46 protein-coding genes and 1 tRNA gene (2 of these 47 cut by a window edge) are annotated in these 57,671 nt (G+C 56.0%); 18 read left to right on the forward strand and 29 right to left on the reverse strand.

Translation table 11 applies throughout. The features are described from left to right. Positions 1–1,755: the 3' portion of a transglycosylase domain-containing protein gene (locus tag IEW09_RS07555; RefSeq protein WP_308420535.1), read on the forward strand. It extends 768 nt beyond the left edge of the window; the window shows 1,755 of its 2,523 coding nt (coding positions 769–2,523); the start codon falls outside the window, past its left edge; it ends in the stop codon at positions 1,753–1,755. A 24-nt stretch (positions 1,756–1,779) separates the two neighbouring features. Here the strand turns inward: IEW09_RS07555 and IEW09_RS07560 are convergent, their stop codons facing one another. Continuing rightward, the gene (locus IEW09_RS07560) at positions 1,780–2,499 is read right to left on the reverse strand and encodes a protein-methionine-sulfoxide reductase heme-binding subunit MsrQ (protein WP_188553574.1); all 720 of its coding nucleotides are present in this window, start codon (positions 2,497–2,499) and stop codon (positions 1,780–1,782) included. A gap of 132 nt (positions 2,500–2,631) precedes the next feature. On the opposite strand from IEW09_RS07560, the gene IEW09_RS07565 reads away from it, so the two are divergent. From IEW09_RS07565 to ligD, 4 genes are all read left to right on the forward strand, one after another. Beyond that, entirely contained in the window at positions 2,632–5,406 is a 2,775-nt protein-coding gene (locus IEW09_RS07565; RefSeq protein ID WP_188553575.1) for a PIG-L family deacetylase, read from the forward strand. 47 nt (positions 5,407–5,453) lie between these two features. Further along, positions 5,454–6,248, forward strand: coding sequence for a 2-keto-4-pentenoate hydratase (locus IEW09_RS07570; RefSeq protein ID WP_188553576.1), 795 nt, complete (start codon positions 5,454–5,456; stop codon positions 6,246–6,248). Between the two features lie 86 nt (positions 6,249–6,334). After that, the gene (gene ku / locus IEW09_RS07575) at positions 6,335–7,276 is read left to right on the forward strand and encodes a non-homologous end joining protein Ku (RefSeq protein WP_188553577.1); all 942 of its coding nucleotides are present in this window, start codon (positions 6,335–6,337) and stop codon (positions 7,274–7,276) included. A gap of 27 nt (positions 7,277–7,303) precedes the next feature. Further along, on the forward strand, positions 7,304–10,165 hold the full coding sequence (ligD, locus tag IEW09_RS07580; RefSeq protein WP_188553578.1) for a DNA ligase D: 2,862 nt from the start codon (positions 7,304–7,306) through the stop codon (positions 10,163–10,165). On the opposite strand, the gene IEW09_RS07585 is transcribed toward ligD, so the two are convergent. The 3 genes from IEW09_RS07585 to IEW09_RS07595 form a co-directional block, all read right to left on the reverse strand. Then, complete coding sequence (locus IEW09_RS07585) at positions 10,162–10,995, reverse strand: dimethylarginine dimethylaminohydrolase family protein (protein ID WP_229739173.1); 834 nt, start codon at positions 10,993–10,995, stop codon at positions 10,162–10,164. The genes ligD and IEW09_RS07585 overlap by 4 nt on opposite strands. A 223-nt stretch (positions 10,996–11,218) precedes the next feature. Next, the gene (locus tag IEW09_RS07590; RefSeq protein WP_188553580.1) at positions 11,219–14,407 is read right to left on the reverse strand and encodes an efflux RND transporter permease subunit; all 3,189 of its coding nucleotides are present in this window, start codon (positions 14,405–14,407) and stop codon (positions 11,219–11,221) included. A gap of 96 nt (positions 14,408–14,503) precedes the next feature. After that, complete coding sequence (locus tag IEW09_RS07595; RefSeq protein WP_308420536.1) at positions 14,504–15,598, reverse strand: efflux RND transporter periplasmic adaptor subunit; 1,095 nt, start codon at positions 15,596–15,598, stop codon at positions 14,504–14,506. Between the two features lie 297 nt (positions 15,599–15,895). On the opposite strand from IEW09_RS07595, the gene IEW09_RS07600 reads away from it, so the two are divergent. The 3 genes from IEW09_RS07600 to IEW09_RS07610 all read left to right on the forward strand — a co-directional run bounded on the left by IEW09_RS07600 (position 15,896) and on the right by IEW09_RS07610 (position 18,453). Further along, positions 15,896–15,973: transfer RNA gene (locus IEW09_RS07600), tRNA-Glu, on the forward strand. A 334-nt stretch (positions 15,974–16,307) separates the two neighbouring features. Further along, positions 16,308–17,429, forward strand: a complete 1,122-nt coding sequence (locus tag IEW09_RS07605; RefSeq protein WP_188553581.1) for a PP2C family protein-serine/threonine phosphatase — start codon at positions 16,308–16,310, stop codon at positions 17,427–17,429. 73 nt (positions 17,430–17,502) lie between these two features. After that, positions 17,503–18,453: an aldo/keto reductase gene (locus tag IEW09_RS07610; RefSeq protein ID WP_188553582.1), complete on the forward strand. Its 951-nt coding sequence runs from the start codon at positions 17,503–17,505 to the stop codon at positions 18,451–18,453. 366 nt (positions 18,454–18,819) lie between these two features. On the opposite strand, the gene IEW09_RS07615 is transcribed toward IEW09_RS07610, so the two are convergent. The 4 genes from IEW09_RS07615 to IEW09_RS07630 form a co-directional block, all read right to left on the reverse strand. Next, on the reverse strand, positions 18,820–19,368 hold the full coding sequence (locus tag IEW09_RS07615) for an opacity family porin (RefSeq protein WP_188553583.1): 549 nt from the start codon (positions 19,366–19,368) through the stop codon (positions 18,820–18,822). 14 nt (positions 19,369–19,382) lie between these two features. Continuing rightward, positions 19,383–23,435 (reverse strand): Ig-like domain repeat protein, encoded by a 4,053-nt coding sequence (locus IEW09_RS07620; protein WP_188553584.1) that lies wholly within the window; start codon positions 23,433–23,435, stop codon positions 19,383–19,385. Between the two features lie 283 nt (positions 23,436–23,718). Then, positions 23,719–25,035, reverse strand: a complete 1,317-nt coding sequence (locus tag IEW09_RS07625; protein WP_308420537.1) for a sugar MFS transporter — start codon at positions 25,033–25,035, stop codon at positions 23,719–23,721. A gap of 193 nt (positions 25,036–25,228) precedes the next feature. Beyond that, positions 25,229–26,815: a lipase maturation factor family protein gene (locus IEW09_RS07630; protein WP_188553585.1), complete on the reverse strand. Its 1,587-nt coding sequence runs from the start codon at positions 26,813–26,815 to the stop codon at positions 25,229–25,231. Between the two features lie 176 nt (positions 26,816–26,991). On the opposite strand from IEW09_RS07630, the gene IEW09_RS07635 reads away from it, so the two are divergent. After that, a complete protein-coding gene (locus tag IEW09_RS07635; protein WP_188553586.1) occupies positions 26,992–27,435 on the forward strand; it encodes a hypothetical protein in 444 nt (147 codons plus the stop codon). A 33-nt stretch (positions 27,436–27,468) separates the two neighbouring features. Here IEW09_RS07635 and IEW09_RS07640 read toward each other — a convergent pair whose 3' ends face one another. The 3 genes from IEW09_RS07640 to IEW09_RS07650 all read right to left on the reverse strand — a co-directional run bounded on the left by IEW09_RS07640 (position 27,469) and on the right by IEW09_RS07650 (position 34,719). Continuing rightward, the gene (locus IEW09_RS07640; RefSeq protein ID WP_188553587.1) at positions 27,469–29,199 is read right to left on the reverse strand and encodes a CRTAC1 family protein; all 1,731 of its coding nucleotides are present in this window, start codon (positions 29,197–29,199) and stop codon (positions 27,469–27,471) included. Then, a complete protein-coding gene (locus IEW09_RS07645; protein WP_188553588.1) occupies positions 29,186–30,910 on the reverse strand; it encodes a tetratricopeptide repeat protein in 1,725 nt (574 codons plus the stop codon). Before IEW09_RS07645 ends, IEW09_RS07640 begins: the two co-directional genes overlap by 14 nt. Before the next feature lie 113 nt (positions 30,911–31,023). Then, positions 31,024–34,719 carry a TonB-dependent receptor gene (locus IEW09_RS07650; protein ID WP_229739174.1) on the reverse strand — a complete coding sequence of 1,232 codons (3,696 nt, stop codon included), beginning with the start codon at positions 34,717–34,719 and terminating at the stop codon, positions 31,024–31,026. A gap of 502 nt (positions 34,720–35,221) precedes the next feature. Here IEW09_RS07650 and IEW09_RS07655 point away from each other — a divergent pair. The 4 genes from IEW09_RS07655 to IEW09_RS07670 are packed head-to-tail and all read left to right on the forward strand — an operon-like array spanning position 35,222 to position 40,030. After that, positions 35,222–36,343 carry a polysaccharide biosynthesis protein gene (locus IEW09_RS07655; RefSeq protein WP_188553589.1) on the forward strand — a complete coding sequence of 374 codons (1,122 nt, stop codon included), beginning with the start codon at positions 35,222–35,224 and terminating at the stop codon, positions 36,341–36,343. After that, the gene (gene neuC, locus IEW09_RS07660) at positions 36,340–37,494 is read left to right on the forward strand and encodes a UDP-N-acetylglucosamine 2-epimerase (RefSeq protein WP_188553590.1); all 1,155 of its coding nucleotides are present in this window, start codon (positions 36,340–36,342) and stop codon (positions 37,492–37,494) included. Before IEW09_RS07655 ends, neuC begins: the two co-directional genes overlap by 4 nt. Continuing rightward, on the forward strand, positions 37,491–38,615 hold the full coding sequence (locus IEW09_RS07665) for a DegT/DnrJ/EryC1/StrS family aminotransferase (RefSeq protein WP_188553591.1): 1,125 nt from the start codon (positions 37,491–37,493) through the stop codon (positions 38,613–38,615). The genes neuC and IEW09_RS07665 overlap by 4 nt, the downstream gene beginning before the upstream one ends. A gap of 5 nt (positions 38,616–38,620) precedes the next feature. After that, positions 38,621–40,030 carry an amidase gene (locus IEW09_RS07670; RefSeq protein ID WP_188553592.1) on the forward strand — a complete coding sequence of 470 codons (1,410 nt, stop codon included), beginning with the start codon at positions 38,621–38,623 and terminating at the stop codon, positions 40,028–40,030. On the opposite strand, the gene IEW09_RS07675 is transcribed toward IEW09_RS07670, so the two are convergent. Then, positions 40,027–41,709 (reverse strand): 30S ribosomal protein S1, encoded by a 1,683-nt coding sequence (locus IEW09_RS07675; protein ID WP_188553593.1) that lies wholly within the window; start codon positions 41,707–41,709, stop codon positions 40,027–40,029. The two genes, IEW09_RS07670 and IEW09_RS07675, sit on opposite strands and share 4 nt — an antisense overlap. A 74-nt stretch (positions 41,710–41,783) precedes the next feature. Continuing rightward, positions 41,784–42,416, reverse strand: a complete 633-nt coding sequence (locus tag IEW09_RS07680) for a DUF4126 domain-containing protein (protein ID WP_188553594.1) — start codon at positions 42,414–42,416, stop codon at positions 41,784–41,786. A 97-nt stretch (positions 42,417–42,513) separates the two neighbouring features. On the opposite strand from IEW09_RS07680, the gene IEW09_RS07685 reads away from it, so the two are divergent. After that, the gene (locus IEW09_RS07685; protein WP_188553595.1) at positions 42,514–42,978 is read left to right on the forward strand and encodes a PaaI family thioesterase; all 465 of its coding nucleotides are present in this window, start codon (positions 42,514–42,516) and stop codon (positions 42,976–42,978) included. Positions 42,979–43,000: 22 nt separating this feature from the next. On the opposite strand, the gene IEW09_RS07690 is transcribed toward IEW09_RS07685, so the two are convergent. Beyond that, the gene (locus IEW09_RS07690) at positions 43,001–43,723 is read right to left on the reverse strand and encodes a glycosyltransferase (RefSeq protein WP_188553596.1); all 723 of its coding nucleotides are present in this window, start codon (positions 43,721–43,723) and stop codon (positions 43,001–43,003) included. A 229-nt stretch (positions 43,724–43,952) separates the two neighbouring features. On the opposite strand from IEW09_RS07690, the gene pdxS reads away from it, so the two are divergent. Then, positions 43,953–44,906 carry a pyridoxal 5'-phosphate synthase lyase subunit PdxS gene (gene pdxS / locus IEW09_RS07695; protein WP_188553597.1) on the forward strand — a complete coding sequence of 318 codons (954 nt, stop codon included), beginning with the start codon at positions 43,953–43,955 and terminating at the stop codon, positions 44,904–44,906. A gap of 63 nt (positions 44,907–44,969) precedes the next feature. Here the strand turns inward: pdxS and IEW09_RS07700 are convergent, their stop codons facing one another. Then, entirely contained in the window at positions 44,970–45,929 is a 960-nt protein-coding gene (locus IEW09_RS07700) for a quinone oxidoreductase family protein (RefSeq protein WP_188553598.1), read from the reverse strand. Between the two features lie 96 nt (positions 45,930–46,025). Between IEW09_RS07700 and pdxT the strand changes: the two genes are divergently transcribed. Then, positions 46,026–46,613 (forward strand): pyridoxal 5'-phosphate synthase glutaminase subunit PdxT, encoded by a 588-nt coding sequence (pdxT, locus tag IEW09_RS07705; RefSeq protein ID WP_188554358.1) that lies wholly within the window; start codon positions 46,026–46,028, stop codon positions 46,611–46,613. A 52-nt stretch (positions 46,614–46,665) separates the two neighbouring features. Here the strand turns inward: pdxT and IEW09_RS07710 are convergent, their stop codons facing one another. From IEW09_RS07710 to IEW09_RS07765, 12 genes are all read right to left on the reverse strand, one after another. Continuing rightward, positions 46,666–47,355: a dienelactone hydrolase family protein gene (locus tag IEW09_RS07710; protein ID WP_188553599.1), complete on the reverse strand. Its 690-nt coding sequence runs from the start codon at positions 47,353–47,355 to the stop codon at positions 46,666–46,668. A gap of 46 nt (positions 47,356–47,401) precedes the next feature. Then, a complete protein-coding gene (locus tag IEW09_RS07715; protein ID WP_188553600.1) occupies positions 47,402–47,638 on the reverse strand; it encodes a hypothetical protein in 237 nt (78 codons plus the stop codon). 116 nt (positions 47,639–47,754) lie between these two features. Beyond that, positions 47,755–48,654: a flagellin N-terminal helical domain-containing protein gene (locus IEW09_RS07720; protein WP_188553601.1), complete on the reverse strand. Its 900-nt coding sequence runs from the start codon at positions 48,652–48,654 to the stop codon at positions 47,755–47,757. Positions 48,655–48,707: 53 nt separating this feature from the next. After that, a complete protein-coding gene (flgK, locus tag IEW09_RS07725; RefSeq protein WP_188553602.1) occupies positions 48,708–50,105 on the reverse strand; it encodes a flagellar hook-associated protein FlgK in 1,398 nt (465 codons plus the stop codon). Then, positions 50,093–50,353: a hypothetical protein gene (locus IEW09_RS07730; RefSeq protein ID WP_188553603.1), complete on the reverse strand. Its 261-nt coding sequence runs from the start codon at positions 50,351–50,353 to the stop codon at positions 50,093–50,095. The genes flgK and IEW09_RS07730 overlap by 13 nt, the downstream gene beginning before the upstream one ends. A 2-nt stretch (positions 50,354–50,355) precedes the next feature. Beyond that, positions 50,356–50,667: a flagellar biosynthesis anti-sigma factor FlgM gene (gene flgM, locus IEW09_RS07735; RefSeq protein ID WP_188553604.1), complete on the reverse strand. Its 312-nt coding sequence runs from the start codon at positions 50,665–50,667 to the stop codon at positions 50,356–50,358. Between the two features lie 38 nt (positions 50,668–50,705). After that, entirely contained in the window at positions 50,706–51,032 is a 327-nt protein-coding gene (locus IEW09_RS07740; RefSeq protein ID WP_188553605.1) for a hypothetical protein, read from the reverse strand. Next, entirely contained in the window at positions 51,029–52,162 is a 1,134-nt protein-coding gene (locus tag IEW09_RS07745; RefSeq protein WP_188553606.1) for a flagellar basal body P-ring protein FlgI, read from the reverse strand. Before IEW09_RS07745 ends, IEW09_RS07740 begins: the two co-directional genes overlap by 4 nt. 47 nt (positions 52,163–52,209) lie before the next feature. Beyond that, entirely contained in the window at positions 52,210–53,049 is an 840-nt protein-coding gene (locus tag IEW09_RS07750; protein ID WP_229739176.1) for a flagellar basal body L-ring protein FlgH, read from the reverse strand. Then, positions 53,046–53,537, reverse strand: a complete 492-nt coding sequence (locus IEW09_RS07755) for a flagella basal body P-ring formation protein FlgA (protein WP_188553607.1) — start codon at positions 53,535–53,537, stop codon at positions 53,046–53,048. The genes IEW09_RS07750 and IEW09_RS07755 overlap by 4 nt, the downstream gene beginning before the upstream one ends. 49 nt (positions 53,538–53,586) lie before the next feature. After that, a complete protein-coding gene (gene flgG / locus IEW09_RS07760; RefSeq protein ID WP_188553608.1) occupies positions 53,587–54,375 on the reverse strand; it encodes a flagellar basal-body rod protein FlgG in 789 nt (262 codons plus the stop codon). Positions 54,376–54,431: 56 nt separating this feature from the next. Beyond that, entirely contained in the window at positions 54,432–55,229 is a 798-nt protein-coding gene (locus IEW09_RS07765; protein ID WP_308420538.1) for a flagellar hook-basal body protein, read from the reverse strand. 97 nt (positions 55,230–55,326) lie between these two features. Here IEW09_RS07765 and IEW09_RS07770 point away from each other — a divergent pair, with 97 nt between their 5' ends. Then, positions 55,327–55,716 (forward strand): response regulator, encoded by a 390-nt coding sequence (locus tag IEW09_RS07770; RefSeq protein ID WP_229739177.1) that lies wholly within the window; start codon positions 55,327–55,329, stop codon positions 55,714–55,716. A gap of 47 nt (positions 55,717–55,763) precedes the next feature. Beyond that, positions 55,764–56,234 carry a chemotaxis protein CheX gene (locus IEW09_RS07775; protein WP_188553610.1) on the forward strand — a complete coding sequence of 157 codons (471 nt, stop codon included), beginning with the start codon at positions 55,764–55,766 and terminating at the stop codon, positions 56,232–56,234. Between the two features lie 131 nt (positions 56,235–56,365). On the opposite strand, the gene IEW09_RS07780 is transcribed toward IEW09_RS07775, so the two are convergent. Then, positions 56,366–56,905 (reverse strand): YceI family protein, encoded by a 540-nt coding sequence (locus IEW09_RS07780; protein ID WP_188553611.1) that lies wholly within the window; start codon positions 56,903–56,905, stop codon positions 56,366–56,368. 257 nt (positions 56,906–57,162) lie between these two features. Beyond that, positions 57,163–57,671 carry the 3' portion of a pirin family protein gene (locus IEW09_RS07785; protein ID WP_188553612.1) on the reverse strand. 364 nt of this gene lie beyond the right edge of the window, so 509 of the gene's 873 nt are visible here — the last part of the coding sequence; its start codon lies beyond the right edge, outside the window — the gene reads right to left on this strand; it ends in the stop codon at positions 57,163–57,165.

Consider the following 57,671-nt stretch of genomic DNA (forward strand, 5'->3'; position numbering starts at 1 on the left):
ATTAATGGCTTTGGACAGGCGGCGCAGACCTATTTTGGCAAGCCTTTGCGACAGCTCGACACGGCTGAGTGCGCCCTGCTCGCAGGCATGATTCAAAGCCCCAGCCGCCTGAATCCTTATCGTCATCCCGAACGAGCCATGGCGCGGCGTAACGTCGTTCTTGACTCCATGGTAGATACCGGAGCACTTACCGCAGCCGAGGCCAGCCGTTATAAAGCCGAACCGATTCGGCTGACTCCCTCCAACATCGATGCCAGTGAGGCTCCTTACTTTGTCGATCTGGTCCACGATCAGCTTGTGAAGAAGGTTGGCGATCAGGACCTGAGCCACCAGAACCTGCGCATCTACACTTCGCTCGACCCCGATCTTCAGAGCGCCGCTACCGAGGCAGTCGAGGTCGGGATGAAGAACGTCGATGAGTTGGTGCGCCGCAAGCACCGCAATCGCAAGGGCGAGATCGTCGGAGACATCACCTACCCGCAGGTCGCTCTGATCGCACTGAACCCGCACACGGGCCAGGTGCTCGCGCTGGTCGGCGGACGCAACTATGGCGTCTCCCAGTTAGACCACGCATTGGCTGAGCGCCCTACAGGCTCCATCTTCAAGCCGTTCGTCTACGCCACCGCGTTTAATACCAGCCTCAACGGCACGCAGCTCGGAGACTCCGGCGGAGTCTTCACCGCCATTACACAGCTCAATGACGATCCGCAGGACTTCGGCACCGACGGCAAACCTTATATGCCGGGCAACTTCGTACGCGGCGAGTATCCGGGAATGGTCACAGCAGTTACTGCGCTGGAGCACTCGCTGAACATTGCCACCATCGCACTGGCGCAACAGGCCGGTTACGGCAACGTCGCCGCGCTGGCTCGTTCGGCAGGCATCCTTAACGCCCGCGCCACACCGTCAGTCGCAATCGGAACCTACAACGCCACGCCGCTGGAGATGGCGGGAGCATACACGGTATTCGCCAACAACGGTGTCCATCTCGATCCCTGGCTGCTCGCTTCGGTACGTAACAGCAATGGAGATATCGTTGCAGACTATGCTCCCCAGGCGCGTCAGGTACTTGATCCGCGCGTCGCCTATCTCACGCACTCGCTATTGGAAGACGTAATGAACTACGGTACCGGCTCGACGGCGCGTGCGCGTGGTTTTACTGCTCCCGCCGCGGGCAAGACCGGTACCGAGCATGATGCATGGTTTGCCGGCTACACTTCGAACCTGCTGTGCATTGTCTGGGTTGGCAACGACGACTATACCGACATCAAACTCCAGGGCGCAGATGCAGCCGCACCGATCTGGGCGGAGTTCATGAACCGCGCCATCAAGCTGCCGCAATACTCCGATGTGAAGTCATTCACGCCGCCTCCGGGCATCTCTATCGTCAGCCTCGACAAGACGAGCAATCTGCTTGCCGACGGTAGCTGCCCCAATGACTATAACGTCGCGTTCCTCGATGGCACCGCACCGCAGAACTACTGCAGCCAGATGGGTGAAAATCCGCAGAACTTTATCCAGAGGCTCTTCGGCATCGGCGGAAACAAGACTGCTCCTCCGCCTAACTCTCAAACGGCCCCACAAGCGCCTCACCAATACGCCCCTGCACCTGCGCCTGCACCCCACGCTCCTCCTGTAGACAACGCTCCGGAGACGCAGGAGGCTAAACCGAAGAAGAAAAACTTCTTCCAGAAGCTCTTCGGTGGCGGTGGCGATAAGGGTAAGCAATCACAGTCCGATGAACCACCACAATAGGTTGGCTGCTGCGAGCGGCTGATTTTATTGCATAGCGGCCTGAGCGGTAGTTCTGACTGCTGACTTGCGTTTCTTCGTTCGCTTCCAAAGAGTGTAGGCGATGCGAGCAAGGAGCAGGACTACCAGAATTGCGGCGTCCTTCCATGGGGTGTGGACACCTGCTTTGACCAGCCACCAGAAGTGGATGACTCCAGCGATGGCAGCCACATAGATCAGCCGATGCAGGCGCTGCCAGTTCTTGCCTCCCATAGCTCGCATGATGAAAGAAGGCGAGGTGGCCGCGAGCAAAAACAGGATGACCCATGCTAGAAGACCAACCTGAATGAAGCGGCGCTGGATCAGGTCATCGACGATGCCCGGCCATATGACCTTCCACTGTGTAGCGATCTCGCCGGGATGACCTGCGCGGAGGCCGCTGAGGGCGGTTGCGATGTCATATCCGGAAAAGAGGAAGATATAGGTTGCGAGGTGGAGCGTAGCGTAGAAGAAGGCGTAGAGGCCGATCAGGCGGCGGAAGCGGACCAGGAAAGCGATATGCGGCGAGAGGCGGCGTATCGGGGTGATGGAGAGCGTAGCGAGCAGGAGATAGAGCGTCCAATTGCCGGTGAAATGGGTGATGTAGCTGACCGGATCGAGCTTGAGTTCCAGTGTGCCGTTGCGGTAGAGATGCAGCAGGTAGACGAAGGGGGCGAGGCACAGCAGATGGAGCAGAACTTTGAGGGCGATGATGAATCGTTTTGACATGGATGGCTTATCGCGGTGCTTTCTGCTTGTGGGCTCTTTTGCCTCGAATAATGCTCTTCCTCTATAGATTACGTCCAGGCGCGCGGTTCTGATGTGCCTTCTCGGGCATCAGATATGAGAGATTAAAACAAAATGATGATTAGACAGGCTTTTTCAGGATTTGGAGTTTTTGCGGCCATTGCGCTTGTTTTGCCGAGCTTCTCTGCGTGGGGACAGGCGTCTCATGATCCGGCGAACCTTGCCGGAGAACAGGTCAAGGCGTCCGTGGTCGTCGATCCGCTGGCAGCGAATCGCGGTACGGCAGCACTGGAGCAGAACCTGAAGAAGCTCTCGACGCGTGCAAGCCTGCTGATGATTGTGGCCCATCCCGATGACGAGGATGGAGGGATGCTGACTTACGAGTCGCGTGGACAGGGCGCGCGCGTGGGTATGCTGACCTTGACTCGCGGCGAAGGCGGGCAGAATGCGATGTCGGGGGACTTCGATGGTGCGCTGGCGCTGCTGCGCACGCAGGAGCTGCTCGCGGCAGACCGTTATATGGGCGTGGACCAGATGTTCGGGACCGAGGTGGACTTCGGTTTTTCGAAGACGAAGGAGGAGTCATTTGCGAAGTGGACGCATGAGCGGGTGTTGTATGACGCCGTGCGCGCGGTGCGGCTGTATCGCCCGCTGGTGGTGACCAGCGTGTTTGTGGGCGGCGTGACCGATGGGCATGGACAGCATCAGGTGAGCGGAGAGATCGCGCAGGAGGTGTTTACTGCCGCAGCCGATCCTAAGGTATTTCCCGAGATGGGGCTGGAGCCGTGGGCTCCGGCGAAGGTTTATGAGCGGGTACCGTTCTCGCGGGTGACGGAGAAGGGCATGTACGACTATGCGACAGGCAAGTATGCTCCGGCGCGATTTTATAACTATGTGACGAAGACGTGGTCGAACGAAGCTCCGCAGGCGAACGTGGAGGTGCCTGAGGGAGATCACAGCGATGTGCTGGGAATGAGCTATGTGCAGTTTGCGCGACGCGGCTTGTCGCTGCAGCGGTCTCAGATGGGTCCGGGGGGAAGGACGGCTCCTGCAGGACGGTTCGATGTGGGGTATACGCGGTATGGCTCGCGGGTTGGAGGAACGGAGTCGGAGAAGAGTTTCTTCGATGGGGTAGATGTATCGGTGGTTGGAATTGCCGATCTTGCTCCGAGTGAAAAGACCTTTTTGAGAAGTGATTTACAGCAGATTTCTAAATTGGTAGATGAAGCTCAAACAGGTTATTCGGCGGCTGCTCCTGAGAAGATTGCGCCTCTGCTAAAGACAGGGTTGGCGGAGACTCGGGCTTTGATTGCCAGAGTGGAGGCGGCGAAGGATCTGACGGCTCGGGAGAGGTACGATGTGCTCCACGAACTGTGCGTAAAAGAGGTGCAGTTCAACGATGCCCTGGTGGAGTCTCTGGGATTGCAGGTGGAGGTGAGGGTTGCTCCGGGCAGTGCGGTGGTGCCGGGCTCGACGGTGGACGTCAACGTAAAGGTCATCAATGGCGGCAAGGATGCTGTTCGCGTCGTCGCGCGTGACGACCGCTCGCTGGACGGCAGCCGATGGACGGAGGGTTCGAGCGCGGTTCCCGGCGATGGAGTCTTGAATGCGGGAGCGACGGCCGATTGCGAGTTTAAGGTCAGCGAAAAGGCCGACGGCAATGCAGCGACTCGACCATATTTCACACAGAAGAATCTGGAGCAGCCGTACTACGACGTTCAGGCTGCGGCGATGCGTCTGGCTCCCCTGCCGCTGCCGGCGGAGACCGTATGGATCACGGCGAAGTATGAGGGAGTCGATATTCGCTTTGGTCAGGTGGCGCTCGCGGCTACGCCAACGACGGCAGGCGTCGTATCGCAGCCGCTAACGTTTGAACCAGGCCTGAGTGTGTCGATGCAGCCTTCGGCGGGCATCATTCCTTTGGGGGAGCAAAGCTTTCCGCTAACCGTACACGTGCGCAGCGCCGAGCCACAGGGAGCACGAGGGACTTTGCAGCTAAAGATGCCTGCGGGATGGAGATCGCAGCCGGATTCGGCAAAGTTCGTCACCCAAAAACCGGGCGAGGAACAGACGGTGAAGTTTGTAGTGACGCCGGGGACGTTGGGTGAAAAGGCTTATACCTTGACGACAGAGGCAATTTCTTCGGTAACGAATCGAACGTACACAGAGGGCTATCGGGCCGTGGGATACACGGGCCTGACGCTGTCGAATCTGTACTCTCCTGCAACGTACCGGACCAGCGGCGTGGACGTAAAGGTAGCTCCACATCTGAAGGTAGGCTATCTGCCGGGCACGGGCGATGACGTGCAGAGATCCCTCGAGAATATCGGAATACACGCTACGACATTGACTATGGCCGATGTCGCGCAAGGCAGACTCGCTGGATATGACGCCGTTGCGCTGGGTGTTCGCGCCTATGCGGCGCACCCGGACCTTGCAGCCGCCAATGGGCAGCTTCTGAGCTATGCAAAGAACGGCGGAGTGGTGATTGTGCAGTACAACACGGCCGAATTCGATGGCGACGGCCCCTATCCGTTATCGCTGGGCAGCGCGGAGAAGGTCATCAACGAGACTGACCCGGTGCGGCTGCTGATGCCTTCGAGTCCTTTGCTTAGCTGGCCCAACAAGATTACTTCGCATGATTTTGACGGCTGGGTCGAGGAGCGCGGGCATGGGTTCCTCGAAAGCTGGGACCCGCATTATGAGGCGCCGCTGGAGACGCATGACCCCGGCCAGGACCCGCAAAAGGGCGGGCTGGTCTATGCGCGAACCGGTAAAGGTGCATACATCTATGTTGCCTATGCGCTTTACCGGCAGATGCCGGAGGGTGTCCCAGGGGCCTATCGGCTGTTTGCTAATCTGCTGAGCATTGGGAAAAAGGCAAAGTAAGCTCTGCACAGGAGACAAAATAAGCAAGTTGGTGCAAACTTGTCTGCATGATAAACGGCGCTCAACAACGACAGTTGATGAATGCAGTAGACATACTGCTCGATGCACGCAGGACCAACAAACCCATCGCGGACCTTCCGGCAGATCTGCGCCCGGAGACGGTGGAAGAGGCTTATTTCATACAGGACAAGCTATCGTGGGCCTATGAGGCAATCGGCGGATGGAAGGTCGGCGCATCATCCGCAGATGACACGCCGATGTTTGCTCCCATGCCCGCGGCGTGGATCTCGTGCAGCGGATGCGAGATGCGCGGCAGAACGCACCGGTACCGCGGCCTCGAAGCTGAGATTGCCTTTCAAATAGGTGAGGATCTGCCTCCACGGAAGACACCGTATACGCGGGAAGAAGTTTTAGCAGCAGTTGCGAGTTGTCATCCGGCGATCGAGGTATTGGAGACGGCATTCGTCGATCCTATGCAAATTGAGCGTCTGTGCATGATCGCAGATTTGCAGATCCATGGCGGTTTTGTGTATGGGGAGGCTGTCCCGGACTGGCAGCGTATCGATTTTTCACAGGAGCATGTCACTATGGCCGTCGATGGGGCGGTGCGCGTTGAGCGGACCGGCTCGAACACATCGGGAGACCTGTTGCGATTGCTTCCCTTCCTCGCAAACGAGGGGGCAGCGCGTACGGGCGGCTTGAAGCGAGGCGACTGGATCACGACCGGGAGTTGGACAGGATATACGCTGGCTTCTGCCGGCTCGGTTGCGGATGTCAGGTTCTCCACCGCCGGCAAGGTACATCTAAGGTTTGGCGCAGAGGGCTCCGCACTACCAGATTGAACGGTTTGCTGGGAAGAAGGGGCATCTCTGAGGAAGGGCTTGGAATCCTAAATTGTGACGGAGTTCTCCGTCCTGCGAGGTTCCCTGTGGCACGTCCTTACTGGTCTGGGCAGATTCAGATATCGCTTGTCTCATTTGGCGTCAAATTATTTGTCGCCACCGAAGCCAAGGGCGAGATTCGTTTTCATCAGATAAGCCGCAAAACGGGTGAGCGCGTGCGCCACCAAAAAGTGTTGGCCTCGGCATTGGAGCAGGCTCCCGATGAGGCCGCTGCGCCAGTGGAAAAAGACGAGATCATCAAGGGATACGAGTATCGCAAAGGCGAATATATCGCCATCGAACCCAGCGAGCTTGAGCAATTGCGCGTTCCCTCGAAGCACACTATTGAAGTGACGCAGTTCGTCGGCGTGGACGAGCTTGAACCTGAGTATCTGGAAAAGCCGTACTTTGTCGTTCCTGAAAACGACATGCAGACCGAAGCCTTCGCAGTTGTGCGAAAGGCGCTGCGAAAGACCAAGAAGGCTGCGCTAGGTAAGATCGCGTTCGGCGGCCGCGAGCATGTGATCGCCATCACTGCGCCTGAGGACGATAAACTCGCCGGCATGATGGCCTACACCATGCGGTATCAGGAAGAGTTACGCGACCCTGCAGAGTACTTCCGCGAAATCAAAAAAGTCGCCATCAACGAGGACTCGCTTGAACTTGCTGAGACACTCATCAAAAAGAAGAGTGCTAAGTTTGATCCGGCAAAGTTTACCGATGGCTATGAAGCCGCACTGAAGGAACTGGTAGAGGCAAAGATCAAACATGCTCCCGTTCCCAAAGATGAGACCTCCGCGCCGAGGCGTGGGAATGTAATCAATCTGATGGATGCTCTGCGCAAGAGCGTCAGCGGCGGAGAGTCGAAAGAGTCCTGGACGACAAAGAAAAAACCTGCCGCCAGGAGTGACCACGATGCAGGCCTGTCCCTCATTAAACCCTCGGCAAAGTCGACAACTGCGAGCAACAGGAAACGTAAGTCTGCCTAGCTTGACTGGATTGGGGTGGAGGGCAGGATGGCGAGCGTAAAGAAATCTGCGAAAAAGCCCGCGAAGAAAAAATCCGCTCCGAAGACGGACACAGTAAAGCAATCGAAAACGCCCGCGCAAATACCGCAAAAACGAGTGAAGGCGAAGAGCTCGAATCGCGCCGCAGATGCAGTGGACGAGCAGTTGGCGCGATATCGCTCGATGCGTGATTTTCATATCACGAAGGAGCCCAGCGGTCGGACAGTCAGCAACAAGCATCTGCCTGAGCAGCTTCCCTTCTGCATCCAAAAGCACGCTGCATCCCATCTACACTATGACTTCAGACTCGGCTGGAATGGCGTGTTGAAGAGCTGGGCAGTCGCAAAAGGCCCGAGCTACTTCACCGGCGACAAGCGGCTGGCGGTTCAGGTTGAAGACCATCCTATGGAATATGGCGGCTTCGAGGGCATCATTCCCGCTGGACAATATGGTGGCGGCACTGTGATGCTGTGGGACCAGGGAACATGGGAGCCGCAGGCCGGCTACGAGGACGTCGACAAAGGTTTGCGCGATGGCAGTCTCAAATTTGTGATGCATGGGACGAAGATCAAAGGAAAGTGGGCGCTTATTCGCATGGGCGGAAAAGCCGCAAACGAGCGCAAACCGAATTGGCTTTTGATCAAAGAACATGACGGATTCGAACGTGGAGAGGATGACCCCTGTGTGACGGTGGAAGAGCCTGACAGTGTTGTTACGGGACGCACGATGGAGCAGATTGCTCGCAATGAAGACCATGTATGGAATTCAAAAGATGCTGCTCAGGGAAAGGCATGGTATCGAAAGGGTGGCGACGACGAGCCTGAAAAAAAACCTGCTCCTCTCTCGGACTTTAAAGATCAGAAGAAGCCGGCAATGGGAGTCCGTTCCTTTGAAAAAAGTTTGAGCACGCTGCCAAAAGAAAATCAGCCTGGCTTTGTTGCGCCACAGCTTGCGCTTGAAGCTATATCTCCGCCTGCTGGTGAGGGCTGGCTGCATGAGTTGAAGCTGGACGGATACAGGATGCAGGCGCGCAAAGATGGTTCTGGCGTGCAGATGCTGACACGCAAGGGACTGGATTGGACTCATCGCGTTCGTGCTGTTGCCAACGAAGTGGCTAAGCTTGCGGTCGACAAGGTGACGCTGGACGGCGAGGTTGTAGTGCTTGCAGAGAATGGGACGACGAATTTTGCTAATTTGCAGACGTCGTTTCAGAACGGAGCAGACAATGTGCTGACATACTTCTGCTTCGATCTATTGCATATGGACGGGAGGAATATACGAGAGCTTCCTCTCAAGCGTCGTAAGGAGATGTTGAGCGACGTTCTGAACGGCGTGAATGAGGACTTGTTGCGTGTAAGTGAACACCTGGAGACGGACGGCGAAGAGCTTTTTCGCAAGGCTTGTGAGCTTCATGCTGAAGGGATCGTTTCAAAAAAAGCCACGGGCAGATATTCTTCCGGACGCGGCAGCGACTGGCTAAAGATGAAGTGCCTCCACGAACAGGAGTTTGTCGTAGGCGGGTTCACCCTGCCATCGAACGGAATCGAAGGCGTGGGAGCACTGCTCCTCGGCTACTACCGCGATGGCAAGTTGATCTATGCAGGACGCACCGGCACCGGATTTACCCAGAAGACGCATAAATCCATTCGAGGGCGATTGAACGGCCTGGTTCAAAAAGCGATGCCATTTGAACAAGTGCCCTCCGATGCCAGGCGAGGTGTGAGATGGGTCAAGCCGGAGCTTGTAGTTCAAGTTCGATTTGCTACATGGACTGCAGACAATCTCGTGCGTCAGGCAGCATTTCTCGGAGTACGCGAGGACAAAAGCGCAGGAGAGGTAGTGCGAGAAGAAACTATCGTTGCACCGCGTCCAAAAGGAACAGACAAGAAGCTTCGGGAACCGATGCCTTCTACAAAGGCGACAGCTATACACAGAGTGAAAAGGAGCGTAGCAGCAAAACAAATCATAACGGTAGAGCATGCTCCAGTTCGTTTGACGCATCCGGAGAAGATATTGGATGAAAGTTCGGGGCTGACCAAGCAGATGCTTGCAGACTACTACTGGAACATCGCGGAAGAGATGCTTCCACATATTGCTGATAGGCCATTGAGCCTGGTGCGATGCCCCGATGGTGCAGATAAACCGTGCTTCTATCAAAAGCACGCAAACCATGCACTTCCAGAAGGTGTTGGCAGTATTGATATCCCAGATAAGAATGGAAAGATCGAGCCATACATTACACTTTCGACTGCCGAAGCGTTGGCAGGACTGGCACAGATGGGAGTTCTGGAGGTGCATCCCTGGGGATCACGAAATGAAGACCTCGAACATCCCGACCGACTGATCTTCGATCTCGATCCTGACGAGGCGCTGGGATGGGCCGTTCTGGCAGAAGCTGCGACAGAAGTGCGAAGACGCCTGAAGGCGATTGGCCTGGAGAGTTTTCTAAAGACAACGGGAGGCAAGGGACTACACATTGTAGTTCCCATTGCACCGAAGCTGGATTGGCCTGCGGCCAAAGAGTTCGCACATAGCTTCGTAAACGCTATGGAGAGAGCGAATTCCTCGCTATATCTCACAAAGATGACCAAGGCGGCTCGCAAAGGAAAGATCTATCTCGATTATCTGCGGAACGAACGTGGAGCAACCTCAGTAGCTCCGTTTTCTCCGCGTGCACGGGCTGGTGCGCCTGTTTCGTTGCCGCTGGAGTGGTCGGATTTGAAGCTGGCAGAGCGGCCGGTCTTTTCTGTGGCAGAATTCCATGAATGGAAATCACGCCTGAAGACTGATCCGTGGAAGGCAATGGCAACGATGAGACAACGCATCACGAACGAGATACTGGATGGCGTTGCAATGCAGCACTCAGCCTAGCAAGGCGTGCCGCTCAATTTCATTACCAAACATTTAGCCGCACCACCTGCTTTAAGAAATTCGCTCAATTCTACCTGCACCACACGGAAACCTCTTGACTCAAACTGTTCGCTGAGTGTGTCGCTAACCTTATTGAGAATGACCGTCCGATTTGCATTGATGACGTTGCAGGCAAAGCACAGAGCATCGGCTTCGGCAATGATGATCCGTTTGTCTTTGGCGTAATAAGCTTCGATTCTTTCGATCGAAGGATTGTCGAAGGCCGGTGGATAGTACATGACGGAGCCATCTTCGAGTGGAGCGAAGCAAGTGTCGAGGTGATAGAAGCGCGGGTCAATGAGATGAAGTGGGACTACTTCAATCTTCCATGCCTCACTCAGATAGTGATGGCTAGACTGAAGTGTTCGGGGACCATAGCCCGCCCACAACCTCGAGCCATCAACCGCAAACAATGCGTCGCCTTCTCCCTCGAACGGGATGTCGCGCGGAACATTCAGGACGGTATATCCGGCTTCATCAAACCAGTGGCGGAAGTGCTGCTCTTCCCCCTGTCTCTCCGCGTGAAAGAAGCGGCTCAAAACAACAACACCGTTGCGCTCTAAGCCTGCGTTCGCGGTGAAGACCATGTCTGGCGAACCTGGCTGTGGCTCTACCAGAACGACCTCTGCGATCTCGGTAACTGCACTGTAAAGACGCTGCCACTGCTCGGCAGCCACCTGTCGCGAAGAGTCATGAATGTGACCAGACATCCATGGATTGATGACATAGTTCACGTCGTAAAACTTCGGAGGGCACATCAGAAAAGTTACCGGCACTAAAGTAAGACCCAAGGCAGGAAGGGAGCTTGCGAAATTTTCAGGTGACGGACTTACGCTTGTACTCATCGAAGGGCCTCTGATGATGAGCTTGGCAGTCTTAGAGAACCTTCGTCAACATGAATGTTTATGCGGGTTTTAGCGCATATAGATACATTTTCACTGCGCTACGCGTCCCTTAAATAAGAGCTCCGATGTGCGCATAGATGCAACACACATCGGAGTCTTCGTTGTGAGATTAGTGAGTGGGTTCAGGTGGAGGCAATTCGTCATCGCACGGATTTCTCTTTGGATCTCTCTTGAACTTGCTAAGAAATGTTTTGAGGATCACATAAAGAACTGGGATGAAGAAAAGATTGAGAACAGTAGAGAGAGCCATGCCTCCTACGATTGCGGTACCTACGGAGTGACGGCCGTAAGCGCCTGCTCCAGTGGCGAAGTAGAGGGGCAAAACACCGAGGATGAACGCAATCGAGGTCATGAGAATGGGGCGAAGACGAAGTTCTGCCGCAACGATCGCGGCATCGATGATCGACTTACCCATCTCCAGTTGCTGCTCCGCAAACTCCACGATAAGAATGGAGTTTTTCGCAGCGAGTCCGATGAGCATGACAAGCCCGATTTGGACGTACACGTCATCGACAAGACCTCGCGCAGCCACCAACCCAAGAGCACCGAGCACAGCCATCGGAACGGCAAGCAGAATAATGAATGGCAGTGCAAAGCTCTCATACTGCGCGGAGAGGGTAAGGTAGACGACGAGAAGTCCGAGGCCGAAGATGATGATGGCCTTGCCCGCCGATTCAACTTCTTCGAGCGCAAGTCCAGTCCAGGAGAAGGTCATGCCCTGCATCTTGTTCTTCTCGAAGAGACGCTCCATCGCCTGGAGTCCCTGACCGGAGCTGAGGCCCGGTGCCGGCGATCCATCGATTTCAGCCGATCGGAAGAGATTGTAGTGGTTGATGACCTGCGGCCCGGAGGTCTCCTGTAGCGTGACGAGATTGTCGAGCGGAATCATCTGTCCGGAGTCAGAGCGAACGTAGTACTGTCGAATGTCCTGAGCATTACGACGGAACTGCTGATCGGCCTGCACGTAGACACGATAGGAGCGGTTATTGAAGTCGAAATCATTGACATAACTCGATCCCATGAACGTGCCTAGCGCGGCAGTAATCTGGTTTAGAGGAACACCCATGGTCTTGGCCTTCTCACGATCGATGGTGACGTGAAGCTGGGGATCGTTAGAGGTAAAGGTGGTGTTCATGCCAATGAGTCCTGAACCCGGAGCACGAGACTGAGCAACGATTGTGTGGGCGACGCGATCGATATCTCCAAAGGTGTTGCGTCCACCATCCTGAAGAATGAACTGGAATCCGCCGACAGTACCGATGCCTGCAATAGCGGGTGGCTCAGCGGCGAAGGCGATACCGCCCGGTACAGCGAAGAGCTTTGGCCCAACATCTTGAACGATGGCCTTCGCGCTGTATTGCGGGCCCATCTTGGCACGGTCATTGATGGGCTTCAATGGAGCGAAGATGAGGCCTGAGTTTGGCGAGCTGCCACCTGCAAGCGAGAAGCCCATAACTGAGAAGGTGCCGAAGACACCGTCGTTCTTGCGTACCAATGCCGAAACACGGTCGGCAAACTCGCTGGTATAGCTGAGGGAAGCGCCGGGAGGTGTTTGAACGATGATGAGGAAGTAGGACTGGTCCTCCTGCGGAACGAACGCAGTGGGGACGTGGTTGTACATAAACGCGGTAGCGCCAAGACCTGCGAAGAAGAGCACCAGCATCGCGTAGCGAATTTTCACGACAAAGGTGACCATCTTCGCGTAGACCCGGATGAGCCATTGGATCAAGCTTTCAACGGGGTTGAGGATCAAACCCATGAGCCCGGTATGTTTTTGCTCTCCGCGTAGCAAGATGGCGGCAAGAGCAGGTGAAAGCGTAAGCGCATTGAAAGCCGAGATGGCAATTGAGAACGCAATCGTCAGCGAGAACTGCTTGTAGAGAATGCCTGTCGTTCCAGGGAAAAAGCTTACGGGCACGAACACTGAGATAAGCACAAGCGAGGTTGCGATGACGGCACTCGTGACCTCGGCCATTGCTTCAGAGGTAGCCCGATGGCTGTCGCAATGCTCTTTCTCGATGTGTCGCTGGACGTTTTCGATGACAACAATGGCGTCGTCAACCACTAGTCCTGTAGCGAGAGTAATGCCAAACAGAGTTAACGAATTAATAGAGAAGTCGAAGATCTTGATGAAGGCAAATGTGCCTATCAGGGAGACAGGGATGGTAACGGAAGGGATGATCGTCGCGCGCCAATCCTGCAGGAATAGGAAGATGACGATGATGACGATGATGACTGCTTCGCCGATTGTCTCAACTACTTCGCGAATGGAGTCGCCGATGACGGTCGTCGTATCAACGGCGATAATGCCCTTCATTCCTGGAGGATAGGATTTTGCAAGTTCCTCCAGCACCGCGCGGCAACGTTTGTCGACGTCAAGAGCGTTGGCGTTGGAGAGTTGCTGAATACCGATACCGACGGCATCTCCACCCATGACTCCGCCCCCTTGAAACTTGAGCGAAGTATCGTAGTTTTCAGCGCCGAGCTCAGCACGGCCCACGTCCTTGAGCAGAACGATTCCACTGGCAGTGGTGCTGTTCTTAATAACGATGTTTTCAAACTGTTTTGGATCAGAGAAACGGCCACTGACGCGAACCGCCATCTGGAAGTTCTGTTTGGGGTCGGAGGGTTGCTGGCCGAGTTGACCTGCCGGAATCTCTACGTTCTGCTCAGCGAGTGCGTTAGTGACATCAAGCGCAGTAAGACCGCGAGCAGCAAGACGGCTGGGGTCGAGCCAGATACGCATAGCGTATTTGCGCTCGCCGAAGATGACGACAGCACCGACGCCGGGAACTCGCTTGAGCGCGTCGCTGACATAGACATCGAGGTAGTTCGAGATGAATGCCGGAGAGAGTGAGTGGTCAGGTGAAACGAAGCCTGCGGCAAGAACGAAGTTCGAATTAGCCTTGGTGATGGTGATACCGGTGTTATTGACGACCGCAGGCAGACGTCCCTGCACAGAGGCGACGCGGTTCTGAACGTCAACCGCAGCGATGTTGAGGTCATAACCGGTATTGAAGGTTACCGTAATTGCGGAGGTACCATCGTTCGAGCTCGTCGAGCTCATGTAACGCATTCCCTCGACGCCGTTGATGGACTGCTCGAGGATGGTCGTAACCGCCGATTCAACGTCCTTCGAGCTTGCACCGATGTAGTTTGCAGTGACGACAACCTGAGGCGGAGCCAGCTCCGGATAAAGGGAGATCGGCAGAGTGGGTATGCAGACGGCGCCAGCGAGGACGATGAGCAGCGCGCAGACCGTGGCGAAGATTGGGCGACGAATGAAAAAATCTACCAAGGTGTACCTCTAGCCAGCGGGCTTAGCCCTGGCGGTAAACGAAAGAAGATGCGGAGATGGCGATACATCTCCGCAGACATAAATGCGAGGTGCCGCCTACCCCAGAGGCTTGACGGGAGCACCTTCCTGCAAAAACTGCAGACCAGAGAGAATCACCTTGTCGCCTGGCTTGAGGCCATCGAGAACAGGATAGGTGTTGTCGACCGTCTCGCCGACAGTAACCGGAATCTGGTGTGCGACGTAGCCGTCGCCCTTCGGTTCAGCAACGAAGACAAAGGTCTGGCCGCCGACCAGAGAGACCGCGAGCACCGGAATAACAGGCGCCGGATTGGTATTCCAGGTGATGCGCGCCTTGACCAGCTGCTGGTTGCGAAGGCGTTCTGCCGTGCGCGGAATCTCAGCCTTAACGAGGATGCTCTGCAGCCCGTTATCAACCTGTGGAGAGAGGAAGCTGATCTTAGACTTCACAATCGAATTTCCATCGTTGTCGAGGATATCGACCGGAAGACCAAGCTTCACCTGCGATGCCCGCTCGGTGGGAACGTAGATGTAAGCTTCAAGATCTGCATTCTCATCGACAGTAGTGAGAATGGTGCTCGCCGAAACATAGTCGCCAAGGTGAACAGGGATATCGCCAACAATTCCAGCAAACGGCGCGCGAATCTGGTAATAAGCCAACTGCTGCCTCTGCGTATTGGTTTGTGCCACTGAGGAATCAAAATCTCCCTTGGAGTTCTGATAGGCTTGCACCGCCTGGTCATAGGCCTGCTTGGAGGTCACACCCGCCTCGTAAAGCTTGCGCTGGCGTTCCACTTCGGTCTGATTGTACTGATAGACGGCCTTCTTCTGTGCCTCGGTTCCCTGCTGTTGCTGCACAGTAGCGACCTGCTTGAGCGGATCGATCTGCATCAATATCTGACCCGCCTTAACTGCATCGCCCGACTTCACCAAGATGCGGGTAATATTGCCATCCACCTGGGGCTGCATCGTGGCCGAGCGCCGGCTTTTGATCGTCGCCACATAGGTATCGCCGTTGGCAACCGGCGAAAGAGTTACGGGAGATACCTTGACGGGCATCGCCTGAGGCGCCGCGGCAACCGGCGGCGGAGCAGATTTGCAACCTGCGAAAAGACACACGGTCGCGCAAACGGCGAGCGGCAGAATGCGGCTGAACTTCAAAGTCAAGGACACAGTATTTCTCCTTCAGATTCAAAACGTCAATTACAACGGCCTGCCCGGATATATCTGCGCCGGGACAAACGCAGATAGGTCAAGTGTCTGATTCTGCAAGAGCACTATGGGTTTCAATTTTAGATGATGCTGTCCTCTTGGAAGGTTCTCAATAATTTAAGTATTCTTCAGAAAGAAGTTAGCCAGTTTTAGTTCGTACGGTCTCTTGATCGGACTATCCGTATTCTTTGACACGGACTATCTATATTGATAGCGTTGAAAGCGATGAGGGCCTGTTATCAGCCGTCATTCCGCAGCGTCCCTGTCGTCTAGCCCGGCCCAGGACACCGCCCTTTCACGGCGATAACATGGGTTCGAATCCCATCGGGGACGCCAATCAGTTCAGCAGTTATTGAATGAACTTATTTCCTGATTGAACCAACAATACATTTGTGGCGCAACTAACGTAGATCTGCCTGGTCTGCTCTCTTTCCTGCTTCGGGCCTTCTAACGCCCATTATTCGGCACATTGACCATGACAAATAATAATACCCTCCGAACGTGCCCATGCTGGGCACTCCCCAGCTTCTGTACTCTACGTATCGTTTCCACCCCCTAAGTAGCCTTCTGAAGGATGTTCAGGGCAGCCATCCTTGGGCTCAAAAATTTGAGCAGCAGGACATGTTAGGGGCTTGTACCATGGCTACGTCAGACCCAAGGATGATCGGCAATGGCGTTTTTCAGATCAAAAAAGGATGGTGACGCTCTTAAGCGTTATGAACTCGTCGAAGAAAAACGCATCTTCGGAATGCTCAACTTCGTAGTTTTGCTCTCGATTGCTGCCGTTGCTTATACCGACTGGTTTGTCGTCGCCAACATATCGCTCGGTTATCTTTACGTTCTCTCTCTTGCACTGAGCGCCCTGGTCAATCCTCTTCTGCTCACCATCTCGCTTGCCGCCATCTGTACTTTTTTGCAGGACATCTTCGGCCCACCCAGCAATACGATCTCGCTACGAGTCGTCCATGATGCAATCATGCTCGGTGTATTTCTGGCCACCGGCTATCTGGTCTGGCTTATTGCACGTCAGCGTAGCCGGTTGATCGAGGAAGTGCGTCAGCAGCGCGACGAATACGAGAGCGATCTTGTGCTCGCTGCCCAGGTTCAACAACAGGTGCTGCCCTCGCCCCGCACCTTTCAGGGCCTCGAACTCGCTGGCACCATGCATGCCGCGCGGCTGCTGGGCGGCGATTATTATGACTTCTTTCAAATCTCCGATGATATCGTCGACGTCGTCATCGCCGATGTCTCCGGCAAAGGGGCGGCTGCCGCCCTGCTGATGCCCTCCCTCTCCGTAGCTCTTCGTCTGCGCGCCCGCGAGCTCAGCGGACCAGCCGCGATCATGAAAGATTTAGATGGAGTTCTCAAGCAGGTCACACGACCAGCAAGCTTTGTCACCATGTTCTATGCCCGCTTCCACCTTGCCGCCAAGACCCTTGAGTACGCGAACGGCGGTCATAACCCGCCCATCCTGCTGCGTCCCAGCGGCGAGATTCGCCTGCTTGAAGCGTCTGGACCTATCCTCGGAATTCTCAATGGTACGGTGTATTCGAATGTCACCATCAACCTCGAATCCGGAGACATTCTGACCCTGTACACTGACGGCGTGACGGAGCAGGAAAACAAACAGGACGAGCAGTTCTCGGTAGACCGTCTCGAGCAGGTTCTCAGCGAGCACACGCATGTCTCTTCCAACACAATCGTCGATGCTATCTGCGAGGCCGTGCCTGCCTTCGCGGGAGCCGCAGAGCAGTCGGACGACTTTACCGTAGTGGTGGCAAAGGTCTCCTGAGCCGTTCTCCCCTTCAGCAAGATCAGCGTCAGTCTTAGAGGCTTATTTGACCGTTATAGCGTCTAATTGAGCTATGGACAAAAAACAGCTAGGCAACTCCGATCTGCAGCTCTCGCCCATCGGCTTCGGTGCGTGGGCAATAGGCGGCGGCGACTGGGCCTTTTCGTGGGGCCCACAGGACGACAACGACTCCATCGCTGCCATTCACAAGGCAATCGACCTTGGCGTCAACTGGATCGATACTGCCGCCGTTTACGGTCTTGGACGTTCCGAAGAGGTCGTTGGCAGAGCCATCAAGTCCGCCTCGCAAAAGCCCTATGTCTTCACCAAATGCGCAATGGTTTGGGATGAAAAGCGCGAAATTACCAACAGCTTAAAACAGATTCGCCGTGAAGTCGAAGACAGTCTTCGCCGCCTTCAGGTCGAAGTGATCGACCTATATCAGATTCACTGGCCCAAGCCTGATGAAGATATCGAAGAGGGCTGGGCCGTAATGGCTGACCTGCAACGCGAAGGCAAGGTCCGCTGGATCGGAACCTCAAACTTCAGCGTCTCGCAGATGGAGCGCGCGGCTAAGATTGCGCCTATCACTTCAAACCAGCCGCCTTATTCCATGATCAACCGAAGCGTAGAAGCCGAGATACTACCCTACTGCCAGAAAAATAACATCGGTGTCATCAACTATGCTCCTATGCACTCCGGTCTGCTTACAGGAGCTATGAGCAAAGAGCGTGTTGCCGCATTTCCACCGGATGATTTCCGCCGCAAGGCAAAGAACTACCAGGAGCCGCACCTCTCCCGCAATCTTTCCATCGCCGATTTTCTCAAGTCGATTGCGAGTCGTCATGGCGTCTCGGCCGGCGTCATCGCCATCGCCTGGACGCTACATCATCCGGCCATCACAGCGGCCATCGTCGGCGGACGTAACGCCAAGCAAGTCGAAGGAGTTGCACCCGCTATCAATTTCCGGCTTACAGAAGCGGAGTTTAGCGAGATCAACACCTTCCTGGACGCAAATCTATAGCTGATCGTCAACGGCAATCAGCGGGCCAGTCGACAAATAGCTCTAACCCTTTAGATCAATCGGCGATTTTCGTCCTGCAACTTCTGTGGAACTCACAATCCAGCAACTGGCATGACATGCTCATTCCAGCAACTTATGGAGCATGTCATGCCAATTGCGCATCTCGCCGCCGAACCCGCTTCGATCTTCTATATTCTTACCGGCGGGATCGGCTTGCTCTTCTCTCGATTTCGCAGTTCCCTACACCGAGAAAAGTCCTCGGTCGCCATGCTCTTCTGCAGAAGGTCCTCTCGAGAGAAGCTGAGCCAGATCAGCCTTACCTGATTAGGCATTCTTTGCCGGCAGCACACTGCGAAACATCTATTCCTATCTCACCCCGTTCAGGAAGTGGTAGCTGATTCCGACGCTAACGCCATAGGGATTGATGTTGCCGAAGGTAAACTGCGGCCACTCCTGATACTCGAAGTCGACCAGGCGAATCTTCACGTTGTAGGTAAGGTTGTAATCGACCCCTGCCCCCGGAGCGATTACAAAGTAGCTCCCCTGAGCATAGTTATAGGGAAAATTGAAATGACCTAGCCCTACCAGGGTCTTGATATATGGCGAAAATCTTCCTCTACGAATCTCGACCCTGGGGCCGATGAGATAGGTGGATTCAGTCGTATTTGCCAGGCTGTTTTGCCGCAGCCATCGGCCTTCACCCTCAATTCCAAACTGTCGCCAACGGTTGATATCGACATAGAGCCCCGCACCGCCGAGGACATGCTGACCGTAGGCGGACTGAAAGATAGAATAGGTGCCTCCGACTGAGACGTATGCGCCCGGGGCGGTCGCCGCAGGAAGAGCCTGGCCGAAGGCATCCTGAAAACCAGAGAGGCCAAGCAGGAAAAAGAGAACAAAGAGAGTTTTTTTCATCGCAGGCGTCATTCTTATTTTGTAACAGTCATCGTCATATTGACGTATTGAGAGACGCCCGTCTGGCCGGTCACGCTGACCATAAAGTTATAGGTTCCTGGAGGCGTTCCAGTGTTCTGAATGGTCCCGCAACCAGAGAGTCCCGAAGTCATAGCGATGATGCCCACAAAGAGAAGCAGACCGCTCACCAGCCGCACACGCCGAAGCTTGAACGCAAGGAAGCAGAAGGCCAGCGATCCTGGGAACAGGCAGGCCAACACCACCCGAGAGTTGGAGTGTTGATCGTTGCTTGCCTGGGTTCCACCAAGCAGCGGATGGCCGGTATCGACAGTAAGCGTGACAGTCTGAACACCGCCTGCGGGCAGGTTTGCCTTGTCTTTCGAGAAGGTGCAGGTCGTATCCTGCGGCAGGCCCAGACAGCCAAAGGAAAACGTATCGGTGAAGTTTCTAACAGAGGTCAGCGTAAGCTGTATGTCCAGATGCTGGGTAGATTGCAGCTGCCATGTAATCGGCGTCGCTTGAAGAGTGAAGTCCGGTGCAGGCCCGATTGGGACTGTAGACGGCGACGCAGAAGAGGTCGCGTAATTGGCATCACCGCTATAAGTCGAAGAGAGGTTGGCGCTGGTACCCGGCAGTAGAACCGTCACGGTCGCGACACCGGTGGCGTCGATGGGTACCGTAGCCAGGGTAATGCTTCCGGACATAAAGGTTACGGTTCCCGTGGGAGCGACTGAGCCGACTGTTCCCGTCGGTCGAACGACCGAGATCAACGTAAGCTGCTGGCCGCCTGTGAGCGATGTAGTCGAGGTGCTGAGTGCATCGGTCGTAGGACGAAGTTGAACGACCTGCGTGAACGGTGGCGCCGAACTGGCAAGATCCAGTCCATCGCCTGCATAGTTGGCGACGAAGGTATGGGAACCGGCCGGGAGCGTAGGGATGGAGATGGTTGCAACCCCGTTGGCGTTGAGCGTGCCAACACCGATCGCAACCGAGTCTTCAACAAAGGTCACAAGGCCGGTTGGGCTCTGCGACCCGCCATTCGCGACAGTCGCCGAGATAACAACAGGCGTCAACGTAGGCAGCGGGCTCTGGCTTGAAGAGACGACCGTTGTAGTGGGAGCCTTCACAATCGTAATCGCAAGCGGAGGCGCGGAGGTGCTGGCAGAGTTGTTTGAATCGCCGCTGTAGATAGCGAATACGCTATCGGTCCCTACAGGCAGAGACGAGGTAACGACCGAAGCAACGCCTCGATTGAGAGCTGCCGTTCCGATGAACACATTGCCATTCATAAAGTTGATAGTGCCGGTCGGTATAGCACCACCCACCGCAGTAACCGTCGCCGTAAGGGTAATGGCCCTGCTAGCAATCGAGTTAAGAGTGCTGGCAGAAAGCACGGTCGTGGTGGCTGTCTGCTTGATCGTTACGGTGACGTTATTGCTGGAAATGCTTCCGGCATAGTCGGAATCGCCCAGGTAGGCAGCGGTTATTGTGTGCGTCCCCGCTGGAAGCGTTGTATTCACATAGCTGGCGACACCAAGTGAGTTCACCGGTACCGTGCTCAAGACCGTAGAGCCGTCTTTGAAGGCCACATTCCCGGTAGGAATAGAGGCAGGGACGCCCGTTACCGTTGCGGTAAAGGTAATCGGAGTTGAAAACTGAACCACATTAGCGCTGGTCGTCAGGTTGGTCGTGCTTGAGGCAAGGTTGACGGTCTCGTCGAAGGAGTACTGGCTTCCGTAGTCGGTTGCGTCTCCGGCATAGGTGGCAGTGATATGGTGTACCCCTGTCGACAAGGGAGGAACTGGAAAGGTGGCTACTCCATTCGTCCCGATGCCGGCAGAGCCGAGTGCCCTGCCCCCATCGGTAAAGGCAATGCTTCCAGTCGGTGCCGTTGTCCATCCGAGCAGGTTTGCCGTAAAGATGATCGACTCGAATTGCGATGCAGGGTTGGCATTTGAAACAACGTTGAGCGTGGTCGATTGTTCGATCACCTGGTTGAGCGGGGTGTTGGGGGTACTGGCGGCGTTCAGATTATCGCCGCTGTAGACTGCAGTGATGATGTGCGTTCCAAGGGTAGTAAAGGACGTTGTAATCGTCGCCGTATCTGTGGCGGTAACCACAGTCTGAGGAAGGCCAATAGGAGTAGCGCCATCGAAGAACTGAACAGTACCGGTTACCTGGTTCGGGCTCGAGATCCTCGCCGTAAAGGTAATTCCCTGGTTTACCGCGGCGGGATTGGAGCTGGACGTGACAGTTGTCGAGCTTGGATCGACAGAGAGAACTGTACCGCTAAGCTCAACCGACAGTGGGCTGTTCCCTGCGTTTGAGGTGACGGAGAGCAGACCCGATACAGGAGACACGATGGGCGGTTTGAACTCGACCGCCAGAACACAGGTGTCATCGACTTGCAGGGGCACCGTTGTGGAACATGTGGTTGTAATTGGATCGGTTGGCACCGTATCAAGAGCGGCGTTCGTCGTTGCCGGAGATGCCGTGAGATCGGTCAGAGTCAGTGCTGCGTTGCCATCGTTCTCAATCGTCTGAGCAATCGGCGCAGAGGTCTTGCCTTCCTTCATATCCGGGTATTTGATCGCAGCGATAGTGGCATTCACCTCGCGAACGCGAAGGTCTAGTCGGTCAGCGATGAAGAGATCGCCGCTGGCATCGAGATAGACGGAATAAGGCTTGTAAAGACCAGCGAGGTTCGCGTTGAAGCCGTCTCCGCTAAAAACAGCCGTCCCATTTCCAGCCAGCGTCGTGATATTTCCGGTAGAGCTGATCACCTTTCTAACGGCATTATTTTCCGAATCTGCGATATAGAGGTTGTCAGCCGGATCGGTTACGACGCTTGAGGGGCTGTTCAATGTTGCGTTGGTGGCAAGATGACCATCGCCGCTATAGCTGGCAGTGCCTGTACCCGCGACAGTGGTAACTAGGCCCAAGGGATCAATCTTGAGGATGCGGTTGCTGCCAAAGTCGGCGATGTAAAGACTACCGTCCTTTGAGGAGACTGCGGCGCTCCAAGGCTGGTTGAAGGTTCCCGACACAGTGGTAACCACGCCCGAGGGATCGACCTTGCGGATGCGATTGTTTCCTGTGTCTGCGATATAGAGATCACCGCTGGCATCGAAAGCAAAGCCTTGTGGACCGGCGAGCTCGTTTCCTGTAGCTCCAGATGTACCCAGAGTTCCGGCTACCGTCGTGATCTTCTTTGTAATCGCATTGATCTCGCGGATAGCACTGTTGCCGGTGTCAGCAAAGAAGATGTTTCCTGCTCCGTCCACAGCAATCGCTGAAGGCGCGCTGACCTGGGCCGAAGTTGCGAGACCGCCATCTCCCGCAGAGCCGGCGACTTCCGTGCCCGCTATGGACGTAATATTTCCAGCCGGATCGACCTTCACAATACGGTTGTTGCCAGTGTCAGAGATGTAGAGATTTCCCGCCGCGTCGGTCGCTTCGCCCAAGGGAAGGTTGATCGCGGCCTGGGTCGCCGGTGTGCTGCCGCTTGTCGGGCAGGGTCCGTCGTTGAGGCAGCCGTCGCCGGCAAGCGTAGTGATCTGCCCTGGAGACATTACGTTCAGCGAGCCCTGCCCTGTGCCTGAGATATTCTGGCTGGCCAGCACATTGCCCCCGGGATCGAGGATCACAATAGCTCCGAAGCGCAGACCGGGAAACTTCGGCGAAAAACTCACAGAAACATTGCAGATCTGACCTGCAACTGTTGAACAGGTGCCCACAGTAGCCAGGGTGAAATCAAGATTGGGAGAGCCCTGAGTCAACACCTCGACCGTCCCCAGCGTCCCTGAACTCTGGATCATTACTGGAATCGACTGCACCTGCGGGGTTCCGCCCACCGCCATAGCAGGCTGGAAGACATAGGCCGTCTGCCCTAAAGCTCGCGAAAAGGAGCCCCCGAGGAGGAAGCAGAGAACGAGTCCAAGAGGGAGGAGTGGGTTGCGACGCCAAGTTGACTTTATGGTCGACGCTGCCTGTGCGGAATTGAAGAGTGAATGTTCCGGTTTATGAGGATTGCGGTGCGAGTCTTGACTGCCTGTGTGCTGATTCATCGATGGAGCTTCCCTTGCACCCTGGTCTTAGCTGGTCAGTCAAGATCCGCTAATCGTGCAGCCATTCGGTTGAAGTGGCTCTTGGGCGAGACGATAAACCAGTCGATCGGGTGAGCAGACGAACATTCCTTCGTTCAGCCTGCTAGAGAACAGTATCGGTGTTCCATCTCCTGAACTATTCCACGAACGTGTTAGTTAACCCCAGTCAAATGAAAACATCCAGATCGTCTTTGTAATACGTAAAGGACGATCTGGATGTATTGTCTTGCGCCGCTGAGATCGACTACGCTACAGCCGGTTCGATCACTCGCGACCCTCGCAATCCGTAGTAGATGATGTACAGGTAGCAGAGTACGGGCACGATAAACGCATGGTGGATGCCGATGTGATCGGCCAAAACACCCTGCAGCTCTGGAATGATAGCGCCACCCACAATCGCCGTAACCAACAGTCCGGATGCTTCGCCTGTAAGCGGTCCCATCTCTGCAATGCCGAGAGTAAAGATACTCGGGAACATAATGGAGTTGAATAGCCCCACTAGCAGAATGCTCCATACAGCAACATGGCCAACGGTAAGCATAGAAATCACAACCAGCACGGTCGCGATGACAGCACACAACGCAAGCAGCTTTTCGGTCTTCACCTTCTGCAAAAGAGCCGAACCGATAAAGCGGCCCATCATCGCTCCACCCCAATAAAACGGGACCAGGTTAGCGGCTGCCAGTGCTGTCAAACCGGCAATGTCCGACTGGTTGAAGTAGTTGATCAGGAAACTGCCAATCGAAACTTCGGCACCCACATATACAAAGATTGCGATCGCTCCCAGCACCACATGCGGATAGTGCCACATGCTGTGGCCTTTTTCGCCTGCCTTGCTGGGCCGGTAATCCTGTGTCGCATCCAGTCGGGGGAACTTATAGAACCAGATTGCCAACGCCAGCAATACCAGCGCCAAAGTAATCGCAAGATAAGGAAACTTCACCGTTGCCGCCTGCTGAATGCGGTACGCATGCAGCATCAGCGGTGTCATGCTACTGGTCTTCTCAACTGTCTTCTCGGCTCCGCGCAGAATCAGCCATCCACCAAGTGGAGGCCCAATCGTTGTGCCCAGCGAATTGAACGCCTGTGTCAAATTCAGTCGGCTCGAGCCTGTCTCCGGCGGCCCCAGTACGGTTACATAAGGATTAGCCGCAACCTGCAACGCCGTAATGCCCGCTGCCAGAACAATCAAGGCTGCCAGGAAGAGCGGAAACGATGGCAAATTCGCCGCCGGAATAAATAGTGCGGCCCCCACTCCCATCGTCAGCAAGCCCAGCACCATCGTTCGCTGATAGCCGATCCACTCAACGATTTTTCCCGATGGAATTCCAAACGCCGCATACGACGAGAAGAATGCAAACTGCACCAGCATTGCCTCGGCATAGTTCAGATCGAAGATCGCCTTCAGGTGCGGAATCAGAATATCGTTGAGCGAGGTAAGAAATCCCCACACAAAAAACAGTGTAGTGACCATCGCAAAGGCGCTGCGATAGTTTGTACTCGAGCCGGAGTCCGGCATTGCGGCTATTTGCGTAGAACCGCCTGCATTCGTCATTGCCATTTACTTAGATTCCCCATATCACGACGTCTCACGCATCACTGTGCCGCACGGCCAAGCCTGTGTTCCAGACCGTGGAGGGCGTAAGAACTCACTCTGAGAATCATATCGCGCTTAAAGCATTTTTCCTCTCATGGCGGCGCAACCAATGCGAGTGTCCAGGTTGAAATAAGTTCCACCTGAGATTGGACTTCTGCTAATCATGCGGAGGCAATTCCTTCGGCATCTGCACCGCGCCAATCTGTCCATCCGCGCCTCGCGTAATCGTCGGCGCATAGAGCCCCAGCATCTGACGACGCCACCAGTTTCCCGTTTTGCGCTTTTCTTCCAGCGACGTAAACCAGTACTGCCAGAGAACGGCTCTGACATAACGCGGCGGTGACTGCGGAAACGGATTGCCGCGAAACAACTCCAACACATCACCATCGTTTGAGAGCAAGCGTTCCTCCGCAAGCACCACCATCTCATTCTGCCGCCAGTCGCCCAACGATGCGAACCACAGGTTCCAATCGAACCGGGGCTGATAGGGTGCATAGATTCGCGGAGCTTCATTCAACGCCTGCGGTTTGTATCGAAAGAGATAAGGTTGCCAATTCACGCCATCGTTCGAGCCCTGAAACTCAATCTCATATCGTCCGCGTGTCATCACCGCGAAGAGCCCATATTGATTGGCGATGCGAAACGGTTCGAGTGCCTTTACCGGAGCAATCGGCAACGGGACGCGAGACATCACCATCGCTCCCATCTCTACTGCCGTGGCATAGCCAACCCATGTCAACATCACCGCCGCCACACTTACTGCCGCAGCGTGCAATCCACCACGAAACCCTGTCACGCGTCCTTGCTCTCTGTTGCTTTCCTCGTCTACGACTGGTGGACGAAGCCGTACCGGGATGAAGCGGCGCAGGCTCAAATCATCCAGTAGTAAAAATCCCAGAACAGCCACCAGATAGTTCAGAAACGTGTAGTTTCCTGTCAGGATCACGCCAATCTGCCACGGCGTGACGATACAAAAACAGATCAGTCTTATCCGTCGAGGGAAAAACAGCATCAACACCACGACGAACTCCAGCACCAGCGTAATCACCACGGTCGTCGCATGGAACCAATGCGGCAGATGCGCCACATACCATCCAATCCATGTTGGTAACGGACTGTTCTGGTAGTAGCCATCCATTGCGGTCAGATTTCGCCACTGCGGATCGCCGCTTAGGATCTTCACCATCCCCGACTCGAAATAGATTCTGAACCACTCCCACAGCAGCAGAAACAGGCTGACATGCGATGGAGGATGCTCCGCACCGTATCCTGGCCGCACGCCGGGCGGTGCAAAGAAGAGTGCCAGAAACCCGGCCTCAAGCAACATGCCATCCGATTGATAGCCCGAGAAATCTCCTGCCACAGCAACGAACGAAAGGAAGCAGATGAAACAGATAAGGAGATTCAGCCGAGGCGAGACGTTAAGAAACACCAGCACAGAGGTCAGCAGCCCAATCCACACCACAGCCATCAGCATGTGCGAATCGGCCGAAAGCCAAAACAGCGACGGGACATTCCAATAGCGGCTTGCGCTCATCGCATGCGTCGCCCAGGCAAGGTATTGTCGCGCTGGAAGAATTCCTTTTGGACCGATCAAGCCTTTAATCTGGAAAGCCAGCGAAAAGAACGCAGAGAAGTAAATTGCGCCCAGCGCCCTCAGAAACAACCATCTCGCGATAAGGCAGTTCTGTGCGCCATCTCGCGAATCAAAAAGCCACCGATAGAGCTGAGGCAAACGTTCCATAAGGTGCCGCCACAGGCGCAATCACGAGACCAGCCACGCTATCGTCAGTCAAATACCGCACTGCTCGTCGAGCTTGCTTAAAACGTTACACGCGAAGCCTGCTCCTGTACCATCGTCATCTTTGACGATGCCTGAATATTTATAGAAGATCTTGCTTCCCCTCACCTTTTTGAGGAATGATCGAGATCGCCATGAAAAGCACTATCTGGAAAGCGGCCAGTCTCACACTGCTGATGATCGCTATTTGCCCTCTCGCCAACGCTGCTGATCGCACCGAACCCACGCTCTCCTCAGCGGAGGTTGCGGTCATATCCCGGCAGATAGCTACTCTGAGGTCACCCACCGATCGGAGCGTTGCCCAGGAATGGAGCAATGCAAAAAAGGTAGCCGAGCTGATTTGCCGCCCGGTCGCACTTCCCGCTCTTAAAAAGCAGATTAAAGAAACAGATCGTGTCTTCCTCGGAACCGACGCTCCACAGAGTCTGACTCTCGAAAGCGATCGAAGGCTGGCCGGCAGCGGACAGGCACGAACACCCCAGGGCTGGCAGGATTTCACCTTCACCTGCAATTTAAATCCGTCCACCGGCAAGGTAATCGATCTACAGATACATTTAAATTGAGCGAGCAGAGTGGTCACCGCAAATCGCTCGAAGCTAGCTCCCGGGTTCGTTCAGCTTGACTGTCTGCGTGATGCCCTCACCTTCGACGATGGTGTAGAGTCTATCCGCTGCAACATCGTGCAACTCCTCGGTCGCCCCACTGGGCCATTCAATCTTTATCTGTTTCATCGTCGCGGCAGTGCCAAGGCCGAAGTGAAGACGCTGGTCATTTGAGGAGAGATAGCCTCCCCCGGCGCGCACCTCGTCGGTCTGCACCAGTGTTCCGGCGGTGACTGTAACACGTGCGCCGATCGCAGCACGATTACTTTTTTTGCCCACCAGTCGGAAGAGAACACGATGGTTCGCATTCTTCGTCTCATTCAAAAATAATGAGGGTGGGACGCCAACGTTGTAGACCACGACGTCGATATTGCCGTCGTTATTAATGTCTCCAAATGCCGTACCCCGTCGCGAGCGCAGCGGCCCATCATTGAGACCGGATGCATCGGCGATCTCGGTAAAGGTGCCGTTGTGCTGATTCCGATAAAGATGAATAGGCTCGCGGTACTTGAGATCATGCGGTAGCTTATCGACCATGGAACTGACATTGCCGTTGGCCACAAAGATATCCGGCCAGCCATCGTTGTTGAAATCCGCAAAACCGGCGCCCCACGCTACAAGTTCATCCGATGCCCGCGTCAGGCCTGCGGCGGAGGCGCGGTCCGTGAAGCCCGTCTCACCTTGATTTTTATAAAGACTCATCGGCTGGTAGCCATAACGAGTGACAACAAGATCAAGCGCTCCGGTGCGGTCGTAGTCCGCAAAGTCAGCCGCCATATTGCCCATCGAACGGCCTTCAGCGCTCAACGCCGTGCCGAAGATGAGGCCATCCTCTTCAAACGTGCCGTCATGTTTGTTGCGATATAGAAAGTTCGGCCCCATGTCATTGTTGACGAACAGATCAGGCCAGCCGTCATGGTCATAGTCTCCCCAGACAACGCCCATGCCCAGCCGCTTGTCAGCGTTGTCGACGCCCGCCTTTTGAGACACTTCATCAAAGCTGCCACCGTTGTTATGGAAGAGCAGATCAGTCTCACCATTCAGCACCGGCACCTCCATCGGCAATCCCTGATATTGAAATGCTTTGTCGCCAGGCTTCGGTAGATGGTTCAGGTCGGTATCTACATAGCGCGAGACGAACAGGTCGAGCTTGCCGTCGCGATCATAGTCAGCCCACGCCGCCCCAACACTGAAACCTCCACCTGCTACCCTCTGCCGTGCTGTCACATCTTCAAACTTGCATCCGCCGAGGTTGTGGTAGAGCACGTTATGGCCATAGCCGGTAACGTAGATATCCGGCAGCCCATCATTGTCGAAATCCCCAATGGCAACGCCCATCCCCCAGCCACGCGTGGTCAGCCCCGACGCAAGCGTGACATCGGTGAAATGCACAGGCCCATCGGGCTTCGTATCCTGATGGTAGAGCGTCACCATCAAATCGCCACCGTGAAGATAGCTGTCGACCGTGGAATCGGTAACCGTAACGATATCCAACTTGCCGTCGTTATCGCAGTCCAGCAATCCAACACCGCCGCCCATCATCTCAACCAGATACTGCTTCACCGGTGCCGAATGCGGCACAGTAGTGAGTCCTGCCTCCGGGCCAATATCGCGAAAGCGTAATCCGGGCACAGACGAAGTTTGCGCAGACGTGATGCTTGAGAAGAGCGCCATCACTGCAACCACGAGCAGGCCTCTGCGAATGACTATCTCAGGGGTGAACATCTGTACCCTTCTTCTCTGTATGCGCTAGCGACTGAGTGTACATGCTCTCCAGCTGTGGAGTAGTGGCAAGCGATGACTCGATAGGCTGAAGTGTCTGCACCACAGCGGCATAGTCCTTGACCATGAAGTAGCTGATGCCAAGAACCCTTCTCGCGCCTGTCTCCTGCGGATGCGCCGCAACGTAGCGGCTTAGTGGCGGCACAGCCTGAGCATAGAGCTGCGCAGAAAATGCAGCCCTGCCCCAGTTATAGTCGAGCCCTTCGAGCGACGAGTTCCACTTGGCCGCTTTCGTGAAGTATCCGGTAGCGGTTGCAAACTCGCTGGCTCCCGCAGCCATGGCTCCAAGATTGTTATAACTGTCAGCAATAGCGGGGGCAGCTCGTTTTGCGAAAGCATCCAGAGCTTGCCGCGCCTTCACATCCATTGGACCCCGATCAGGAGGACGCTGAAAAGGTGCAATGCTGGCAGCATCACTTACAGGAGCTCCCGTCAACCTTGCCTGGTCGCGCAGTGAATTCATCTTCAGCAGCTTTGCTGAGATCTGCATCTCCTGCTTCGCTTCATCGAGATGGCCGGTCTGCACCAGCAGTCGTCCAAGCAGGTAATGAGCGCGTTGCACCTGATAGTGATTGCGAGAAAGATCGGTCGTCAGTGCAATAGCTTTGCGTAAAGCCTGCTCTGCGTCTGCCGGACGGTTCAGTTGAATATATATCTGGCCCAGCAGCAGAGGATTATCAGGATTGCGTGGATCAAGGCTTGCCGCACGTTTCAGATCTTCCTCTGCTTCAGAAAATCGGCGATCGTTGAACGCGATATAACCGAGCTGCGCAAGGCTGAAGTAGTCATTCGGATTCAACTCCAGCTCGCGATGAAACTCCTTGACTGCCTCAGAAAAGCCAACCTGTCCCTGGCTTAACAGATACGACGCGCCGAGACAGTAGTGCGCCTCAGGTAAACGAGGATTAAGCGCAATCGCTTTCTTGAATTCAACAATAGCAAGATCGGGATTGCCCGCCTCTGCATAGGCACGTCCGAAGTCCAGATGAATCGCAGCAGTATTACCGAAGCCGATAGACATCTCGCTGAAGAGCTTTGTGGCATCTTTCGTGTCGGACAACGCAAGATAGGCTGTCGCCAGGGCCAACCCATTTTTATAGTTTGGATCGAGCGCAACCGCAGCCTCCAGTTGCTTGCGAGCTTCCTGATTTTCGTCGGTCTGCAACAGCGCTTCGCCAAGAATCAGCCGGCCTGTTGAACTTTTTGAATCGGCTGCAACAACGGCTGATGCCTGAGACTTTGCGGTGGGGATATCCCGTGCCAAAAGAGCAGACTGAGCATAAGCAAGACGCAGGTCAGTGGCCTTATCCTCAGGCACAACGGACAGTGCTTCCTCAAAGAACTTCGCCCCACCCGGATAATCTCCTGCACGGACATAGCCGTCAGCAAGATGACGAAGCGTGTCCGCCAGAAAGCCTTGATAATCCCGTGCTGCAGCAGTCAGATCGCCAGCCGATTGAGCGCGTTGAGCAGAATCGTACATCTGCTGAAGATCGGGAGCACGTTCAGTCGCTTTCACCGTACGCTGGCAAAAGCTCATCTCTCCTGTCACGAAACAGAAGGCCAGCACTGCCGTCACCTGCCAACAGCTCCGCATAACGTATTCCCAGAAATGACTGCGCGGTTTGGCAGCCGTTGTAAGTCTTACTGACATTGAACCAAAGTATAGCGAAGGGTTGTAATGACCTTCTTCCAATCGAGATCTCTTCTATTGCAGAAAAATGGGGCGACTCAAAGAGAGTCGCCCCACTCTGGTTTAGGAACAAGCTAGAAGTTGTACTTCAGAGCCAGTTCCATCGTGCGTTGTGCGTGTGCGCCAGTCTTGGTATCGAGGTAACCAAGCGTTTTGGAGTTAGAACCCGAGTTTACCGTCAGGTCGTTGTTGTAGTGGAGAGCCAACTGGTTTCCGCTGCTGAACTGCGGTAGAGGATGGTTGATCCAGTTGAACGCCGAGGCACGGAACTGTACCGTCTGATGTTCCGTGACATGGAACGTCTTGTATGCAGCCAGGTCGGTGTCGAAGAAGTCCGCCATCCTGTAGTAAGGAAGATTCCGCGGTCCATTGCTTCCGACTGCCGGTGCTGCGAAGCAAGACTCGTTCACTCGCTGCTTGTCCTGCAGGTGAGCTCCCGCGTCGCAGGTCAGAACCGGCATAATCAGCTTGGGAGCCGAAGTACCGAAGTAGGTAGCATCGCCTTTGCCTGTAATCGACAGGCCGAAGTTCGGGCTGTTGATCGCCTGCAGGTTGCCGCCCGACTGCCACGACGTAATACCTGATAGCGTCCAGCCATTCGCAACGCCACTAATGAGGCGCGAATCGCCGTTGTAGACCCTGAGGAAGTTATACGAGTAGGAAGAGTTGAAGGCATAAGGACGGTCGATGCTCAGAACGCCATAGTTACCGCTGAGAGAGAACGGGTCGATCTGCTGGCCAACTCCAAGAGTCTTCGACCAGGTGTAGTTGAAGTTGTAGGTGAGACGATCCGAGCGTTTGACCCAGCTCAACTGTAAACCGTTGTAGTTGGCATAACCCGAGTTCGTGTTCACAAGGATCTGGTTGGTTCCATAAGCATAACCATAGGGACGATAGTCCGACTCAGTGTTGTTTGGCGAACCTGGTCCACCAAGCTGCTCCGGATTCGGTGAAACAACACCTGTAACCGGATCAGGTAAGAAGAAGGCGCCGAGAGGAACCTTATTCTGATTGGTGAATTCAGCAAACCCGCTGCCAGAGGTGCTTTCTCCGCCCATGACCAGTTCTTTACTGGTGCTGCCGACGTATGCAACCTCAACCAGCGACTTCCACGGAGCCTGCTGCGAGATGGTCAAGTTATAAGCACGACTCTGAGGGATGCCGTAGTCTGTTGGATCCAACGCATTGACACTACCGTTAACCGCGCTGCTGCTACCACACTTGGCGTTACCCTTGATCTGCCCAATCTGTGAAAGCAAGGTGAAACATCCGCCAGGCAGACCGTAGCCCTGAATACTCTGTGCGGTTGTCAAAGCGCCGGTGTAATCGTTGTATTGATCGGTGAACCGGTAGATGCCCCATCCACCACGAATCAGGGTCTTGCCTGTACCAAAGATGTCATAGGAAAGTCCGAAACGCGGAGAGACGAGAAGGAACCGATCCGGTTGACCGCTCTTGGGAATACCAGGGTTAATGCCATGCCAGTAGACGCCAGGATCGAGCTTACCGGAAGCACGGTCAGCAGCAACGAGTGAAGGAATGAAGACCGCAAGGCCGTTGCCCTGGCGATCGTACCAATGGCCGATGTGATCGAAGCGAACACCATACTCGATGTTGAGACGCTGCGACGCCTTCCATGAGTCATTTACATAGAAAGAGAAGGTTTGATAAGCCATATCGCTAACTGGAGAAGAGCTGTTCTCAGCGTAGCTTGTGACATTGCCCATCAGGAAGTTAGCAGTTGGGTTATTGGGTGAACCGACCAGTTGATTGTTAAGAATGTTCTTCTGCAAAGTGCCATTCGCGTTGAAGCTGTTCAGTGCACCATTCGGAGACTCGGACGCACCCTGAATGTTGCCAACATTCTCGGCATAAACTCCGAGTTTGATGGTGTGCGTGCTAATGACCTTGGTGACATCGTCAGAGAATGCGGGCATCTCTTTGCGAACAAGGTACTTACCATTTGCCGACTCGAAGATATCCTGTTGCGAGAAGTCTGGGAAAGTCAGAGTTCCTGCGCTGGAGTAGGACGGAATCAGCTTAGAACCAGCATTGAAATACGTTCCATAGCTGGCTGGGTATTTGAGAGTAGTTCTATACGCAGCTGAAGCGCTGGGCGGACCAACCGGGAAGTTACCGTAGCCCCAGCTCGCGATGAACTCATTGGTAAGCGTTGGGCTGAACACATGGGTAAAGTGACCGGCAATCGACTTCGAGAAGGAGCTGCTGATCAAACCGCCACCAGGGTACGGAATCGCATTACCCGGCGTCCAGTAGATATGGGCACCGTTCCCCTGCGAAGGTGCAGCGTCCTGTCCATACTGATAAGAGACGAAGAAGCTGGTTTTGTCGCTGAGGTTGTAGTCCACGCGTGCACGGAAGAGATAGCCGTTGTGGGTTCCGGGGATGACCTGGTTGTAGTTGTAGCCGCCAGGAGTTGTTGCCGGGTTCGAGTTTGCCGCAGGCCAGATGCTGGCAAGTGACGCCGCACCGGGATCGAGGAACTCAGTCGGAATCATACCTGCAGGACGGTTGCCTTGCCCTACGATGGTTCCATCAGGCAGCACAGTTCCTTGGCCCGGTGTAGTGGATCCTTTTGGCGGTGGCGCAGGAGCGAGATTGTTGCATCCGTTGGTTGCAGTATTGGTGAGTGCTCCCTGGCAAAACGCCATATTGGCGGCAGTGTTAGTAAAGTTACCCGCCATCATGTCAGCAGTAGGAATAAAGGACTGAAGGCGATTTGCGTTACCTGTGTTCTGCAGGATGCGCTCGTAACCAACCCAGAATCGCAGCTTTTTATGCGTGAATGGAACCGGGCCGCCAAAGTTGCCGCCAGGGTAGTAGTAATGAGCGCTGCCTTTAGGCGTTCCTGCGTTGTCGCTCTGCCAGTCGTTGGCGTTTAAGATATCGTTGCGAGCATAAAAATAGCCTTCGCCGTGATAGTCGGCGCCGCCGGATTTGCTGATTGCATTGATAACAACCGGACCACGTGGAGCATCCGCACCGAAGTTCGAGGTCTGAACGCTGACTTCCTGCGTCATATCGGGGTTCAAAATTGCGATCGAGTTGCAATCGCAACCGGGATCGTCGACGTCAACACCATCTGAAAGCTGGCTGGTACCGCCGCGGTTGACTGCACCGTTCGCGTTCAAACCGTTACCTACCGCGCTTGAGCCTACGCTGACAACTGTAGGGTCAAACTGCGAGCCATTGTTAAGACCGTTTGGAGTGTTGGTGACGCCGGGAAGCACCTTGAGCAATTCTGAAAGGTTGCGGCCCTGAATTGCGAGCTGCTGGATGTCCTTATAGTCGAGAATTGCAGCGCGCTGGCCATTCTCAACCGGAATAATCTGTGTGTTTGCCTCAACCGTTACAGTCTCGTTGGTCTGACCGATGGTCAGGGCCAGATCGGAGAGCTTGATAAGGTCGGCTGCGTGCAGCACGATGCCATGCCGCTCATAGGTCTTGAAACCCTTTGCATCAATCTTGACCGTATAGGTTGATGGCAGCAACGCCGGAAAGGCAAAGTACCCGCTGTCGTTGCTGACGGTATTGCGGGCCTCCTTCGTGGCCTCGTTGGTCAAAGTAACATCCGCGCCCGGAACAACCGCGCCGGTCGAATCTGTCACCGTCCCATTGAGGGTTGCCGACACCTGGGCATCTGCATTCGGCAGCAACACCAGAAATACGGCTAAAACGAACGCCAGGCTCAGCGAAGCCTGTCGCCACAACTTCGGGAAACATCTCCCACGATTCTGCATAGATTGCATACTGCCTCCAAAAGAAACTTCCACTGCATCAATGCCCAACATCGGGCATACCTTTCAACCAGCGGATCCAGACCCGGATGCGTCTGTACCCACTCTCCGGCATGAATTCGTATCCGCCGGCCATCGTCTGTCGGCTGTGCAGGTTGAAATCGCCGACACCGTCAACAGACTAAAACGATTCAGCATTACGTTGAATCGTTTACAGCACCGCAATAACGACTGTCAATAGTTTTTTACGGCACTCAAACGATATTGGTCTTTCCCCCTAAATAATCGTTAAAACAAACCGATTTACGACATCGCTTTACTCGATGCTCTAAAAATTAAATCGATAAACTAAAGCGTTTTAGCGACAATCTTGTTTACGTCTCTAGACTGCTCATTGTCAACAAAAAAATGGGGGCAAGGCCGTCCATTACCCCTCTCTCCGGCCGCCGTGTAGTCTGATAAAGCGACTCGACGGAGCTGCTCCGCTGCGTCTCTCTCTGGACTAACGATTATCTTGACCGCGCCGCCGAAAACCCATCCCGCCCCCCCTGACTCCCAGGCATTCCTGCATCGGGAGCCTTCGTCTGGTCCCAGAACCGGGCGTGAACGGGCCCTTGCTCTCCTCTCCGGGAAACGGGTCCTGATCACCGGCGCTGGCGGCTGTATCGGCTCAGCGCTGGCAAAGGCCGTGGCACAGTCCGACGCACGCGAGCTGATTCTGCTCGAAGCCTCCGAAGGAGCCCTTTATGACATTCATCAGTCCCTCGCTTACCTAAAAACGACGATGACGCGCTTCTCTATTCTCGCCAGCGTCGGCGATACAAGAGCAATCACCCGTCTGTTCGAGCGACACCAGCCTGACATCGTATTCCATGCGGCCGCCTTCAAACATGTGCCACTGATGGAAGACAACCCCTTTGCAGCCATCGTCAACAATGCGTTCGGCACTCACATCCTCGCAAAAACCGTAGTGAGATACGGCTGCGAGCAGCTGTTGATGGTTTCCACGGATAAGGCGGTTGCTCCGTCGAGCATTATGGGAGCCTCTAAGCGTATCGCCGAGCTCATTCTCCTTGCCCCTCGCACCTCTTCTGTTTGCATGAAGGCAATCAGGCTAGGCAATGTGCTGGGTTCCTCCGGCAGCGTCGTTCCGCTCTTTGAGCGGCAGATCGCACAGGGAGGGCCGGTTACGGTATCGCACCCCGACGTACAGCGCTATTTCATGACAATCACGGATGCCGTAGACACTCTGCTGGACGCACTCTCTCCTGAAACTCAAGCAGGCATATCCGTGGCAGAGCTGGGAGAGCCCTATCGTATCCTCGATCTCGCACAGTTCCTGATCGGCAAGCAACAGATTCCGATCGTCTTCACCGAACTCCGTCCTGGAGACAAGATGGAAGAGTCCCTGATCTCATCGTCCGAGTCGTATCGAGATATCTCCAACTCTTCGCTTCGTGCGATCAGCAGCCCCACACTCTCGTCCGACAAGCTCTCCTGCTTCCTGGATGACCTGAGAGAAGCTATTCAACAAAATGACCTGCCATCCCTGTTGCAAACCGTACAGCGCATAGTGCCGGAATATAGTCCTAGCCTCTCCCTCCGCATGACCGCCGCCGCGATGGTGAATGCATGAAGCGCACCATTGCCGTAGTCACCAGCTCGCGTGCAGACTATAGCCATCTCTACTGGCCACTGAAGGATCTCGCTGCGCATCCCGACGTAGACCTGAAACTCATCGTCCTCGCCGCTCATCTCTCTCCCGCATTTGGCAATACCGTCCACGAGATCGAGCAGGACGGATTCGCTATCGCCTCGCGCATCGAGTGCCTGCTCAACTCCGACACCGACACCGGAATGGCGAAGACCCTTGGGCTCGCCGTACTGGGATTGACCGATGTTCTCGCACAGATGCGTCCCGACCTTCTGCTGTTGATCGCAGATCGTTACGAGATGCTGGCCCCTGCCAATGTAGCTCTCACCTTGCGCATTCCAGTAGCGCATATTGAAGGCGGAGAGATCAGCGAAGGCGCCATCGACGATGCCGTCCGCAATGCTCTCACCAAGATGGCGCACATTCACTTCACCTCTACCGATGCCGCTCGTAACCGCGTTATCAGCATGGGCGAAGAGCCGTGGCGAGTGACCCGCGCAGGAGCGCCCTCCCTCGATCACATCAGCCGCAGCCAATTGCTGACGCGGTCTCAGTTGGAACAGGCGTTGAAGATCGATCTGAAACAAGCTCCAACCGTAGTCGCCTATCATCCCGTCACACTTTTGCAGAACACTACCGAAGAGGCGGATGCACTCTTCGCCGCGCTTGCACAGATCAAAGGCCAGATCATCTTCTGCTATCCCAACGCAGACGCCGGCAGCCACAGCCTGATGCAGCGCACGCATGAATTTATCCGGCAGCACAGCGACGCTCACGTCTTTGTAAACCTCGGTGCCGTAACTTATTGGAGCCTTCTGAAACAAGCTGGCCTGCTTCTCGGCAACTCCAGCAGCGGCATTATGGAGGCGGCGTCGTTCGCCTTGCCCGTGGTCAATGTCGGCCTTCGCCAATACGGACGCGAACGTGCACCCAACGTTCTCGACGCCAATCCCGATGTCAATTCCATCCTTGAGAAGGTCGCGACTGCTCAAAGCACAGCCTTCCGCAAATCGCTCAGCGGCATGACGAACCCGTACGGCGACGGCCACGCCGCCGAGCGAATTGTGCATGTTCTCACCACCGTTCCCCTCGAGGGTTTGCTGCGTAAGCGAGCCACTTCCATCCAATCATGACCATCCCCCTCTCCTCGCCTGATATCACCGAGGCCGAAATCGAAGCCGTCACCGCTGTTCTGCGCACCTCGCGGCTCAGCCTCGGGCCACAGATGGAAGCCTTTGAAGATGCGATCGCAGAGTACATCGACACTCCCCACGCCATCGCCGTTAGCTCAGGGACGGCGGGGTTACATCTCTGCATCAAAGCACTCGGCATCGGCGAGGGCGATGAGGTTATCGTTCCCTCTTTCACCTTCATCGCCGCTGCCAACGCCCTTCGCTACGAACGGGCTCTACCTGTCTTTGTCGATATCGATGCCGATTCGCTGAATATGTCTCCCGCCAGCATCGAGCAGGCGATCACACCAAAGACTCGCGCCATTCTCGTCGTACACACCTTCGGGCGCCCTGCGGAGATGGCAGCCATCATGGACATCGCCAACCGACATCATCTCTTCGTCATTGAAGATGCATGCGAAGCCATCGGCGCAACCTATCAAGGACGCAAGGCGGGTTCGTTCGGCGACGCAGCGGTCTTCGCCTTCTACCCCAACAAGCAAATCACTACTGGAGAAGGCGGTATGGTCGTCACCCGGCGCCCGGAGTTGGCAGCGCAGATCCGCGCACTCCGCAACCAGGGCCGCTACGACAGCGCAGACTGGTTGCAACACGCCGAACTCGGCTACAACTATCGCCTCTCCGAGATCAACTGCGCTCTCGGCTTTGCGCAGTTGAAGCGCATCGAGCCCATTCTGCAGCAGCGCGAAAAAGTAGCTCGCCGATACCAGCAAGCCCTCGCAGACATCAACGAACTCGTCCTCCCTTCAACAGAGATTCCAGGTATACGGATCAGTTGGTTCGTCTACGTCGTCCGACTCAACTCTGATTACACAGAAATAGACCGCGATAGCATCGTCACCACACTAACGGGCGCAGGCATCGGCTGCGCACGATACTTTGCGCCCATCCACCTGCAACCGAGCTATGCCGCATGGCGCAACTCTGCTGTACTTCCTGTAACCGAGGCACAGGCCAGCCGCACGATTGCTCTGCCCTTCTTCAATCGCATCACCGAAGAAGACATAGCGCAGGTTGGCAACGCTCTACGCACAGCTCTGCTTCAGATACAAAATAGATAGACCCCATGAGCGATTTAGTCCTTCAACCTGCCGTCGATCTGCTGGCAATGATCTCTGCCCGCAAGCTCTCTCCGCTCGAACTTGCCGAAGAACATATTCTTCAGATCAAGCGGTTGAACCTGCAACTCAACGCCATCATCGACTTCGACGAGCAGCGCGTTCGCTCTCAGGCTATCGCTCTCGAAAAAAGCTCAGCTCCTCGCGGCCCTTTGCATGGGCTCCCGATGACCATCAAGGCCTCCATCGCTGTAGCCGACCACCGCTGCGAAACCGGAAGCCTCTTCAACAAGGGGCATCTTCCTAAGGAAGATGCCGTCATCGTCGAACGCAGCAGACAAGCAGGCGCGATCATTCTCGGGACGACGAACTGTCCCGAGTTCCTAATGGCCTACGAGACAGATAACCTCCTCTACGGTCGCACCTCAAATCCGTGGGATCTTACGCGCACCGCAGGAGGCTCCAGCGGCGGCGAATCGGCAGCTATCGCAGCGGGCCTCTCTACCAGCGGCTTTGGCAGCGACGGCGGAGGCTCCGTACGCGAGCCTGCACACTTCACCGGCATCTGCGCGCTCAAGCCAACCCCCGGCAGAATCCCCGCAATCGGCCATCTTCCACCGTGCGTCGGACCGTTCTCACTGCTCGGAGCCATCGGCCCTATGGCACGCACCATTGCCGACGTATCGCTTCTCTTCAATGTCCTCTCCGGCCACACCGATAGCGACCCCACCGGTGCTCCTGTGCCACTCCAGCACTACACCACAGAAGAACTGCGGCAAATTCCGATAGGTTTCTTTGAAGACGACGGAATCGCGCCCGTAACTCCCGAGACACGTCAAGCCGTACAGGACGCAGTCCGTTCCCTGCGCAACCAGGGTTTCCATATCGAACCGCTCCGCCCCCGCGCACTCGAACAAGCACGCAAGCTCTGGTGGAAATATTTTGTGCGTTGTGGAGCCATGTTGCTCAATCCCATCTTTGCTGGCAAAGAATCTCGGCTCAGCCCAACCTTTCAGGACTTCCTCGCTATCGCCCGCCAGGACCCGCCGCTCGCGGGAGATGAGCTACTTTTTGCATGGGCAGAGTGCGATGTCATTAGGGCGGCGTTGCTCGAAGAGATGCGCGAATTCCCCATCCTGCTTATGCCGGTATGTTCTGTCCCTGCATTCCGTCACGGTGAACGGGAATGGAAGATCGACGGCCAGCAGGTCGCCTATCTCGATGCGATGCGCTACACCCAATGGTTCAACCTGCTCGGCGCACCCGCAGCCGTTGTGCCGGTAGGACGTTCCTCGGAAGGTCTACCCATCGGCATTCAGATCACTGGCCGACCGTATCAGGATGAAGTCGTGCTCGGCATCGCCGCAGCGATCGAACACGACTTCGGATATCAGCCACCACCGATGGCACGCTCTTAAACGAGCTGCACCTCAATCGTCTTTGCATCCTGATCCAGCTTCGTAATCTTGAAGCTACGAATCTGCCCTGCGCGAATCTCATCCGTCTTGACTGTGCTCGCAGACCCACTCTTCCAGCGTTCCTTCAACATCGAGCTGAAGGCTGAAAGATCCACCTGTCCTGCAGCCGCAGGCTGCTCTTCCTTTGCCGCAGTCGCAACTATTCTGCACTTGCTGCGAATCCCTTCGCCCAGTTCTACCATTGCATTGTCGCCGGAAACCTCAATCAGTCGTCCCGTCACGACATCGCCTTGCTTATGCTCGGCGATGTACTCATCGAGACCAGTCGGAACAAGCTGCTTCATGCTCAGCTTGATCTGACGTTTCTCCTTGTCGATATCGAGCACCTTAGCCTTCACCACCTGGCCCACGCGCAGCACATCCTGCGGACGCTCCACACGCTTCTCCGCGCTGATCTCGCTGACATGAATCATGCCCTCGACGCCCTCAGCAAGTTGTACAAACGTGCCAAACTTGGTGAGGCTGACGACCGGCCCTTCCACTGTCGAGCCAACCGCAAACTTCTCCTGCGCCTCTGCCCACGGATCGCCCAGCGTCTGCTTCAGCCCCAGCGACATGCGCCGCTCCGCCACGTTGATGCCAAGGATCATCACCTCTACGGTCTCCCCCGGCTTCAGCATGTCGCTGGGCTTGTGAACCTTCTTCGCCCACGACATCTCGGAAAGGTGAACCATCCCCTCAACCCCCGTCTCCAGTTCGACAAACGCGCCAAAGTCGGTCGCGCGAGTCACCACTCCACGAACCCGCTCGCCCGCCCTGTACTTCCCTTCCACCGCGTCCCACGGATGCGGCAAAAGCTGCTTCATCCCCAGGGAAATCTTCTTGGTCGCTGCATCAATCTTCAGCACCTTCACTTCAACCTGCTGCCCGGCGGAAAGCACGTCGGCCGGCTTGTTCACACGCCCCCACGCGATATCACTGATGTGCAGTAGCCCATCCACACCGCCGATATCGACAAACGCGCCGTAGTCCGCAAGGCTGCGCACCGTTCCCAGAGCGGTGTCGCCTTCCTTGATCTCGGCAAACCGCCGCTCCTTCGTCGAGCGCTCTTCCTCTTCAGCAACCGAGCGATGATCGACCACAACATCTTCCTCAGCCACATCCAGTTTGATGATCCGGCAGGTAATCTCCTGTCCTACCAACTTTTCCATCTCGCCAGCGTCACGTGCGCCGCTACGCGATCCCGGCATAAACGCCCGCGAGCCCACATCCACAGTCAGTCCACCCTTAACAACACCGGTCACCGTGCCTACGATGATCGCCTTTTCGGCAAAGGCCTTCTCCAGCGAAGTCCAGTCCTTCGGACGCTCCACTCTCTGCCGCGAAAGCTCGTAGTAACCCTCCTCATTGCGCCCCTTCACTGTCACCAGCAGCTTCGTGCCTACTTCTACCGTCTCATTGGCGTTCTGAAACAAGGTCAGCGGAAGAATGCCTTCGGTCTTAAAGCCAATATCGACAAACACCGACTCAGCCGAGACAGCGATCACCGTCCCTTCAAGCTGCCTGCCATCCTCGCCCACGCGGTGCGAGTGGCTCTGCTCATACTGCGAAAGGATCTTGTCGAAGGATTCGTTGTTTTCGAAGGTTGATTCTGCTGCCGAAACGTCTGGATTGGACATGAAAAGTTACAGCCTCGCTATCACCGTGATTGCGGCTAGAATACCATCGCGTCCGCTTATCGCGCGGCGATGGCTCATTCCGTAGAAGGCTTGGTAACCACCGGAGCATCTGTGGGCGGCATCCCGAACAAGCGTCGCAACGGCCGCTGAATCGCACGTAAAAGCGCCCGCGCAGCCAACACCGCAGCCACCAGTAAGGCCACCGCGATCGAAGCAGCCACAATCGGATGGTGCGTAGCAAACCACGTCAGTCCTACCGCAACAACGTCTTCCGTACTGCTCAGCGCAATATTCGACACCGGCTCAGGGCTCGGCGTCACCACCGCCCGTAGCGCTGTCTTCGAACTATGCGTAGCCAGCGCAATCGCCGCTCCTACTCCAGTGGCGATGATCTGCATCTGCGGTGAAAGCTGCGCGCTCGCATGGTAAGCGACCAGGGCTGCAATCGGCACACGAACAGCAGTGTGCAGCACGTTCCAGAAGACATCGAACCCCGGAATCTTGTCAGCCACAAACTCAACCGCGAACATGATCGCGCATACAACAATCACCCACGTATGCCCCAGCGAGTCCAATCCCGCAGGCAGCGCAACCCAGTGCGTCCGTGCCAATATTCCCAGGGTCAATACCGTGGCATAGATATTCAAACCCGCCGCAAAGCTGGCAGCAATTACGAGCGCGGTAATATTGGCAGGCGAGAAGTCCATGTGCACGGAATTCTATACCCCATCCAATAACATCCGTCGCACAGGTATATATTGACCAGCAAAGCTCGATACCATCGGAACAGGAGACGCTCACGTAATGAAAGGCCATCCAACCCTGGACGAGCGAGCCAGTCACTGCTTCGGCTGCGGTCCGGCCAATCCTCAGGGGCTCCACCTCAGCTTCGAGATCGACACTACCCATCCCGAAGCTCCCACTGCGACCGCGCATATTCAATTGACGCAACTATACGAAGGCCCACCTGGCTACATCCATGGAGGCATCGTAGCCACACTGCTCGACGAGTCCATGAGCAAACTCAACCGCCCGCTCAGCGTTCTTGCTATGACCCGCCACATGGAGGTCGATTACCTACGCCCCGCACCGCTTCACCAGCCGTTGACACTCATCAGTCGCCACCTGCGCCGCGAAGGACGCAAACTCTTCCATCAAGCAGAACTACTGGATTCCGAAGGAGCCGTCCTCGCTCGCGGTAAAGGCCTCTTCGTCGTCATCGACGAGAAGCTGCTCGCCCGCACCGGCCTCACCCAACCTCAGATCTAAATCTCAGGACGAAGTACAAACCCTAGGCCTCAAGCTCTTCCCAGTACCCCTGATCTTCTAAAAAATATCCCTCATCCCAGCTATGCAGCATCGTCTTGAAGAACATCCAGACCATCCGCGCGTGCCCCAGCTTCTTGAACCGCCGATTGGTGGTTAGCACCTTGCCTCGAACAATCCGAAACCGCAATCGTTCCACACCTTTGGATAAGAGATAGTCCTCTGCAAACAGCGCGCGCTCATTGAAGCCACCCAGCCGCCAGAACGCCTCGCGGTCGAACAGCATAAACATTCCTGTCGCAAAAGGACTCACAAACGAACTCATTCGCTGCACCAGGTTGTTTCCCGCATACAGCGCATCGTCGAAGAATCCGCCATGCCTACAGGAAATATTCGTCGTCGCCAGGTGCAGATCCCTGCGCGTCATCTTCCACAGCGCCCGCCGCAACAGGGTCGGCTCCGGCAACTCCACATCCGCGTCCAGAAACAGCACAAACCGGGTCGTCGCCAGACGCGCGCCCGCATTCCTTCCCACCGAGGGCAGCCCTCCCGGAATTACCTCGACATTCAACCGATCACGAAAGCTCAGTGCTACCTCCACCGTGCCATCGGTTGATTCGGCATCCGCAACAATCACCCTTGTCTGCGCCATGCCCTCATAGTCCTGCTTACAAAGCGATTTCAGCAGCTTCGGCAGCATCTTCACTTCGTTCTTCGCAGGAATCACAATCGTCAGTTCCGCTTCCATTTGCCCTCCGTACGCTGGCAATACCTGACTCTTTGATTAGTTTGACGAGATGACACGGCACTTCACATAAACACATCTTGAATTTTCAGCTAATCTCTTGCTGCAAGCCTCATCTCTGTCAACAGTTGCGGCACCTACATCCATCGCCCTAAAACTGATAAACTTAACTTTCCCGCGAACAGCCTGAATCACCCCCTCAGCGCGCCTCTCGCGGCAAGGAGATATCGTCATGGCAGACCACACCACCAACGGCAACTTCGCCTCATCCTCCCTTCGCCTCAAGACCGGCCTGGCCGAGATGCTGAAAGGTGGCGTCATCATGGACGTCATGAACGTTGAGCAGGCCCGCATCGCCGAAGAGGCCGGTGCCATCTCCGTCATGGCGCTCGAGCGCGTCCCGGCCATGATCCGCGCCGAAGGCGGCGTCGCTCGCATGGCTAATCCCAAGCTCATCAAAGAGATCGTCGCCGCCGTCTCCATCCCGGTCATGGCCAAGGCCCGCATCGGCCACTTCGCCGAAGCCCAGGTGCTCCAGACCCTCGGTGTCGACTTCATCGACGAGTCCGAGGTCCTCACCCCAGCGGACGAGGTCTACCACATCGACAAGCACGCCTTCACCACTCCCTTCGTCTGCGGGGCCCGCAACTTAGGTGAGGCCCTCCGCCGCATCGCCGAAGGCGCAGCCATGATCCGTACCAAGGGCGAACCGGGCACCGGCGACGTCGTTCACGCCGTCCAGCACATGCGCCAGATCGTCCGCGAGATCAAGGCGCTCACTGTCCTCGACGACTCCGAGCTTTATAACGCCGCCAAGGTCCACGGCGCACCCTACGAACTCGTAAAGATGGTTGCTAAGGCCGGTAAGCTTCCCGTTCCCAATTTCTCAGCTGGCGGCATCGCCACTCCCGCTGACGCCGCTCTTATGATGCAGCTCGGCGCCGAGTCGGTCTTTGTAGGCTCAGGCATCTTCATGAAGGAGCGCGCCACCCCGCTCGACGTCGAGAACGACCCGAAGGAGCGCGCCGAAGCCGTCTCCCGCGCCAAGGCCATCGTCATCGCCACAACCCACTACAACGATCCGAAGATCGTAGCCGAAGCCAGCGAACAGGTCACAGGAACCATGAAGGGCTTGGCTGCTGCTGCCATCGAAGAGGCCCAGTTGATGCAGACCCGCGGCTGGTAGTACACCCGCGCAAAAGGCAGGAGCCTGCGCAGGCTCCTGCCTTTTGCATTGCCTAAACCTTAGCTACAACGTAAAAACAATACGATCCGCAGTCTTGCTACTCCATGCCTCCGACACCTGAGAAAGCGGAACAGCCTGAGCGGCGATCTTCAGTTTTCCCGGCACAACCGCCTTCATAAACTCTCCGATATTCTTCACCAGTACCTCATTGGAGACGCTGCCCAACCCACTCCCCAGCAGTTCCAGCCCAGAGCTGCGCAACGCTCCCGACGAAAGCGTAATCGTCTGCCCCGTCACCGAACCGATCTGCACATAACGAATACGCGGTTCCGCCTCACCTGAACCATGCCCGGCGACAGCAGCTATCAGGCTCTCCGCCGATGCCCCCCAGAGATAGTCGAGAATCACATTCACGCCACTCTCTTTGATCTCCTTCCGAAAGACCTCCGTCAACTGCTCGGGCGACTGGTCCAGCGCAATCACGCTGTCCGCTCCCAGCGATGGAAGCTCCGCAACGCTTGCTTCATTTCGGCCCGTCGCAATTACGCGACGAGCACCCAGATACTTCGCAATCTGGATCGCCAGCCGCCCAGAAACACCCGTCGCTCCATTGATCAGCACAGTCTCCCCGGCAACAAATTTGGCACGCTCGTTCAAAGCGACCCACGAAGACATCCCAGGATTCGCCGCTGCGGCTGCCGTAACATCGTCAAGTTCCTCCGGTAGCGCAACGTATTGCGAGCTTTGAACCACCGTCAGCTCGGCCATCGAACCGAACGGAGACCTCGGAAACGCAAAATAAACCCTGCGTCCATCAGCCAGCCTTCCCACGCCGTCTACGCCCGGAATAAACGGAAGCACGGGGCTGCTGCTGTAGTGTCTTCCAGCCGCCTGACCGCGAACCAACTGGCTCAACCCAGCCGCACTGACCTTCACGAGTACTTCGCCCGCCTGCGCGGCAGGCTCATCAAACTCACCGTACTCAGGCACTCTATCGAAGCTGTTCACCACTGCAGCCTTCATTAATCGCTCCTTTGGCATCCCTGAACAATCTAATTAGAAATGAATACCGGCAATCGCAACATCGCGCCGTCTGTCTCAGATACCATTAAACCAGCCATGCCCAAAACCCTCACCATCGGTGTACTTGCCCTGCAAGGCGCATTTGAAGCCCACGCAAAAGCCCTCGAAGCCCTCGGCGTCACCGCGAAGCTCATTCGCAACCCGGCAGAGCTCAAGGACCTCGACGGCCTCATCATCCCCGGCGGCGAATCCACCACCTTTTTGAAGTTCCTCGAGCGAGACGGCTTCCTCGATGTCCTGCAATCCTTCGTCGAGGCCACCCCTACCTTCGGCACCTGCGCCGGAGCCATTCTGCTGGCAAACCATGTAGAAAATCCAACACAGAAATCTCTCGCCGTCCTCGACATCACCGTTGAGCGCAACGCCTACGGCCGCCAGATCGACTCCGCCATTCTCACCGCGCCGACAAAGCTCGAAGGCGACCCACTAGAGATGGTCTTCATCCGCGCTCCCCGCATCACCCACACTGGGCCCGGCGTTGAAACCCTCGCAGAGCGCGACGGCTTCCCCGTCCTCGTTCGCCAGGGCCACCTGCTTGCCGCTACTTTTCACCCAGAGCTAAGCGCCGACACCCGCGTCCACCAGCTCTTCCTCGATCTCGTTCAAGAGCACACCAAGGCGTAGCGCGACTGGCTGAACCGATCGCTCCAGCCAGTCGATTTAGATCGACGATCTCTCAGGCAACATTCGTCTTGAAAAAAGCCAGCGTCCGCTTCCGCGCCAATGCAGCAGATGCCGCATGATGCGTATTCGGGTCCACACTGCGATTGAACGCATGCCCCGCGCCCTCGTAAACATAGATCTCGACATCAGGATGAGCCGTTCGCACCGCCTCAATCTGATCGGCTCCAATATGGCTATCGGCACCGCCAAAGTGCAGCATCACCGGGCAGCTCGGCTCCTCGGTGGCATACTTCCCAATCCCTCCGGGGTAGTAGCCGACGCAGCACGAAGGCTGCATCTTCAGCGTCTCGCCCCGCGTCGCCGTCAGCCAGCTCATCAAGCCGCCGTAGCAAAACCCGAGCACGCCAATGCCCCTGCCTACTTCCTTTGCTACTTCATAGGCCACCGCGATATCCAGCAGCGCTGTCTCAGGATTCAGCTTCTTCCAAAACTCACCGGCACGCTTGGCGTCCTCGCCTTCGTACTTCAGCTCCACATCACGCTCATAGCGGTCGAACAGAGCCGGAGCAACCACAACGTATCCCTCTTTGGCATACTCGTCAGCCACATTGCGTATATGCCAGTTGACGCCGAAGATCTCTTGCACGAGCACGATTGCCCCAATCGGCTCTCCCTCAGGACGAGCCACGTACACGCTCAGCTCATTGCCATCCGACGCCTTCACCTTCAACCATTCGCTCATCGCTTCCCCTTTTCCGCTTTCGATCTTGCCTGAGATAGATGCGAGATCAACGTCCGCCGTCTATCGGCTTCTCCGCATAGCCCTTGATCTCGCCCGTCCAGCGAAGAAACCGCAGTAACTGCCTCTTCTCTTTCCAAAACAGGTTCCAGAAATCCCTTGCCCGCACCGTATCCGCTCGCTGGCCCGAGTAGGTCTCAAGACGCCAGCGCAGATAGGGACTTCGCCAGGGTCGTAGCCTCTCGCCTCGCGTGGCATTCCATAAAAAACGAATTGTTCCCATCATGACCCCGCGGTTCCAGTATAAAGAAACAATTCCACCAGATAGAAACTCACTCCAGTTAAGAAAACAAAAGACCCAACCCTTTCGGGCTGGGCCTTTTGCATCGAAAGAAAGACGATCTATTGCATGTAGTCAAACAGATCTGACTTCTCAAGTGCAGTCATTACGCTCATCAATGCTTGATTCTGCGTCTCAGCCGCACTTAGCTGCGTCGCCACCGAAGCCGGATCGGCAGAGACCAGGTTTCCCTGCTGCACCTTGAACTGGCTCTCCTCTGTCTGTGCATACGTGCTTGTCGCTTGCAGACGACTCAGTGAACCATCCAGCAGACTGCGTTGTGCAGATACATTGCTAAGCGCAGCCGACAGAGTTCCGGTATCGGCGACAGCACTTGCGCTGGCCGTCCCCCCTGCAAAATCGGCGATCAATTGGTTCAACGCTCCAAAGACACCCGTGCTACCCGAGCCAAAGACATCCGATCCCGCAAGATTCGTCTGGATCTTTTGCCCGCTTGGTGTCTCAACATAGTTGACGTTCGTGTCCCCCACATAGCTGGTCGTGGCAGGTGAAGTCGAGGTGTTCAACGTAAACGGCTTGACCGATCCCTGGCTGCCTGCAAAGAGCGCCTGCCCAAGGTAGCTCGTATTCGCCAGCGACAAGACTTGATCGCGAATTCCGGTCAACTGTTGCTGCACGCTGGCGATGTTGGCCGAGTTGAGTGTTCCGTTACTTCCCGAAACCGCCAGCGATACCGCCGAAGTCAGTTGGCTCACGATCTCGCCCAGCGTCGAATCCGAGACCTGCATCATGGACTGCGTCCCGGATGCGGTCTGCACAAAGGTGTCGTCCTTCGAGATCGCGCTGCCCATCACCGTACTCTCTGCCACCGCTGTCGGATCGTCCTGCAAAGAAGTAACTCGCAGCCCACTCGAAAGCTCATTCGTAAGCGTAGCTTCCAGACTGCTCGACTGGTTCAACGCACCCACAAGATTGCTGACATAATTCGGATCGACCCTCACGCACGCTCCTCCTGATCTGAACTGACTAAACCGCAGACGATGTTGCGCCCGCTTTAGGTCACCGTCGTCTCCACGCCTAGATTCAACGCGCTGGCCATAATCGAATCGACAATCGAGAACACCTTCGCCGCAGCCTCATAGGAGCGCTGATACTGCGTCAGGTTCGACGCCTCCTCATCAAGCGAGACACCGGAGAGCGAGTCTCGCTGACTCGTAAGCTGTGTCAAAGTAGCCTGCTGAGCCGTATTGTTAGTAGTCGCCCCGGCCGTATCATTGCCGACCTGGCCAAGAAACGAAGCTAGAAATCCCGAGGCCGTCTGTCCGCCGGCAACATTCGCTGTCGAAAGATCCGCCAGCGCAATTGCGTTGCCACTACCCGAAGATCCTTCGCCTGTTGCAGCCGCCGCAATCGCCTTCGGGTCGCTGGTTGCCACCTGAATCAAACCCGCCGCACCGGCAGCGCTGGTCGGCAGCGTGAAGATCGCTCCCCCAGGATTACCGTTGCCATCGGTCCCCAGCGCATTCTGCTGGTTCACCGCCGTCCCAATCCCATAAGCGAGATTATCCAGCGCACTCGCATACGTCGGCAGATTCTGATCTCTCGCCTGCAAGACACCGCCAAGCTGTCCGCCGGTAATACCCGAAGTGATGTCCTGCCCATTAGCAACCACGTCGGTCTTTCCGGCCACCTGCGTCGTGCTCAGCGCATATGATTGACTGCCGCTCACCAGAATCGCACCGTTCGCGGTCGTCAATGTAATGCCATTCGATTCGGTCGTCATCTGGTCCAGTCCGACATACTGCGACAACTGTGCAATCGCAAGTTGCCGTTGATCCTCAAGCGTTCCCGCATCCGCGTTGGGGCTGATCGTCGCGATCTGCTGGTTCAGCGAGGCAATCGTCGTCGTCAACGAATTGATCTGGCCCACCGTTGTGCCGACCTGCTGGTCGAGTCCCGTGCTCACCTGAGAAAGCTGGTTCGACGCAGAGTTGAAAGCCGAGGTCAAATTGTTCGCCGCAGTCAGCACTGCCTGTCGGGCCGACGTATCCGCAGGATTGCTCTCAAGCGACGAGAGCGAATTGAAGAAGGAATCCACCGCGGAGCCAAGCGTCGTCGAGCTGGCCGATGTGCTCGTCGAGGTCAGGCCAAAGATGTCCTGCACCTGCTGCAGTGCCGTCTGCAACGCTCCACTCTGCGCCTGCGTCTGCGTCTGCTGCTGTACACGCTGTTCAAGAACCCGGTCGCGCACGGACACCGCAGTGCTCGAAACTCCGATGCTATAGCTTGTGCCGCTCAGCGTTACAGCATCGGCCGGCTGCCAGTTCACCACCTCACGTGTATAGCCCGGTGTATTCTGGTTCGACACATTGTTTGCAGTTATGTTCAGAGCGTTCTGGTCCGCCATCAAGGCTTCCCGGGACAGGTCCATCAGCGAGCTCAGCGTTCCCATAGATCTCTCGTATTTCTTCCGTATAAACGGCGAAGCGCATTGAGATTTGATTCACTGTGGTACAAAACCAGTTCAAGCACACGCTTCTTCGCCAGAATGGAATCGATGTCGAGTCCATCCGCCACAGGTTCGGTTTGAGCCAGCGTCGTCATCTGTCGTTCGATCGCTTGAAGAGTGTCTAAATCCAGAATGGCAAGCGCGTGGACCGTCTCGTCGAGCGCATTGCACAGCGCCTGTTTGATACCCATCTCTACTCCAGCAGAGAGTCGATCATCTTGCCGGCCACATCCGACGAAGAAACGTTATAGTTTCCCGAGGCAATCGCCTTCTGCAAAGCTGCAACCTTGTCCGTCCGCACATCGGAACCCTCAAGTGCGTGCGCGATCATTCCGCCGGCAGAGCTCAGATTCGTCTGATCGGCCTGCTTAGCTGGAGCCGCAACCGTGCTGCGCTGCTGTGAGGTACTCGTTGACTCTGTCACCTGAGAGGCCGGCTGTGTCGTTGCAGGCTTAATCGAGCTAAGCGCCTGCTGCAGGTTTCCGATCCCATTTGTGTAACTCATGTGTTCCTCCGTCTACTTCAGTTATCGGCACAGCCTGACTAAACTTTAGTACCGTGCGACGCTTTTTGCTCGTCCCGCTGGTGCTCCTGTGTCACCTGTTGAATCACCTGCCGCGCAATGCCAAGGCCTCCGCCCTTCGAGATGGCAGTAGCCACGGCTTCAGTCCCAAAACTACTGATCGTATCCATCCCGCTATCGCTGCTCTGGTTATCGTCTCCTCCCCAGCTATCCTCACCGGAGCGCATCGGCTTCAACATCTCTTGCAGCATCATCGACTCAAACTGTTGCGCGGCGCTCACCAGCTTGGGGTTCTTCGCCTCATTCGTTGTCGCAGCACTACTCGCTATCGTCGCATCAATCCTCATAGCACCTCAATCTCCGCTTCCAAAGCACCCGCAGACTTCATAGCCTGAAGGATCGAGATCACATCCCGCGCCGACGCTCCAATCGTCTGCAGGCTCCGCACCAGGTCATCTACCGTCGCTCCCTGCTTCAACTCAATGCGATTGACCGGTTTATCCCGCGCAGTAATCCTCGTCTGTTGCACCACCTGGCTGGCGCCTCCAGAAGAGAAGGCATTCGGCTGCGATACCTCGAACTGACTCACAACATTGATCGCCAAACCACCATGCAAAATCGACACCGGTTGTAGCACCACCGTTCCGCCGATGACCACCGTACCCGTTCGCTCATTGACTACGACCTTTGCCCTGGGAAAGACCGGCACCTCGACCGACTCCACCTGCGCCAGCAGCTCGGGAACATCCTCGCCGTGCGCAACCTCGAGATCGATCTCCCTGCTGTCGAGCGCATGTGCCGCCTGCCTTCCCAGCTCGCGATTGATCGCCTGCGAAACAGCTTCAGCAGTCCGAAAATCTGCATCGTTCAGCAACAGTGAAAACTTGTTTCGCCCCTCCAGGTCAAGCGGCACGCCCCGCTCTACAATTGCGCCATAAGGAACACGCGCCGTATTCGGATGGTTATACTGCTTCGTATTTCCATTCACGCTAACCGAGTAGCCGCCAACCACCAATGGCCCCTGCCCCTGCGCGTAGATTTTGCCATCGGCGCCATAGAGCGGTGTCATCAACAGCAATCCGCCCTCAAGGCTCCTCGCGTCGCCAGCAGAGGATACAGTCACGTCGAGCTTGGTGCCCGGCCTCGCGAACGGCGGCAACGTCGCTTCGACAAACACAGCCGCAAGGTTCTGCACCCGGATCGAAGCCGCGGGCACGCTGACCCCCATGCGCAGCAAGGTCGCAGCCAGTGTCTGCGTTGGAAAGGTCGTCTGTTGGCTGTCGCCCGTCCCCTGCAACCCCACCACGATGCCGTAGCCAACCAATTGATTGTCGCGAATGCCTTCGATCGAAGCGATATCTTTCACTCGTGCCTCTCGCTGCGGCACCTCCCCTGCATCGACGGCAAATCCCTGTAACGTCAATGCAAGCAAGGCAATCAATATCAGACTGCGACAAACAATTTTTCTTACCGTCATTGATTGAAGCTTCAATTCACGCACTCTTGCACTCATGGCCTATCCACTTAGAAGATCAAGATCTGTTGCAGAAGCCGGACGAGCGCATTCTGGCGGTGGGTGTAATCGTTGACGATGCCTTTTCCTCGAACCTCAAGCTCTAGGCTTGAAATCGCAGTCGAAAGCACCTGATTTTGTTGAGAGATGTCCTCAGGCCGCACCAGTCCATGAAGAACAATCGTCTGTGTCTGCTGGCTGAACTCAACCTGTCGAGCCGCTTCGATCACAAGTATTCCATTTGGAAGCACTGCCATCACCTGTCCTCCAAAGACTGTGCTCAAGCTCGAATTGGTCGCGCTCGCACCTTGAGCGTTCAGTCCCGCCGTCGCGTTTGCATTAATCAAATTCTGAAGAGCATTGCCCGCGTGCAAGGTTCCAATTAATCCGGAGATTCCGGAGTTCGCATTCGAAGTGCGCGAGTTCTTCACCGTTCCATCAGTTGAAGCTGCAAGGTTCTCCTCTACCACTACTGAGATCAGGTCATGAGGCCGCATCGCACGAACATCCGTATTCATGCGGGTCAGCCGTCCATTGTCCGTCCAGATCGATCCCGACGTGGGCTGTACATTCGAATTCGCGGTGCGCACCCGCTCGAGATACGAGTCGAGCGACGTCTCCGCAACGCTCGGCTTCGGCGCCATCGCTTTTTTAATCGCCTGAACCTGCGCGTGCAGCGAACAGGCAGCCATCAGCAACAGCAGCACCCCAATCGCTCCAGCGACAAAAGGCCCCATTCCCCCGTTTCCAGACTGTCGTGGCGTTAACGGCGTTGCAACCGGTGGAACGATCTGCTCGCCTGACCAATCTTTTGTCTTCGCCCCCCACCCAATCTGCATAAAGACGGTCATGGCTGCATCTCCACATCTGCCCGCCCGCGAACGACTCCGCTGAACTGCTCTTCCGCAGATTGACTACTGCCCGGCCGCCGTAGCAAACGCACACGAATGGTCTCGCCCATGCTTCCGCTTTGTTCTGCAACGCCGCTCACTTCGATTCGTAAAAGGTCTTCCTGCCGCCAAAGCTCGACGACATCCCCTGCACGTACCAGCGGAGAACCCTCCTCACGAACCTGCGTGCTCAATCCATGCACTGCGGGATCGGTGCCAGCGGTACGCAGTGAAAGACTCGGCCACTCAGGATGCCCACAGCTGACAATCGTCGCCCAGCTCTGACGCATCACTGGATCCCAGCGAACGCTGGCCACACGATAGCCTTTGTCATTCGGCATCGGCGGAGATACAACCTTCGCTCCGGACAATCTTGCGGCAGCCGCTGGTGTCGCAGCGCAGGCCGACGCAAAGGCAGTTACACTCTGCAACCCCGCCAGTGCAATCAAGCTCGATAATATCCACCTACGCAAGCAGAACACATTCCCCATAGCGCACCTATCGAATCATGCCGTTGATCTGTGAATACATATCGTCGGCCACATGCACGACCTTGGAGTTGCTCTCATACGCGCGCTGCGCCAGAATCATCTGCACGAACTCCGCCACGACGTCGACGTTCGAGTTCTCGAGACCACCCTGCTGCAGCGTCCCCATTCCACTGTTTCCCCCTGGAGTGTCCGTAATCGCATTGCCGGAAGAATCAGTCGGCATCAGCAGGTTGCCGCCGATCGAGTTCAAGCCACCCGGATTCACGAACGTCGCCAGCTGTATCGTTCCCAGCTGCGCCGCCGCCGTCTGTCCCGGAATCGTGGCCGTCACAATGCCATAAGGAGAGATCGTGATGTTCGTCGCATTCGATGGAATCGTAATCGCCGGCAGCACCGTGTCTCCGTCCGCAGTCACCATCGTTCCCTGATTACTGCGGTGGAAACTCCCCGCGCGCGTGTACGCAATCGTGCCATCGGGTCGCGATACCTGAAAGAACCCGGATCCCTGAATCTCTAGGTCCATCGGGTTGCCGGTAGAGTTGAAGTCACCCTGCGTCATGATGACCTCGCTCGCCGACGACTTCGTTCCCAACCCAATCTGCAACCCCGCCGAATCCGTCTGCGGGCTCTCCGCCGATCCCGGCACGATCACGTTCTGATAGATCATGTCTTCAAACTGCAGCCTTCGCTCACGAAACCCGGCCGTCGCTGAGTTGGCAAGATTGTTCGCCACCGTGTCCAGATTTGCCTGTTGCGCGCTCATGCCGCTCGCTGCCGTATATAACGCTCGAATCATCGTCTACTCCATCTCCTTCAGTAAGGACAGGCCTCCGCGAGCGCCCGCCGTTCGTGTCAGACCCGCGGCAGGTCCTCTGCCGCAACCTTGTCAAAGCTGGTGTCGAATACGCTCAGCGCCTTCTGCATCATCTCTGCCTGTCGCTGCACCAGCACCAGCTGCATGGTGCCATGAATCGCATCCTCATTCGAACCCTCAACCGATCCCTGAACCAGAGTCGCCGCTCCCGCTACCGGCTTTACTCCCCCTGCCGAAAAACGATTCGTCCCCTCAGCCTCAAGCACCGACCGATCGCTGAAATCGAAGACACCCACCTGCCCCACAATGGCGTTGCCATTCTGCGTCGTCACCGAGATGCTCCCGTCCGGCCCCACATGCACCGCACCGCTCGGGATCGTGATGCTCTGCTGATTAACGTCGAGCACCGGCTCTCCTGCGCTCGTCTCCAGCAGCCCGGCTGCCGACCGCCTGAATGAGCCGTCCCGCGTATAGCGAATCCCATTCGCCGTCTGTATCGCGAAAAATCCCTGCCCCTGCAGCGCGAAGTCCAGCGGATCCCCCGTCGCCGTCAACTCTCCCTGCCCCATGTCCAGCAGGTTGCCTCCAAGCACACCAAAGTCATTGACCGACTGGCCAACCTGCGACGCCCCAGCCGAACTCTCCTGATCCATCCCGCCCGTCAGCACACCGCTGAAGTAATCCCGCTGCGCTCGAAAGCCCGTCGTTCCCGCGTTCGCCAGATTGTTGGCCGCAGTATCGAGCGCCTGCGTGCGCGCCAGCAGACCGGTGTATGCCGCATATAAGCCGCTATCCATGCCCGTGCTAATGCAGGTCAGTGGCCGAAGTGCTGCCATCCGGGGTTAGAGAAAATTAAGAACGCCTTCGCCCCCTCAAGCTTCCGGCCCATCCGCCGATACAGCATACAGATCGATGTACTACCGGAGGGGTGGGTTGCGAGCTCTGATTATTGATGATTCAGCAGTGATGAGGAAGGTGATCGAACGGGCGCTTCGCCAGGCTGGCCTCGAGCTCACCGAAGTTTTACAGGCCTCCAACGGCGAAGAGGCCCTGCAGGCACTACGCGACGACCACGGTAAATCCAATCCGCTTTCCCTGATTCTCAGCGACATCAACATGCCTGTGATGGACGGCCTGCAATTTCTCGAGCAGCGACGCGACGAAAAGCTCGCCGTCGGCATCCCCGTCGTCATGATCACCACCGAAGGCAGCGAACCGCTCGTTCTGCGCGCCATCTCTGCCGGGGCGCAGGGCTACATCTGTAAGCCCTTCACCGCAGAACAGGTAAAGGCCCGCGTCGTGCCCCTGCTGCGAGCGGCCTAGTGTCACGCACTATCGCTGAATCAAACTTCTAACTCTAAAGAGGACACATGCAGGCAACTGAGAATCCCACCCCGCATCACGAAATCGTCAACCGTCTCGACACCGCCGTCTCCGAAGTCTTCGAGATGATGCTCGAGCGAAGCTGCGACCCCATGGATGGAGATGTCAACATCGTTGACGGCAGAATCGTAGCCCGAATCCAGTTCACCGGTGCCGTCTCCGGCGAGTGCATCCTCTACGCCAGCCCCGCTACCGCTGCCGTCACCGCCGAAGCCCTGCTCGGCACAGCCTCCTCCGAGCCCGCCGACCCCATGGTCGACGACGCTATCGGCGAGCTCTGCAACATGATCGCCGGCGGATGGAAGAGCAAGCTCGAACACCCGCAGGCAGGCTGCCTTATCTCCGTCCCCGCCGTCACCCGCGAGGGCCTCGGCGCCCTGGAGGGCAAGTTCGGCACAAAGTTCAGCCGCACCTACTCCTTCCAGGGCAATGTCTTCGGCATCGTCCTCGCGTTCTGACAGGGATCTGTAAAAAATACAAACCAACACGTCATCTCGACCGAAGCCGCACAGCCTTATCGCGCGGCGCAGTGGAGAGACCCCTGTATTTCGTCTTTGCCATTGTCCGATATCTCGAAACAACGCAAAGTTTAAGCCGCCGCCTGCTTCACCAGCTCGACGTCAAGCTCGATCTTCACATCGTCGCCCAGCATAACGCCGCCAGTCTCGAGCGCCGCATTCCACGTCAGCCCAAACTCGCTGCGCTTGATCTTGGTCGTGGCCGAAGCTCCAACCCGAATGTTGCCCCAGGGGTCCTTCGCCTCGTCGGAAGGCCCTTCAACCTTCAGCACCACTTCCTTGGTCACGCCTCGAATCGTGAGACCGCCCGTGACCTTGAACTCGCCTTCGCCTTCACGCTCCACCTTGGTGCTCTTGAACGTGATGGAAGGATACTGAGCGGCATGGAAAAACTCCTCGCTCTTCACATGAGCATCGCGGTTCTCATCGCGCGTATTCAGCGAGTGGACATCAATCTCCGCCTCGATGCTTGAAGCCGCAAGGTTCTCCGGGTCATAGACAACCGTGCCCTTCACACTCTTGAAGTCACCACGCACGTTAGAAATCATAAGATGGCGAATCGTAAACTGCGCACTCGAGTGCGCCGGATCTATTGCATAAACAGTCTTCATCGGTCTTCTCTCCTTGGTTGATGTAGCGTGATCGTTTGTATTGCGCGATGTTCCATCAATTCTCTTAGCATCTGTTTAAAAACTCTTTAATCCATTTCGACTAAGACACTCACCACAACGGTACGTCATCTCGACCGGAGGCGGCGCTTTTGTCGCCGCAGTGGAGAGACCCCTGTATTTCGCACTTGTTTTTGTCGTTGCTTCATTCACACCAGTGCAAAATCGCTGAGGGATCTCTTCCATAACAGCCTTCTCTTTTACGCAAGTTGTCCCATCTTGCCGGCCTTGTAGTCCTCCACTGCCTGCACCAGCTCCTCCCGCGTGTTCATCACAAACGGCCCATAGCTGGCTACCGGTTCCTGAATAGGCTCGCCACTCAGCACCAGCAGCGTCGAGTCCTTCTTAGCTTCGATGGCAACACCGCTCCCCGACTGGCTCAACGTCGCAATCCGGGCCTCCCCTGTCAGCGAGTGCGTCCCATCGATAGAGACATCTCCCTTTCTCAGCACAATCGAAGCGTTGTGTCCCTCGGGCAAAGGAATCTCAACTTTTTCTCCCGCCTTCAGCACCACATCAAACAAATTGACTGGCGTAAAGGTAAGAGCAGGACCTTTGACTCCGTTGAACTCGCCTGCGATCACACGCGCATGTCCGCCTGTTCCAAACTCCACGACTGGAATCTGCTCCTTCGTAATCGCCTGGTAGCGAGGCTTCGACATCTTCACTGCCTTGGGCAGGTTCACCCAGAGCTGCACCATCTCGAAGA

Origin of the sequence: Edaphobacter dinghuensis, assembly GCF_014640335.1 — a bacterium.
Classification (GTDB): domain Bacteria; phylum Acidobacteriota; class Terriglobia; order Terriglobales; family Acidobacteriaceae; genus Edaphobacter; species Edaphobacter dinghuensis.

Coding starts and splice junctions, on each gene's coding strand:
- IEW09_RS07560 (WP_188553574.1), bottom strand. CDS start 2,499: ATGTCAAAACGATTCATCATCGCCCTCAAAGTTCTGCTCCATCTGCTG.
- IEW09_RS07565 (WP_188553575.1), top strand. CDS start 2,632: ATGATGATTAGACAGGCTTTTTCAGGATTTGGAGTTTTTGCGGCCATT.
- IEW09_RS07570 (WP_188553576.1), top strand. CDS start 5,454: ATGATAAACGGCGCTCAACAACGACAGTTGATGAATGCAGTAGACATA.
- ligD (WP_188553578.1), top strand. CDS start 7,304: ATGGCGAGCGTAAAGAAATCTGCGAAAAAGCCCGCGAAGAAAAAATCC.
- IEW09_RS07605 (WP_188553581.1), top strand. CDS start 16,308: ATGGCGTTTTTCAGATCAAAAAAGGATGGTGACGCTCTTAAGCGTTAT.
- IEW09_RS07610 (WP_188553582.1), top strand. CDS start 17,503: ATGGACAAAAAACAGCTAGGCAACTCCGATCTGCAGCTCTCGCCCATC.
- IEW09_RS07615 (WP_188553583.1), bottom strand. CDS start 19,368: ATGAAAAAAACTCTCTTTGTTCTCTTTTTCCTGCTTGGCCTCTCTGGT.
- IEW09_RS07620 (WP_188553584.1), bottom strand. CDS start 23,435: ATGAATCAGCACACAGGCAGTCAAGACTCGCACCGCAATCCTCATAAA.
- IEW09_RS07625 (WP_308420537.1), bottom strand. CDS start 25,035: ATGGCAATGACGAATGCAGGCGGTTCTACGCAAATAGCCGCAATGCCG.
- IEW09_RS07630 (WP_188553585.1), bottom strand. CDS start 26,815: ATGGAACGTTTGCCTCAGCTCTATCGGTGGCTTTTTGATTCGCGAGAT.
- IEW09_RS07635 (WP_188553586.1), top strand. CDS start 26,992: ATGATCGAGATCGCCATGAAAAGCACTATCTGGAAAGCGGCCAGTCTC.
- IEW09_RS07640 (WP_188553587.1), bottom strand. CDS start 29,199: ATGTTCACCCCTGAGATAGTCATTCGCAGAGGCCTGCTCGTGGTTGCA.
- IEW09_RS07645 (WP_188553588.1), bottom strand. CDS start 30,910: ATGTCAGTAAGACTTACAACGGCTGCCAAACCGCGCAGTCATTTCTGG.
- IEW09_RS07650 (WP_229739174.1), bottom strand. CDS start 34,719: ATGCAATCTATGCAGAATCGTGGGAGATGTTTCCCGAAGTTGTGGCGA.
- neuC (WP_188553590.1), top strand. CDS start 36,340: ATGAAGCGCACCATTGCCGTAGTCACCAGCTCGCGTGCAGACTATAGC.
- IEW09_RS07665 (WP_188553591.1), top strand. CDS start 37,491: ATGACCATCCCCCTCTCCTCGCCTGATATCACCGAGGCCGAAATCGAA.
- IEW09_RS07670 (WP_188553592.1), top strand. CDS start 38,621: ATGAGCGATTTAGTCCTTCAACCTGCCGTCGATCTGCTGGCAATGATC.
- IEW09_RS07675 (WP_188553593.1), bottom strand. CDS start 41,709: ATGTCCAATCCAGACGTTTCGGCAGCAGAATCAACCTTCGAAAACAAC.
- IEW09_RS07680 (WP_188553594.1), bottom strand. CDS start 42,416: ATGGACTTCTCGCCTGCCAATATTACCGCGCTCGTAATTGCTGCCAGC.
- IEW09_RS07685 (WP_188553595.1), top strand. CDS start 42,514: ATGAAAGGCCATCCAACCCTGGACGAGCGAGCCAGTCACTGCTTCGGC.
- IEW09_RS07690 (WP_188553596.1), bottom strand. CDS start 43,723: ATGGAAGCGGAACTGACGATTGTGATTCCTGCGAAGAACGAAGTGAAG.
- pdxS (WP_188553597.1), top strand. CDS start 43,953: ATGGCAGACCACACCACCAACGGCAACTTCGCCTCATCCTCCCTTCGC.
- IEW09_RS07700 (WP_188553598.1), bottom strand. CDS start 45,929: ATGAAGGCTGCAGTGGTGAACAGCTTCGATAGAGTGCCTGAGTACGGT.
- pdxT (WP_188554358.1), top strand. CDS start 46,026: ATGCCCAAAACCCTCACCATCGGTGTACTTGCCCTGCAAGGCGCATTT.
- IEW09_RS07710 (WP_188553599.1), bottom strand. CDS start 47,355: ATGAGCGAATGGTTGAAGGTGAAGGCGTCGGATGGCAATGAGCTGAGC.
- IEW09_RS07715 (WP_188553600.1), bottom strand. CDS start 47,638: ATGATGGGAACAATTCGTTTTTTATGGAATGCCACGCGAGGCGAGAGG.
- flgK (WP_188553602.1), bottom strand. CDS start 50,105: ATGGGAACGCTGAGCTCGCTGATGGACCTGTCCCGGGAAGCCTTGATG.
- IEW09_RS07730 (WP_188553603.1), bottom strand. CDS start 50,353: ATGGGTATCAAACAGGCGCTGTGCAATGCGCTCGACGAGACGGTCCAC.
- flgM (WP_188553604.1), bottom strand. CDS start 50,667: ATGAGTTACACAAATGGGATCGGAAACCTGCAGCAGGCGCTTAGCTCG.
- IEW09_RS07740 (WP_188553605.1), bottom strand. CDS start 51,032: ATGAGGATTGATGCGACGATAGCGAGTAGTGCTGCGACAACGAATGAG.
- IEW09_RS07745 (WP_188553606.1), bottom strand. CDS start 52,162: ATGACGGTAAGAAAAATTGTTTGTCGCAGTCTGATATTGATTGCCTTG.
- IEW09_RS07750 (WP_229739176.1), bottom strand. CDS start 53,049: ATGACCGTCTTTATGCAGATTGGGTGGGGGGCGAAGACAAAAGATTGG.
- flgG (WP_188553608.1), bottom strand. CDS start 54,375: ATGATTCGAGCGTTATATACGGCAGCGAGCGGCATGAGCGCGCAACAG.
- IEW09_RS07765 (WP_308420538.1), bottom strand. CDS start 55,229: ATGGCAGCACTTCGGCCACTGACCTGCATTAGCACGGGCATGGATAGC.
- IEW09_RS07775 (WP_188553610.1), top strand. CDS start 55,764: ATGCAGGCAACTGAGAATCCCACCCCGCATCACGAAATCGTCAACCGT.
- IEW09_RS07780 (WP_188553611.1), bottom strand. CDS start 56,905: ATGAAGACTGTTTATGCAATAGATCCGGCGCACTCGAGTGCGCAGTTT.